Origin of the sequence: Klebsiella sp. BIGb0407 (assembly GCF_024807845.1) — a bacterium.
GTDB lineage: Bacteria > Pseudomonadota > Gammaproteobacteria > Enterobacterales > Enterobacteriaceae > JGM124.
Genome location: NZ_JANUEQ010000003.1, coordinates 576714 through 622461, shown reverse-complemented (window position 1 = coordinate 622461; position 45748 = coordinate 576714). Strand labels below are relative to the sequence as shown.

Below are 45748 nucleotides of genomic sequence, written 5' to 3'. Positions count from 1 at the left end.
ACCTGACCCCATGCCGAACTCAGAAGTGAAACGCCGTAGCGCCGATGGTAGTGTGGGGTCTCCCCATGCGAGAGTAGGGAACTGCCAGGCATCAATTTAGCAAGAGCCCAGTCGAAAGACTGGGCTTTTTTGCGTCTGTAATCGGGAAAATACTCATACGTCTGCAGGATTTTGCGCTGAGACAAGGCGGCAAGGGAGGTTATGAGGGAGCATACATCAGTTTGTGGCTGAGCCGAACGCATGCAGCCAATGCGGTATCAGCAAAGGACTTATTGGTCGGCGAGGCGCCAGAGGGAGTATCCCGTTGCGGCACCTGCGACATCCCAGGCAAAATCTTTCCAGCTCCATCCGGTTCCTGCTGCCCGGCTATCCCATAACTCTTTTGTCGCACCAAGCGAGACTGAGAATAGAAAACCGATATTAGCACTGCGTACAGAACTCGCCCCTTGCCGCTGCGCCACTTCACTCCCTGCAGCTGTCAAAATAGCTGATGCAATAAAATGCTGGGCTTTATCCTGGCCGCTCCACTGGTCATGAGCGGTATGGCTACAACCAGCGAGTAGAAAAACGGTGGGTAATATCAGTCTCTTCATAGCAAACCTCGGGCATAAAAAAACCCTGCATGACAGGGTTTTTAGTTGTTATCTTTTCATCATCCGGGTTCTAGAGGATCCTGCTGATCAATCGATCAACACGGATACGACGTAGACGGCGAATCAACTTGCGTACTTTTACCGGATATTCGGCGATACTTTCCAGATCACGATAATGGTGCACTACCGTGGTATGAGTCCGGATCAGATCCAGTTCTTTAGTACGTAGCTCAGCCAGCTCTTGCTTAGGATCATGAATCAATAAGGCATTCTCTAAGTCGAGACGCCAGGCGCGTGGGTTAAGGTTATTGCCTGTCAGCAACATCCACCGATCGTCCACCCACATCCCTTTTAAGTGATAAGTATTGTCATCATCTTTCCACAGGCGTACGGTCAGCTGCTCACTGCTAACGTAATACTGAAGGCGGCTCAGGAAGCGACGTAAATTAATCTCGTAGAGATAAGGGAGCGCGCCGATAATTTTAAACGGCTGATCTTCAGGAATATAAAAATCATTCGCAGTCTTATCACCGACAATAATTTCGACCTGTTTACCTTCACGCAGCAGCTTAATAATACCGCGTACCAGCACAGCTGGCAGGTTGAAATAAGGGGTGCAAATAACCAGCTTACGCTCAGTACAAGGTATTAAATGAGATATCGCCTTATTCAGGCTACTCGTCTTGCCCAGGCCAACCAGCGGCGTAATAGCAAGACTGTCGTTATCAGCATCACCCTCGAAGGTAAAACCGGTATCACGTAGTTCCTGACGATACTGACGAATATCACTTTTGATATCCGGGCTCTTCGGACGCGTAGGTGAGTCCAGCCGGTGTACGGCACGACCACGAACCAGATATTGGTTGATCCAGTCCGATAGGGTATCAGCCAGCTTAGGATTATGGATGAGGTGATAGCGGTCGTAGCGATATTTATCCTGCTGATGCAGGTAGACATCGTTAATACTGGCACCGCTGTAAACTACCGAGTCATCAATAATAAACCCTTTAAAGTGCAACACACCCAGTGCTTCCCGGGTATTTACCGGCACACCATAGACCGGAATATCCATATCCGGGTGCTGCTCAGCCATACGGTGATACCAGTCCGCATTGGTGTTGGTTGCTTCAACACCAATGCGTCCGCGCTGGGCACGATGCCAGTCCACCAGAATGGTGATATTCAGCTCAGGATGCTGTTGCTTTGCCTGATATAGCGCAGAAAGAATACTTTGGCCCGCCTCATCCTGTTCCAGGTAGAGTGCGACAATAGTAATACGCTTTCTTGCATTAGCAATTTCACGCAACAACGTCTCTCGGAACTCAGCCGGGGAGAAAAGGGTTTTTACATCATCAACCGATTGAGAAAGCTTAGGTAACTGAGCAAGGTGTTGTTGATGTTTATATCGCTTAAATTTAGACAACATCACAGTGCATATCTTCTCTGTTCATGGATGGCCTTCTGAAAATCCAGATGTCATAACTTGCTGATAATATCACTACTACCTGACAAAGTGATGCTGTTTTACCTTACTTTATTGTCTAATCTCAATTTTAGCTAAGGGTAAAGTCAAACTGACAATACCATCTTCCAGCTGAATATCGACGATAAAGCCCAGCTTACGGGCCAGAGTTATCATTCCGCGGTTGTTTGGCATGGTGATCCCATTGAGTTTCTCCAACCCGTGGTCCCGGGTATAAATGATCAGTTTTTCCAGCAAACGACGACCTAGTCCCAAACCCTTTAAGTCCGATCGAACCAGTACCGCAAACTCAGCATCAAGATTATCAGGATCTGAAATTGCCCGGGTGACACCGAGGATCTCTTCTTTGCCAGCATTCTGACGAATCGCCACAAATGCCATTTCGCGATCGTAATCTATCTGCGTCATATTGGCTAAATCATCGTGGGTAAATTCGTTGATTTCGTTAAAGTAACGATAGTACAGATCCTCTTTTGTGACCTGGGCAATAAATTGCTGCAATAACGGTTCATCTTCAGGGAGGATAGGGCGGAATAAACAGTGCTCGCCATTTTTAAGCTGAACATGTTCTTCAAGCTGATGGGGATAGGGGCGTACTGCAAGCCGGGCATCAGCATCGCCCTCGAAGGGAGCCAGCTCAAGCGTAACATCCAGCAGCGTAAACTCATCATTGGTAGCCAGCAATGGATGAATATCGAGACGAGTAATTTCCGGACAGTCTATAATCAGGTTTGATACTTGAACTAGCAAAGTACTCAGCCCTGCAATATCCAGCGGACGCAATGCGCTTCGGCTACGAATTTTATCCATCTTAATAGCCTGGATGACTAAGTAGCGCGCCAGATTCATATTTAAAGGCGGCAGAGCGACAGCAGCCTGCTGATTAGGACGCCAGTCGACACCTCCCTCACCCAGCATAATCAGCGGGCCAAAGATAGGATCATGTTCGACCACCACTCGTAGTTCTTGAGCTCCTGCACGATTAGCCATTCCCTGAACCAATAAGCCATGAATACGCGCCTGAGGCCAGGTCATTTTTACCCTGTCAATAATGGCTTCCGCTGCCTGCTGAACCTCACTGGCAGTTCTCAGATATAACATCACGCCCTGGACATCCGACTTATGCGGAATATCCGGAGAACGTAATTTTAGCGCCACCGGATAGCCAATTTGTTCCGCAATATAGACCGCCTCTGCGCTATCGCTGGCAATCCAGGTGGGAAGAGTGGTTAAGCCATAAGCCTCGAGGATCGGTTTAACCTCATGCGTATCCAGCATTGTGACGCCTTCCTGCATTGCCTGCTGAATCAGATTATGGGCAGTATTGGCATTGGCGGTTAAATTGGCAGGCAGCGCAGGAGTCTCACGCAGCTGTTTCTGATTTCGGCGGTATTCAACCATATGCATAAAGGCGGTGACAGTGCCTTCAGGTGTACGATAGGTGGGAATACCGGCGTCGCTAAATAAACGTCGTGCTTCCTGGGAGGAGTATTCCCCACACCAGTTAGTGATGATGCTGAGATACTTACTGCGCGGATGGCTGCGTAATAATTCAATAAGCGCCTGAGCGCTGGCGGTGCCAGGGGCTACTGCGCTCGGGGCGTGGATAATCATCAAGGCATCAATTTCCTGGCTATCCAGCAAGGCTTTGACCGCCTGGAGATAGCGTTCTGCCGTTGCATCATCCCGCAGATCAATAGGGTTGCCAAGCTCTACGCTGGCAGGTAGCGACTCCCTAAGCTGATTCAGCGTCTGCTCGCTGAGTGTGGCAAGCTTTCCGTTACGACGCTCAAGCTCATCCAGAGCCAGAGCCGCAGGGGCGGCACCGTTGCTGATGATCATTAATCGCTCGCCGCGCAACGGACGCATATGGCTTAACGTTTCTACTGCAGAAAACAGTTCATGGGTATCTTTCACCCGAAGTAAACCGGCGCGCTGAATCGCGGCATCCCATGCGGCATCGAGTCCTGGATGGGTTTTTAACAGGGTCTGCGCTTTTGCACTACGGCCACTTTTGATAACCAGAATGGGTTTATTACGCGAGGCGCTTCTGGCGGCGGAGACAAAACGCCGGGCATCACTCAGATGTTCCAGATAAAGCAAAATTGCGCTGGTTTTACTATCGCGGGCCAGATAGTCGAGGAGTTCATCAACGTCGGTATCCAGGCTATCCCCGAGAGCGATAAACCAAGAAAAACCTATTTCTCGCTGCTGGGCCCAGTCCAGAATGGTATTAGACACAGCGGCAGACTGAGAAATAAAGGCCAGCTTACCTTTTTGAATCGGAACCGGAGAAAAACTGGCATTGAGACCCTGCCAGGGGGCAAGTAAGCCAAGACTATTAGGGCCCAGCAGACGTATTTGCCAGCGTGTGGCTACCGCCTGTAATTCGGGGAGCTGTTCCGGAGGAGCCGACAGAATAATACATGCCTTGCAGTTTTTTTCCCCCAGCGCTTCCAGTAATTCGAGATTACGTCGCGAATGGGTACAGATAACCGCTAAGTCCGGGGCAAAAGGCAAACTGGCCACATCCGGCCAGGCCAGTACGCCACACACTGCTTTATAAGCGGGTGTGACGGGCATAATAGGGCCATTAAACCCACCGTCCAGTAAGTTGCGCATCATCAAATAACCTGCGCGATGGCTTTTTGCTGATGCCCCAATCACGGCAATAGATTTCGGGCGTAGTAGCGCTTCCAGTCCACGTTGGCTCACAGTGCTCTCCCACAACTGATGTCTGAGTGATTCTAAACGCTTTCGCTCGACTCTGCTGTGATACTGGCCTGATGATGGGGTTTACCTGCTAAATAGCACTCACGAAAATGAATAAAATGCTGCTGCAGACCAGATGAAGCCTGGGTATCACCCGCCAGTTCAAGCAAGGCTGCTGCGACTTCGGCGGTACAGTACTGCCCATCACCATGCGCTGCGCGTAAACGGTAGGTTGAAGTAATAGTTAAATCGACAGAGATAACCGGCAGAGCGTCCAGGTATGGACTTTTACGAAACATTTTTCGCGCTTCGGTCCAGGTGCCATCGAGCATAATAAACAATGGCGGCTTACCGCTGGTGGGGGGCGCCGTGAGGATCTGGCGTGTGCTATCGGCATAACTCGCAGGGAAGACCACCATGGGCTGATAATCGTTACTGGCGACCAGAGCCAGTAAATCTTCAGGCGGTTCGGTACGTGACCACTGAAAGGCCTCGGTATCAGGAAGAATATCGGCAATTAAACGGCCGGTATTACTGGGTTTTAGGGGCTCGGTATCAAACATCACCAGGCAGAAGCGACTGCGGGCCGTTTGCGGTTTAATCGTGGCACACAGGCAATGCTTAAGGGGGATCAAGCAGCGCTGGCAGCGAATAACACGATTCCCGCGAGCCAGAAAAGGGCGGGTCGCCCTTGCAAGACGCTCAGTCCGAAGGCGAAGAACAGCATTGTCTGTCATGAAGATATTCTGTCTAAAAACGCTATGTTAACCTGGATTAATATCAGGGGCACGGCGAAGATGCCCCTTGGTTTTAGATTTTCTCGTCGAGCCAGCGATCAAACTGCGCTTTTGGCAATGCACCATTTAACATCTCGACCATCTGACCTTGTTTAAAAATCATCAGAGTGGGGATACTACGGATACGAAAACGGGCACTTAGCTCTTGTTCAGCTTCAGTATTGACCTTAATAAAACGGACTTTGTCGCTGCGTTCTTCGGCCACATCTTCAAAAATGGGCGCAAAATTCACGCAAGGACCGCACCAGGGAGCCCAGAAGTCCACTACGACTGGCAAGTCATCTTTCAGCAGTTTATCCAGCGTTGCAGCTGTCGCGTTAACCACTTCGCCATCAAACAGTTGATGGCCGCAGCGACCACATTTCGCTCCGTCATCAATACGGTCTTCAGGCAGACGGTTAATCGCCTGGCATTCGGCACAAACGGTATTCATGGCTAACCTCAAAGAGTCGTCTGTTATTAAATGATATATACCCGTCATACTTCAAGTTACCTGGGTGTTGCCTGCGTCCAGCCCGCCGAATCACATAGTTTATCTATGCTCATCGACGGGCTGAACTTGGCGCCTACAGGAAACTCGAATTATTTAGGGTATAAACGTATTACAGTATGGTATCTCAGGCTTGATAGTATCAATTAACCCGCAGGGGTGACCAGGCGATTTGCCCGATGGATGTAATAGTTAATAGCTTTTGACTAAAGTTAATGGCGAAGCCGCGCCACATCAGGTAATCTGCGCGCGTTGCGCTCAGCGAGGTGGAGGAATAATGAACGACGAATTTAAAGGTAAAAGCGGCAAAGTCAAAGTGATGTATGTCCGCGGTGACGATGACAGTGATAAACGCAGCCAGAATCCGCGTACCGGAAAAGGCGGTGGGCGTCCTGCAGGACAGTCACGTAATGAAGGAGGCGCTCGTCGTCCAGCTCGTAACGCTGATAAACCACGTGGAGATCGCTCCCGTAGCGATAATAACGATCTGGGGAGTGATGGTTCGCCATGGCGTACGGTTTCTCGTGCTCCACGGGAAAATGTCCCTGCAGTGCCGGATCACGGTGGTATCAGTGGCAAGAGTTTTGTCGACCCTGAAGTCATTCGCCGTCAGCGTGCTGAAGAAACACGCGTCTACGGTGAAAATGCTTGCCAGGCGTTATTCCAGAGTCGTCCAGATTGTATTGTCCGCGCCTGGTTTATCCAAAGCGTCACCCCACGTTTTAAAGAAGCTCTGCGCTGGATGGCGGCAAACCGCAAAGCCTACCATGTGGTTGAAGATGAAGAACTGGAAAAAGCGTCCGGTACTGAACATCACGGCGGTGTTTGCTTCCTGATTAAGAAGCGTAATGGGATTACAGTACAAAGCTGGCTTTCAAAAGCAGGTGAAGAAGACTGTGTCCTGGCGCTGGAAGAAGTGGGTAATCCTCATAACCTTGGTGGCATTATGCGTAGCTGCGCTCACTTTGGTATTAAAGGATTACTGGTTCAGGATGCGGCTTTACTGGAGTCTGGTGCAGCAGTACGTACCGCTGAAGGTGGCGCTGAGCATGTTGTTGCTATCAGCGGCGAGACATTCAGCGATGGACTGGAATCTTTCCGTCGTGCAGGTTATGCGATAGTCACCACTTCCAGTCACGAGGGAACGCCGCTGTTTAGCGCGAAGTTACCGAAAAAAATGGTGCTGGTATTAGGTCAGGAACGTGACGGTGTTTCTGAATCCACCTTCGACAACGCTGATATGCGCGTGGCGATTAATGGAACAGGTAATGTTGAAAGCCTGAACGTTTCAGTCGCAACGGGCGTATTACTGGCAGAATGGTGGCGTCAAAACAAAGTCTAATCACTTTGTTGTCTTATCCGCGTTACCTTTAAACGCCTGATGTATTCCATCAGGCGTTTTGTATTTTAAGCTTTGGCTTCCGGGAGTTGAGGCGTCCAGTCAATAGGGGACTCTCCACGCTCTGTCAGGTACTGGTTAGTTTGCAAGAAATGACCGCATCCGAGGAAACCACGGTGAGCAGAAAGCGGGGAAGGATGCGGTGCGGCTAAGACATGATGGCGCTGTCTGTCGATGATGCGACCTTTTTTCTGCGCGTGTGCTCCCCACAACAGAAATACCACCCCTTCACAGTACTGATTAATTAACGCTATCACTTTATCAGTGAAGGTTTCCCAGCCTAATTTCGCATGGGAGTGGGCAAGCCCTGCTTCCACCGTGAGTACGGTATTCAGCAATAACACGCCCTGACGTGCCCAGCTTTCAAGGTAACCATGTTTTGGCCGCGTGAAGCCCGGAATAGATGCTTCAAGCTCTTTATACATATTGACCAGTGAAGGGGGCGGGTTAATTCCCGGCAGGACGGAGAAAGAGAGTCCGTGAGCCTGGTTCGGGCCGTGATAAGGATCCTGACCTAAAATGACCACTTTCACATTCCCAAGTTCGGTAAAGCGAAAAGCATTAAACACATCTTTCTGGGGCGGATACACCGTGACACCCGCCGCACGCGCAGCCGAGACTGCACTGAGGGTATCAACAAAGTAAGGCTGTTGTTTCTCTTCTGCCAGCACATCGTGCCAGGTGAGGGTCGTGGTCATTTCGCTCTCCTGCGAAGTCATCAGCCCGTAGCTTAACCGCTTCTTCTCTCAGGGTAAAATATCTGCGCGTTAGAGGGGCAGTGATGAGTAATAAAATTTGATAATTTACAAAATAATTTGATTTTATTGGGAGTCAGTAAGTTGATGTAAAACAAATAAATCTGGCCACTCCTGCAAAAGGCACGTTATTTTTGTTGATTTAAATCAAGGAATCGCCCGGCTCAGACTGATATAAGAACATTATTAATACAAAGGTTTTACCAATGAGCCAGCGTGCTGGCCCTAAAATCAGCAATATGAGCCCATAGGGAGAAATACAATGATTACAGGTATCCAGATTACTAAAGCAGCTAACGATCAACTTCTGAACTCTTTCTGGTTGCTCGATGAAGAAGCCGGTGAAGCTCGTTGCGTATGTGCTAAAGCCGGTTTTGCAGAAGATGAAGTTGTAGCCATCGATGCACTGGGACAGTTCGAGTACCGCGAAATTCCGATGGAATTAAAACCAGAAATTCGTGTGGAAGGTGGTCAGCACCTGAACGTTAACGTTCTGCGTCGTGAAACTCTGGAAGATGCGGTTAAGCACCCGGAAAAATACCCGCAGCTGACCATTCGTGTTTCAGGTTATGCGGTACGTTTTAACTCACTGACTCCAGAACAACAGCGTGATGTTATTACCCGTACATTTACCGCCAGTCTGTAAGAGCTAGCGAGTAAAACAAACAGCCGGCCCGGTTTTTAACTTGGCCGGCTGTTTTATTTGTGGTTTCATCAAGACGAGCACAGATTATTTATTTTTTTCCCTGGGCTGTTATAGCCTGAGTTAATGCCAGCATCTGGGTTTCAACTAATGCCTTGATTTTCTCATCTTGCAGGTTGCCTTGCTCATCGAAACCACCGGCAAAAGCACTCGAGAAAACTTCAGGTCTGTTCAGCGGATGAATATTCAAGAAAACGCAGGTCTGGCGTAAATGATACTGCGCCCGGGATGTCCCCATACCGCCTCCTGCGCCCATCAATGCAGCAGGTTTATCGCTGAGAACGGAGGGCTCGGGTAAGCGAGATAGCCAGTCTAAAATGTTTTTAAGGGCTGGTGCCATAGAGTAATTATATTCAGTGCAAGCGAAGACAAAACCATCAGCATCCTGCGCCTGCTTTGCTATACGTTGAACCGATTCCGGAACTTCTTTTAAATCAGCATTATAGAAAGGAACGTCGAGTAAATCGGCGATCTCCAGCGATGCGCCTTGGGGTAACGCCGATTGAGCGGCACGAAGCAATCCGAGGTTGGTTGAGGCTTTACGCAAGCTACCTGCAATACCCAATAATTTGATTTCACTCATTTTATTAATCCTGGTCGTTAATGTGAACTTTAAGAGTAACGTTAATATGTTCCGGTAAAACGATGATAATCAGCAATCATAAATTTACCTGTAGCATAAATGGGTTCAGCATCTCTTCATAGATTATTTTATCACCTGACTGTAGTGCGTATCCTGGCGTTTTTTTAGGAAATTGAGCCAGGCAGAATCACTGGGACAATTGCTGAGCAATCACTCGCAACTCTTCAGCAATCCGCTGTAAATCACGCTTTTCTTTCGCCTGTGGCCCGGTTGAGTTTCTGATGACCAGCTTCGCTGGCAAAATAGAAGATAAGCGTTGTGTGTCGCTCTCGCTGGCACTCAGAATATGCCGCACGGCTTCTTTTCCCTGTAAATCGAGATCGAGCGATACCGTGGTCAGTGCCGGATAGAAAAAGGAGCTTTCATAGGTATCATCGTAGCCGACAACGGATTTTTGCCCCGGAATACTCAACTGCTGCTGATGAAATGCGCTCAGTACCCCGAGCGCCATCTGATCGTTGGCAACCAGTACCGCACTGAAATGTTGCACTTCACGCAACATCTGCAACGCACAGTTATAGCCGCTTTGAGCATCCCAGTTCCCGTGCAGCACGATAGCTGGCTGTAAGCTGTAGTCTTCCAGCGTCTCCTGCCAGCTTTTAAGCCGTAGATTGGCCGAAACGGACTGCTTAGGCCCGGCCAATAGCGCAATCTCACGATGCCCAAGCTCATAAAGGTATTTAACGCTTGCCCGCGTACCATCAGCCGGGTTAAACGAAACGTTAAACACTGAGCTATAAGGGTCCACATCGAGAAAAAGACAGATCACATCATCATTATCTTTTGATATTTTCTCAGCAATATCAGTTTCTAATGGCACATTGATAATCACTCTGTTGACGCGCTGTGATTTCAGTTCATTAATCGAATCCTGAATGCTTTGGTAGACGTTCTCATCGATCATCGAAATCAGTACCTGATAACCTTCGGTATTAGCATACTGTTTAATCGCCGCTGCAATCTGCGAAGGGGCATGTAATGCCAGGGATGTGGTCACTAATCCGACGGTCAAACTTTGCTTACCAACCAGCTGCTGAGCAAGTTTGTTGGGAACGTAACGCAGTTCCTCGATTGACATTTCAACCTTGCGGCGCGTGGTATCTGAAACGTTCGCTGACTTGTTTAATACTCTTGATACTGTTTGATATGAGACCCCAGCATGGCGAGCAACGTCTTCTAATGTAGCGTTTTTTGACTTCATTATCCGGTTCCCTGTAAGTGTTCTTCCCTGATTGTAACAGGGGTATGGCTTAAAAACCTGGCACCCCGGGTTAGCTGCGCCAGGTAGTCATTAAATGTACTACGATCACATTACAAAAATTAGTGAGAGGTGTCACTTATCGTTACAATTAACGCTGATTTATTTGCACTAAATCACAATAAATCACTCTGTAGATTGCCAGTTATTATAATTAAGCATTTTATACCATCCTGAATGTGAACGTAGTACAAAACAAAATAACACAGAGGATGATATGAACACCAAATTGCGCGTTTTATCTGTTGCGTTAGCTGCAGCGCTGACGTCACCAGCTGTTTTTGCAGTTGAAAAAATAGACTTTCACGGCTACTTACGTGGTGGTGTCGGCGTGTCGCAGGATGGCGGCATGGTGGAATGGCAAAAAAATAAACTGGGCCGTCTGGGTAACGAAAATGATACCTACGGTGAGGTTGAACTCGGTGCTAATGTCTACCAAAAAAATGATGTCAGCTTTTACGTTAACACCATGGTAAGCATGCAGTCTGATGGTTCAAATGACAGTGAAACTACCTTTAATGACGATGCAACATTTGGCCTGCGCCAGTTAAACCTCCAGATTAAGGGGCTGATCCCTGACAATAAAGAGGCGGTTATCTGGGGCGGTAAACGTTATTACCAGCGCCATGACTTACATATCATTGATACCAAATACTGGAATATTTCAGGATCGGGTGCCGGGATTGAGAACTATAGCTTCGGTCCGGGGGCTGTCTCATTTGCCTGGGTACGTGGTGACGGCAATGATGTTGATGGTAATTTCGATGGCAAAAAAGATATCAATATCAACTATCTTGATTTGCGTTATGCCGGGTTTAAGCCGTGGCAGGGCGCATGGACGGAGTTTGGTATTGACTACGCCATGCCAAACCCAACGAAAAAGCAAAAAGAGTACGGTGGCCTGTATGACGCTAAAAATGGCGTAATGGTCACCAGTGAAATTAGTCAGGATATGTTCGGTGGCTATAATAAACTGGTATTCCAGTACGCGAACAAAGGTCTGGCTCAGAATATGGTCTCTCAGGGAGGCGGCTGGTACGATATCTGGAACTTCACTGACAAAGCGACGGGTTACCGTGTCATTAACACCGGGCTTATTCCTATCACTGATAAGTTCTCCCTTAATCATGTCCTGACCCTGGGCGCGGCGGATAAAACCACCGAGTACACAGATAAAACCCGCATGGTCTCGCTGGTGGGGCGCGCTCAGTATCAGTTCACCGAATATGTTCGCGGTATTGGTGAGGTGGGTGGTTTCTATCAAAAAGAGAACTACAACAACGGTACGCATTATAAACAAGGCGGCGAGAAATATACTATTGCACTCGGCCTGGCACCTTCCACAGACTTTATGGCTCGCCCTGAACTACGTGTGTTTGCCTCTTATCTGAATGACTCTGAAGACGGCAAGCCGTTTAAAGAGGGTACCGCGAGTAATGACTGGAACTTCGGTGTACAAGTTGAGGCCTGGTGGTAATTAACGCCTCTTATTTATTCAGCAGTATATTTATTACCGTTATCATTAGTTATAGCACCTCATCTCCGATGGTATTTATTTTAGATTTACTTTAATGGGTTTGTTTGGGGTAACAGTTATGTTACCCCTTTTTTTATTACCGCTGAGAAAAACGTTCATCCAGTATTTTACGTAAATTATCTGACTGCATACCAAATATTGCATGCACCTCTTTACCAAGAATAATAACGCCTAATGCCCCGGCTTTCTGTAATGCTTCAGAATTCACCTTTGATAAATCGTTTACCGTGACACGTAGCCGGGTAATACAGGCATCGATATGTTGAATATTATCCCGCCCGCCGAAGTACGTTAATAATTCCTCTGCCTGCTGTTGCTCAGCCTCTGTTAATGGCTGGCTCTGTTTGGGGTGTGTGGAATAATGGAGTAAAGATTTCAGGCTTACCATAATAATGACCTTTTACGTTGAGTGACAGATAAAAAAATGCCCATTCGACTGAATGGGCAGGGAACAACGTCAGATGCTGTTAGACAATACGGCGAGTGAGTACCTGGCTTCCCCATGGGGAAAGGGTGATATCGCCCTCTACCGCTTCCCGGGTGACCATATCGATAAAGGCTGCCGGTAACTTCAGGGTTTGTGTTTTGGCGCTGTAGTTTTCTACCACAATAAATTCACTTTCACCGTCGGTACGGCGGTGCGCCGTCACACCCTCAGGGAACTGGCTATCAAGAGCCCGCGGCAGTTTAAGCTCACGGATAATATTGCCGAAGAAATCACGCTGGAATGCGGCATCATTACGGGAGGCAACATACCAGGCCTTTCCTGAGCCGACTTGATTGACCGTGACTGCAGGGCGGTCCGCATAGAAATCCTCCCGGTAACGGGCAACGGCATCAGCTGTTTCCAGGTGAATCAGTTCGCACAAATCGCGCACCTGATAGGGTCCCTGCAGCTCTGCCTTATTACCCGCTAATCCTTGTATCTGATTGCTGTCATCATCACCCAGGGAGTCTATCTCTTCAGCCCAGATACCGAGTAATTTGCGTAACGGGCCCGGGAAACCATCGAGATAGCAGAGGTCAGATTCATTAACAATCCCGCTCCAGTAGGTGGTAACAAATTGACCACCTTGCTCAACAAAACGCGTCACCTTGTCCGCAAAACCATCGCGCACCATATACAGCATTGGAGCAATCACCAGGCTATAGTCGGAAATATCGCAGTCGGCATTGATAACATCTACCGCGATCCCTTGCTCCCAGAACGGACGATAATGTTCAGCCAGAGTTTTTTCAAACTCGAGTCCACTGTTTCGTGGTCCTTGAGCATCGTCCATCGCCCAGCGGCTTTCCTGGTCAAAAATCAGCGCAACTTTAGCTTCCACGCGGCTACCGGCAACAGGTGCCATTGCTTCCAGAATACGTCCCAGTTCACTGACTTCACGACCCACACGGGTATCAATATGTCCGACATGGTCAACAATCGCACCGTGGAACTTCTCCACCGAGCCACGACTTTTACGCCACTGGAAGTACTGCACAGAATCTGCGCCATGGGCCACAGCCTGTAGCGAAGAGAGGATATGCATACCCGGTTTTTTCAGCTTACTGAGCGGCTGCCAGTTGGTGGCGCTTGGCGTCGACTCCATCAGGACGAAAGGCTTGCCCCCTTTAAGCGAGCGCATCATGTCGTGATACAGCGCGGTATAACAGGCCAGTAAGGTTTCATCCTTCTCACGATGCCACATTGGATAGCTGTCCCAAGAGATAAAATCGATAGCCTCTGCCAGTTTCCAATAGTCGTAATCGTAGAAGTACTCCATAAAGTTAGTGGTCGTGGGGATCGCCGGGTTGACTGCTTTTAACGGTTTTGCTTCTTCACTGCAAAAATCAGTAACCTGAGCGGTATTAAAACGCTTCCAGTCAAGATTCAGGCCGTGAATAGAGACCTCACCCTGAGGTGCTGGCGATTCAATTTGTGACCAGTCACTGTAGGTATGGCTCCAGAAAGTACTCCACCAGGCTTCATTGAGTGCTTCCAGAGTCTGATAGCGCTCTTTTAGCCAGACGCGGAATTTATCCTGACAGCTATTACAGTGGCATTCGCCGCTATATTCATTAGAAATATGCCAGCCAATCACCGCCGGATGATGCGCATAGCGCTCCGCCAGCTGCTGGTTAATTTGCTGAACCTTCTGACGATAAACCGGAGAAGTCAGACAGTGATTATGGCGTCCGCCATGTAACGCGGGCACTCTGTCACGTCCAATTCGCAGAACTTCGGGATATTTTTGCGACATCCACGCCGGACGAGCGCCACTTGGGGTGGCGAGAAATATATGTATGCCAGCCGCATAGAGTTTATCAATAATTTCATCGAGCCAGGCAAAATCATATACACCTTCTTGAGGTTCAAGTTTTGCCCAGCTAAATATTCCCACAGACATGATATTACATTTTGCTTGTTTCATCATTGTAATATCTTTTTCAATAATGCCAGAATAATTCTCCCATTGTTCTGGATTATAGTCAGCACCGTGCATTAACGCAGGAACCTTTGCGCTTAAAGGTGGAAACTTAAACATAATATATCCTTAAAATAAAACTGTAGATTTCACCCATTCATCAGGTGTAATTAATTAAATACTTTAATAGAGGGCAGGACTTTACCTTTGCAGTCAAATAACGCCTGGTTTTCACGGGCATTACCTGTTTTCCAGCGATCCTCTATATATTCCATCCCGACTGGTGTTGCCCAGGTATTTCCAGGCGCAACTATCCAGGTCGGTTCCCAATAAAATATGCCTTTACCGCGGCCATCAGGAACATCTATTACGGCCTGTATAAGATCGCGAATAAAGTTAGCCTGACCCTGAACAGTGCCCGGATAGCCACCGTCTTTAGCTTCTTTTTCGTTGAAACTATTTTCCGCGTTATCACAGTTTTCCAGGCTATAGCCATAAGCGGCCTCAACCACAATGACATCTTTGTTATAACGCTTACTGATATCATCCATATTTGCTTTCAGCGCGCTGATAGGACCATTCCAGTAGGTGTACATTGACAGACCAATAATATCGAACGGCACATTACGTTTGGTTATTTCGTCGAACCACCAGTGGAACATATCATTTTTAGTTCCTTCGGCGAGGTGCAGCATAATTTTGACATCAGAAGGGGAGCTAAGATTTTCACGCAGACCAATGATGGCGGCATTAAGCAGTCCTGCTAAACGATCAAATTCACCGCCATTTTGTCCCCAGCTTTTACCTTCCGGCCACAACATACCGCCGTTAATTTCATTGCCGATTTGTACCATATCGGGCAAGACGCCTTCTTTTTTAAAGGTGGCGATGGTGTCACGCGTGTAGTCATGAATCGCGACTTTGAGCTGGTCATAATTCATTTTCTGCCAGGCTTTCGGCTTAAACTGTTTACCCGGGTCAGTCCAGAAATCGCTATAGTGGAAGTCCAGTAATAGCTTCATTCCCTGGCCCTTTACTCGTTTAGCCAAGGCGAGGGTAGTCTCAAGATCATTGCTGCCACCGCCATAAGTGGCACCGTTAGCATCTTTAGGATCGACCCATAAACGCAGGCGAACATAGTTAACACCGTTGTGTTTTAAGATAGCGATAGCATCTTGCTGGACACCCTGTTCGTTATAGAACTTGGCTCCCTGGCGTTCAACTTCAGCCAGGGTCGAGATATCCGCGCCTTTAATAAAATCCGCAGGCATATTTTTAAACGGTGTGATAGTCACATCGCTGGTAGCAAAAGCGGTGCCTGTCATGCTGAGCGATAAACAGACTGCCAGTAATGTCGGTGCAAACTTTTTCATCGTTTTATCCTTTAGTACTGCCTGAGGTCAGCCCGGACACAAAGTATTTCTGCAATGCCAGGTAGAGAATCGCTACCGGGACTGCAATCAATACCGCGCCTGCGGCATATAAGGTGTAACTGGCGCCCATCTTTTGTGACACTAAGTTATAGAGGCCAATCGGTAAGGTGTATTGGTCCGGGGTACGCAGGATGGTGCTTGATAAAATGAAGTCACCCAGCGGTCCGGTAAAAGAGAACAATGCCACGACCGCAAGGATCGGTTTTGATAGCGGCATAATTATCTCAATGAAAATACGGAAGTTACTGGCACCGTCCATCCGTGCTGATTCGTCGAGATCTTTCGGAATCGCGTCGAGATAACCCTTCATCAAATAGGTATTCATCGGGATCATGCCGGCGACATAAATCAGAACCAGTGCCAGGTGGCTATTAACCAGTCCGAGCAATTGCGACAGGACAAAAATGGCAATCAGTGCTGAGAATTGCGGGATCATCTGCAACAGCAGAAAGAGCATCAGCCCATTCTGACGCCCCTTAAACCGAAAGCGCGAGAAGGCGTAGGCGGTAAAACTGACGCTGATAAGAGTGAATATCATGGTCAGAAAACTGATTTTCATTGAGTTCCAGTACCAGGACAGATAGTCCACATTGCCATTGAATAAACTGGCATAGTGCTCGAACGTCAGATTCTCCGGAATAATAGAGGTGCTGAGCAGGCTGTTACCGGCATTAAGCGATGCGCCTACCGTCCAGATCAACGGATAAATAATGATGACGGAAACGAAGATGATCACTATCCATGAGAGAGACAGTCGGATCCATTTTTCCTGCTTGATACTTTGCGACTTAGCCATGTTCTGTCCCCTATGCCATGTCATCATTTTTGAATGATTTGGTTGCCCGGAATTGCCACAGGGCGATGCCCACCACAAAAATTGAGAGCAAAATAGTGATAGTGGCTGCTATCGCGTATTGGGAAGATGACATAGTCAGTTTATAGATCCACGACACCAGAATATCCGTTCCACCGGCGTTGGAACCCGCTACCGCCGGGCCGCCGTTGTTAAACAGATAAATAATGTTGAAATTATTAAAGTTGAAGGTGTATTGCGTGATGATTATCGGGGCGATGGAGTACATCACCAGCGGTAACGTAATAGTGCGTAACTTGGTATAAGAGCTGGCGCCGTCCATGGTGGCCGCTTCATATAAATCATCGGGAATAGCCTGTAATACACCGGTGGTCATGGCAAATACAAACGGAAAACCGAGCCAGGTTTGCATCAGAATCAACGCTGTTTTGGTCCAGAATGGGTCCGTCATCCAGGCTTTGGCTTCTACCCCGAAGAAAGCCAGAATAGAGTTATTAATCACCCCGAAAGTGTCGTTAAACATGCCAGCAAAAACCAGAATGGTGACGAAGCCCGGTACCGCCCATGGCAGGATAAAAATAGTACGGATCAGCGGCTTAAAACGCAGATCTTTTTGATTCACCAGAATAGCCAGCAGCACACCCACCGAACATTGCAGGGTGGTTGCCAGCAGAGTCCAGACCACCGTCCATTGCAGAACATCAAAGAAGGTGGAGCGCCAGATACTCAGGGTAAAAATATTGACAAAGTTTTTAAATCCAACCCAGTCCACCAGTTTAGCCGGAGGCGTGTGGTACAGGTTGTAGTTAGTAAAGGCGATAGAGAAGCCGAATAAAATCGGAAAGATAACGGCAAACACCAGCAGAATAAATCCGGGCGTTATCATCAGATAGGGAAAACCCTCGCTGAGCAGCAACTGGTACTGTTTACGGACACTGTTCAGCGGTAGCCCGGCATCACGTTTTTTGCCGTTTATCCAGGCATCCCGAAATGAAAGAAAATAGAGCCCTACGCCAAAGCAGACTATCAGGACACTGATTATCCCTTCAGCCAGCAGGAAAATGGAGTTATCACGTGGAACCTGTTCGCCAAGCGTATACAGTCCCCACAGTCCATGTTTCAGGAAGTCATAAAAAACACCCAAAAAACTCCCGATCAACACCAGGAAGACAAGCCCCTTCACCCACTGGCGATGATAGAACTGACCAAAGCCGGGTATGATTGCGCACAGGACCGAAGCCAAAGCATGGCGGTTCTGTGATGGGGCGAGTGCGGCGTTATCGCCTGGACTAATACTCACATACTGCTCCTTCTTTCATCATCTTTTGGCGACCTTAACAGGCCGCCAGTATCACGAGATTTATTGGTTACTCGCCTGCATAGCTTCGATTTGCATATGAATTTGTTTTACTGCGTTATCCAGCGCTTCTTTTGGCGCTTGTTTGCCGGTGAGACTTAACTCCAGTGCGGCGTTAGCAGGGCCCCAGACTTCATTCATTTCAGGAATGCTCGGCATCGCGGAAGCACGGCTGGCCTGAATAGCAACAGCGCTGGCTCTTTCGTCATCTTTAATTAGCGGATCGTCTATCATGGCGGTGAGGGCTGGGATCTCTTTGGTCACCTGATAGCGGGTTTTGACGTATTGAGGCTGATTGATAAACTCAATAAATTGCTGAGCCAATGCCTTATCTTTACTCCAGGTTGAGACCACATAGCCTTTCACTCCGAGGAATGAACTCATCTCTTTACCATCCGGGAGCGCTGGCAGTGGAGCAACGCCGTAGTTAATTCCGGCAGCTTCATAGGGCTGGAATGCCCAGGGTCCATTGATAACAGCAGCGGCTTTTTTCTCGGTAAATAATGAGTCAATGGCATTCAGACCGTTATCGCCCAGGATACCGGTTGGCAGCAGGCCATCGGTATAGAACGTCTTCAGATAGGTGACCGCATCGATAGCACCCGGTGTGTTAAGACCAACATCATTGGCATTCAGGCTGCCGTTAGCCTCTTTTTTGAAGATGTATCCTCCCATCGGGCCAATCGCACCCCAGGAGTAATAAATTTGATCAAACTTTGCCAGTAAGCCGTATTTATTCTCTGCCCGCTGTTTTTTCGAGAACTGGGCATATTCATCCAGTGTGGCAAGTGGGGCTGGCAGGATATCTTTGTTGTAAATCATCACCAGGGTTTCTACTGCCTTTGGCAGGCCGTAGAGGGAACCATTCATCGTGAAGGCCGAGACTGAAGGGGCAGTGAAAGCATCGACTATGGTCTTATTCACATCCAGCGGGGTCAGCAATCCTTGTATAACGGCGCCACCGAGTTGGTCATTGGGAATAACCAGCACGTCAGGTCCGATACCCGAAGGGCCATCAAGGCGTAACTTTTCAATCTGCTGGGCGTAAGGCGTCTCCTGCACTTTAATTTTTACATCGTATTGTTTTTCAAAATCGGCGATAGCCTGCTTAATACCATCAGATTTTTTGATGTCTTCCCAAACGGTTAACTGCTTTTGTGCGGCTTGTACAGAGAAGCTGGCACACTGAGCGATGGCCAGTGCGCTTAAGATCATTGCGGTTATCTTTTTGGTTTTCATTCTTAATCTCTTGTGAAGGTATAACATTATTGTGTTTTGTACCTAACAGTAAACAAGGTTCCTGTAATGTAAAGCCTCTGTTTACGCAGAGTGGGGTAAAGATACTGGTAATACGTTACAATGTTATACGCTACGCTTTGAAGCCGTCTAACTCTACAAAAATGTCGCTATTGTGTGATCTTGATTGCAGAAATGAAATCATCAGATAGGGGCGTAAATTCAAGGAAGTTATAGTTCTTCCATGCTTTATCTGTGTTGTGTATCTTTCCAGTGGAATGTTATACGTAATACATTTATCGGGTTAGTGACGACAGCATAACGATTAATAGCATCAGAATGATAACTTTCGAGGATTACCGAATGTCCAGCATTAGACTGAGGAACGTGACCAAACGCTTCGGCAAAACCGAAACGCTGCATAACATCAATCTCGATATTGAGGATGGAGAGTTTGCTGTGTTTGTCGGGCCATCCGGCTGTGGTAAATCGACGTTATTACGTATGATTGCCGGGCTGGAGGATATCAGCGGCGGTGAGATACTGATTGGCGACGAAGTGATTAATGATGTTGCCCCATCACACCGCGGCGTAGCGATGGTGTTCCAGTCTTATGCGCTTTATCCTCATATGACGGTTGCTGAAAATATGGGTTATGGCCTGAAGGTTAACAAAGTTCCGAAAGAAGAAATTCGTCATCAGGTTGAAATGGTGGCGAAAACGCTGCAACTTTCCCATCTTCTGGACAGAAAACCGAAACAGCTTTCGGGCGGTCAGCGTCAGCGTGTTGCTATTGGTCGCGCTATTGTGCGCAAACCACGCGTATTTATGTTCGATGAGCCGCTGTCTAACCTTGATGCCGAACTGCGCGTGGATATGCGATTGCATATTGCCAAGCTGCATCAGGAGATGAAAACCACCATGGTGTATGTCACCCATGATCAGGTTGAAGCGATGACGCTGGCGGATAAAATTGTGGTGATGAATTACGGCAAAGTAGAGCAAATGGGTTCCCCGATGGATCTCTACTACAATCCGGTGAATAAATTTGTCGCTGGTTTTATTGGTTCACCGAAAATGAACTTCCTGCCAGCAGTGGTTAAAAGCTGGGAACCCGGCCAGATTACTCTTGAGGTAGCTGATACTCAGAGTCTGACGCTTGAAATTACAACCGAAGCATTGCAGCCCGGTGATACGGTAACGCTGGGCCTGCGGCCTGAGCATCTGGCGGTGGCACAGGAAGAGTCTCTGGTGCTTGATTTTCATTGTGAAGTGGTTGAGCGTTTGGGTAACAATACTTACCTGTTCGGGCAGTGTCATGGCCATGACGGCTTTAAAATGTTGCTGCCAGGAGATGTCCACTTCCGCCCGTATCAGAACCTGAAGCTGCGTTTTGATATTCGCAACTGTATGGTCTTTAACTCAGACGGGCTGCGCGTAAGCGCCGCTATTCCTGCACCGGTACATAACTGAGTTATTCTCTATCTTCGCAGGCCATTTGGCCTGTATTAGATTTTTCCGTACTCGAACCTGGCTATCTGTTGTAACAGTGCCATCTTGTGGGGATCTCCTCACCGGATGGTATTATGGGGTGGCATTTGAGGTTTGACCTGGCAATAAAAAATGGCCCTTCATAAATGAAGAGCCAGATTATTATTGCGCTATAAATTGATATTCCGTGACGCTCTGATACTTTTCCCCGGGCGCTAACCAGCAATCCGGCTGAGGCCATTCAGGGTGGTTAGGACTGTCTGGCAGGAACTGGCTCTCCAGCGCTAACCCATGATGATCATGGTAGATACCCTGTTCGCGGGCTCGTGTCCCTTCAAGATAGTTACCGCTGTAGAATTGCAGTGAAGGGGCAGTGGTATAAACCCGCATCTCGAGCCTTCCATCACTTGACCAGAGTTTAGCTGCAGGATGGCTTAAATCACCTTTTGCCTGCAACAGAAACGCATGATCATAGCCTTTTACCGCCTGCTGACAGGTATCGCTGAGGAAATCCCGGGCAATACTTTTCGCTGTACGGAAATCAAAACTGGTCCCTTCTACCCCTTTTAATCCTGCTGGTGGTACGCCGCTACTGTCCACCGGCAAATAGCTATCAGCGAAGATTTGTAAGCGATGCTCACGGATATCACCGGGTTCACTGTCGAGGTTAAAGTAAGCATGATTAGTCAGATTAACCGGACATGGCTTATCAACAGTAGCCTGATAGACAATACGCAGCCTGTTGTCTTCCGTTAACAGGTACTGTGCGGTCACCTGTAATGCACCCGGAAAACCTTGATCGCCAGCCTGTGAGTCGAGGGCATAAACAACCTGCTGCTCGTCCTGACTTAGTATACGCCAGCGGCGTTTATCAAAGCCTTCCGGCCCACCGTGAAGCTGATGAGGAGGAGAATTTATCTCAAGCCTGGTCACTTCACCATTACGCAGCAATTGTCCGTTAGCGATACGATTCGCATAGCGGCCTACGCTTGCCCCGAGATAAACGTTTTGCTGAGGATAGTCTACCGGTGAAGGACACCCCAGTAGCGTTTCTCTCAGACTGCCGTCCGCCAGGGGAATCTGGCAGGAGAGCAATGTCGCTCCCCAGTCCATGACCGATACCACCATCCCTGCTTTATTGCGCAGGGTGGTGAGGTTAAACGGCTGACCGTCAGGTGCCAGATCTAGCATTCACCGGCTCCGGCAGAAGCTTTACAGACATAAAAGGTTTCTTTGATACCGGTTTTCGCCTGATATTCTTTGGCGACAGCTTGCTCGATAACCGGGACCAGCTCCTGAGGAACCAGGGCGACAATACAGCCCCCAAAACCACCGCCAGTCATACGCACACCGCCTTTCTCGCCAATGGCCGCTTTGACAATTTCAACCAGGGTATCGATTTGTGGAACGGTAATTTCGAAGTCATCGCGCATTGAGGCATGTGACTCAGCCATTAACTGACCCATACGCACAAAGTCACCTTTGGCTAACGCATCGGCGGCTTCAACGGTCCGGATATTTTCGGTCAGGATATGGCGAACGCGTTTAGCCACGACCGGATCAAGGTCATTGATCGCAGTGTTAAACTCATCCAGAGTCACGTCACGCAGCGCTTTTTTACCAAAGAAATGGGCGCCGGCTTCGCATTGTTCACGGCGAGTATTGTACTCGCTGCCAACCAGGGTACGTTTAAAGTTACTGTTGATTATCACCACAGCGGCATCTTCAGGGATAGAAACCGCACGCGTTTCCAGGTTACGGCAGTCGATCAGCAGCGCGTGATCTTTTTTGCCTAAAGATGAAATCAGCTGATCCATAATGCCGCAGTTACAACCCACGAACTGGTTTTCGGCTTCCTGACCATTAAGCGCCAGCTGTACGCCATCAAGCGGCAAGTTATAAAGATGCTGGAAGGTTTTCCCCACCGCGACTTCCAGCGAGGCAGAAGAACTCAGGCCAGCACCCTGTGGCACATTACCGCTAATAACCAAGTCAGCGCCGCCGAAACTGTTATCACGTAGCTGCAAATGTTTAATGACACCACGAACGTAGTTAGGCCATTGCTGTGTTTCGTGCTTGATGATTGGGCTATCCAGAGAGAAGCTATCTTCCTGGTTATCATAGTCTGCCGCGATAACGCGAACGATATTATCATCGCGTTTTGCACAGCTAATGACCGTTTGATAATCAATCGCACAAGGCAGGACAAAGCCGTCGTTATAGTCAGTATGTTCGCCAATCAGGTTAACGCGACCTGGAGATTGAATGACATGGGTCGCGGCATAGCCAAATTTTTCTTTAAACAGCTGCTGGGTGGTGTTTTTCAGGCTCATGTCTATTCTCCGGATTGACGAAAATGGATATCACTGACAGCGCGCAGACGTTCTGCTGCTTGTTCTGCAGTTAAATCACGTTGTGTTTCAGCTAACATCTCGTAACCAACCATAAATTTACGTACTGTTGCACTGCGTAATAGCGGCGGGTAGAAATGGGCATGTAATTGCCAGTGTGGGTTCTCTTCACCATTAAATGGAGCACCGTGCCAGCCCATAGAGTAGGGGAAAGAACACTGGAACAGGTTATCGTAGCGGCTGGTCAGCTTTTTCAGTGCCAGTGCAAGGTCAAGGCGCTGGTCATCAGTGAGGTCGGTGATGCGTAATACATGCGCCTTTGGTAACAGCAAGGTTTCAAATGGCCAGGCTGCCCAGTAAGGAACCACTGCCAGCCAGTGCTCAGTTTCGACAACGGTACGGCTACCGTCTGCCAGTTCACGCTGAACATAGTCCACCAGCATCGGTGAGTGCTGGTTAGCGTAATATTCACGCTGCTGCTTATCTTCACGCGCGATTTCATTGGGTAAAAAACTATTCGCCCAGACCTGACCATGCGGATGGGGATTGGAGCAGCCCATAGCCGCACCTTTATTCTCGAATACCTGCACCCATGGATAGATCTCGCCCAGTTCTGCGGTCTGTTCCTGCCAGGTTTTTACCACCCCTTCGAGCTCAGAAACGGACAGCTCAGGTAAGGTTTTACTGTGGTCTGGCGAGAAGCAGATCACACGGCTGGTTCCGCGAGCGCTTTCGCAGCGCATTAAGGGATCGTTACTCTCAGGCGCATTCGGCGTATCGGTCATCAGAGCGGCGAAATCGTTGGTAAACACTAACGTGCCGGTGTAATCCGGGTTTTTATCGCCTGTCACACGGACGTTACCCGGGCAGAGGAAACATTCCGGATCGTGAGAGGGTAGCTGGGTCACTGCGGGGGTTTCTTCGGCACCTTGCCACGGGCGTTTAGCCCGGTGCGGAGAAACCAAAATATATTGTCCGGTTAAGGGATTAAACCGACGATGTGGATGGTCTACAGGATTAAATTGAGTCATGAATAAGTCCTTAGTCTGCATAGCCATTGGGATGACGGGACTGCCAGCACCAGGTATCATCGGCCATTTCTTGTAATGAACGACTCACACGCCAGTTCAGCTCCTGATCTGCCTTAGTGGCATCAGCCCAGTAAGCAGGAAGGTCGCCATCACGACGTGGTGCGAAATGATAATTAACCGGTTTGCCGCAGGCCTGGCTAAAGGCATTGACCACCTCGAGCACGCTGCTACCGACACCGGCACCGAGGTTATAAATATGGACGCCTGGTTTACCCTGCAGTGTCTGCATGGCGGCAACATGGCCGTCAGCAAGATCCATAACATGGATATAGTCCCGCACACCGGTACCGTCCTGGGTTGGATAGTCGTTGCCAAAAATCGCCAGTGAATCACGGCGGCCTACTGCGACCTGCGCAATATACGGCATCAAATTATTAGGAATACCCTGCGGATCTTCACCCATATCACCTGATGGATGAGCACCTACCGGATTGAAATAGCGTAATAGTGAAATGCTCCAGTCAGGCTGTGCTTTTTGCAGATCGGTCAGGATCTGTTCTGCCATCAGTTTACTGCGGCCATAGGGGCTGGCAGGAATTCCGGTTGGGAAACTTTCTACATAAGGAATGATTGGCTGGTCGCCATATACGGTGGCAGAAGAACTAAAGATAAAGTTCGTTACGTTAGCAGCACGCATCGCGGTAATCAGACGCAGTGTACCTGTGACATTGTTATCATAGTATTCAAGCGGTTTATTGACAGATTCACCGACGGCTTTCAGCCCGGCAAAATGGATAACCGCATCTATGTTATGTTCGTGGAAAATTTCTGCCAGCAGCGCTTCGTCGCGAATATCGCCCTCAATAAACAGAGGTTGCTTTCCCCCAAGGCGTTCAATCACTGGGACGACACTGCGTTTGCTATTGCATAAATTATCCAGGATAACGACGTCGTGCCCGTTTTGCAGCAGTTGTACACAAGTATGACTTCCTATGTAACCGCTACCACCTGTAACCAGAACTCTCATTTCTTTCTCCCAGCACCGTATTTTGTAGGATAACTATAACATAGACAATTTATAAAAAAATAATTCCACGTCACATTGTGGTAGCGATTACACACTGGTTTTTTATCCAGTAAAGTGGGTTTGGGGGGGTATTAAAAAGCAAGATAAAATGAACAAAAGGTTATTTATTATTATGTTGGATTTGGAGCGATAAAAACAAAAAAACGCCTGATAAAAATATCAGGCGTTTTAAGTTGTGGCAGGAAAGCGGAAATCGTTTCCTTAAATGCGTTGTTTCACTATTCTTTTGACGGTGCGTTATCAGCGCTTGGTTTACGACGCTTACCGACGTTTTTCTTATCGCGATGACGTTCTTTTGCCCGAGGTTTCTCTTTCTCTTTTTCTTTCTCTTTTTTCTCTGCGCGTTTTGCCTGCACTTTCTTGGACGGTTTACCGCCCAGTTTCTCACTTGGCGCACGGGTTACCGGACGTAGAGTGTCAATCGTGCGTGATTTTAACGGCTCGTTCATATAACGCGAGATTTTACCCAGTAATGGCTGGTCATGGGCTTCAACTAACGAGATAGCAATCCCTTTCAGGCCAGCACGGCCGGTACGACCAATACGGTGTAAATAGACATCGGCAGTACGGGGTAAATCAAAGTTGAAGACATGGCTGACATCAGGGATATCGATACCGCGAGCAGCGATATCTGTCGCGACCAGCACGTTAGCCCGGCCGTCATTTAAGCGCAGAATCGCTTCATTACGCTTAGCCTGGACCATTTCGCCTTCGAGATAGCAACTTTTGATACCGGCTTCATGCAACCATGAAACCAGTTCATGCACTCGCTCACGCTTACGAACAAACACGATTGAACGTACGGTGTCGGGTTGTTGCAGCAAGTTAATCAGTAAGGCTGTTTTATGCTTAACGTCATCCGCGCGGTAGTACCACTGATGGATCTTTTTACGTTCTCTGGTTGAAGGACTGGCAGACACTTCCACCGGATCTTCCAGTAAACGTTCAGCAAAATCATTAATCGCATCGCCTTCAAGCGTGGCGGAGAAAAGCATGGTCTGATTGCGCCAGCGTGTTTCTGCTGCGATTGTTTCGATGTCCTGAGCAAATCCCATGTCCAGCATACGGTCTGCTTCATCAAGGATCAGGGTTTCAACCGCCCTACAATCGAAGTTTTCTTCTTTAATGTATTGCAGCAAACGGCCGGTTGTTGCCACCACAATATCCTGGTTTTCACTGAAAACCTCGGCGTGGTTCATATAGGCTACACCACCTGTGATAGTCGCAATATCCAGATGAGTATATTTAGCCAGTTCACGGGCATGATCCGCGACCTGCATTGCGAGTTCCCGCGTTGGGGTCACTATCAAAATGCGTGGCGGACCGGATTTTTTACGCGGAAAGTCGACCAGATGCTGTAGCACTGGCAGCAGATATGCTGCTGTTTTACCGGTACCCGTTGGCGCGGAGCCCAGCACATCGCGCCCTTCAAGCGCAGGGGGAATAGCCGCAGCCTGAATGGCTGTCGGGCGAGTAAAGCCCTTATCCTGGAGTGCATCCAAAAGGCTTTCGTCAAGTTCGAGTTCGGAAAATGTACTAACAGTCATGGTCTACCTCTATGTGGGGCGCCGATTATAGACGTTATGGCCGCAATCTTCATCTATTTGTGTCTTTCAGCGGCCAGGCATTTCACTTATGCTATATGGTTTTCGGCGCAAGGTGGATAGATGTCGGTACAAAAGGCGGCGCTACGTGGCAATGGTTTCACGTTTAAACAATTTTTCGTCGCTCATGAAAATTGCGCAATGAAAGTAGGGACTGACGGAGTTCTGCTCGGTGCCTGGGCGCCTGTAACGCAGGTTGATACGATACTTGATATCGGTACTGGTAGCGGCTTACTGGCACTGATGCTGGCGCAGAGAACTCCGGAAACAAGCCTTATCGATGCTGTCGAATTAGATACCGCAGCCACACAGCAAGCACAAGAAAATGTGCAGGCTTCCCCTTGGGCATCGCGTATTACCGTCCATCAGGCCGATATTTGCCACTGGGCCCCACCGGTTAATCGTCGCTATTCATTAATTGTCAGTAATCCACCTTACTTTGAGAAAGGTAGTGCTTGTTCCTCTGCTGAACGTGCGCAGGCACGCTACACCACGACCCTGAGTTATCCGGCATTGTTAAGTTGCGCCCGGCAATGGATAACGGATCAAGGTTTATTTTGTCTGATATTACCCGCAATGACGGCGGATGAGTTTATTACGCAGGCAAATCAATTAGGCTGGCAGTTACGCTTACGTACTGACGTGGCGGGAAAAGAGAATCGCCCATTACAGCGTGTATTGCTGGGATTATCTCTTCAGCCGGGAGCCTTGACCCACACAGAGCTAGCCATTCGTGGAGCTGATAATCTTTATTCTCCGGCGCATTGTCAGTTGACGCGTGATTTCTATCTGTATCGTTAATCATTCGAGTGACCTGGCGGAAGTCAGGTCACTTCAGGTAGAGCAAGTCCCCTAAGGTGTAGGGATCAGGATACTCGGGCCGGTATCTGTTGTTGCTGTGGATAACGCCGAGGGCGGATAGTCCAGAGAATAATGCAGGCCTCGGCTTTCTTTTCGCAACATGGCGCAGCGAACGATCAGCTCAGCAACTTGAATTTGATCGCGTAGCCCTAAGAGCTGGCTGGAAGCGCGAAAATGCTGACAATGTGCCACGATTTCCTGCTGGAGTAACCGGACCCGCCGGAGTGCATTGGCCAGGCTCAGATCGCTGCGAACAATGCCGACATAATTCCACATCAATATGCGTAACTCATTACTGCTGTGCTGAAGAATAGCCTGTTCATCAAGGTGCTCTGCAGATGCAGCGACTTCTGTTGCCAGAGAGATCGTTGAATCGGCATCAGGCAGATTCTTCAGAATATCTTCCGCTGCCGACCAGCCATAAACCAGACACTCGAGCAACGAATTAGAGGCCATACGGTTTGCTCCGTGCAGACCGGTATAGGAGACCTCACCGATAGCATAGAGTCGGTCAATATCGGTGCGTCCCCTCTCATCAACCACTACGCCACCACAGGTATAATGTGCTGCCGGGACAATAGGGACGGCCTCTTTGGTTAAATCAATACCCAGTTCCATCAGCTTCTGATAAATATTGGGGAAATGCTGAAGGATAAATTCAGGTGATTTATGGCTGATATCCAGGTACATGCAATCGGCATCAAGGCGTTTCATTTCACTGTCGATAGCCCGGGTTACAATATCGCGAGGGGCCAGTTCTGCACGCTCATCAATTTCCGGCATAAAACGCGTTCCGTCAGGGCGTTTGAGCAATGCACCTTCACCCCGAAGGGCCTCGGTCAGTAAAAAATTACGCGCCAGCGGATGGTACAATGCTGTCGGGTGGAACTGGTTAAACTCCAGATTAGCAACCCGACAACCTGCACGCCATGCCATGGCAATACCGTCACCAGAGGCAATATCTGGATTCGTGGTATATTGATAAACGCGTGAAGCCCCACCGGTTGCCAGGATAACAGACTTAGCACGGTAGCTCTCGATTTCCCCGGTATCACGATTAAGCGCCTGTACGCCTTGAACATGCTGAGGTGTATTTGCGTCGGCAGAGTCAGAGAGTATTAAATCGATAGCCTGGCAATGTTCGATAATACGAATATTCGGATGCACCAAGGCTTTTTCGACCAGTGAGGTTTGAACGGCTTTGCCTGTGGCATCAGCGGCATGAAGAATACGGCGGTGACTGTGTCCGCCTTCCCGGGTCAGATGATAACGGTTTTCACTGCCGGACTCGGTATGCGTATCAAACATCACCCCTTGCTGAATAAGCCACTCAACACAGCTCCTGGCATGTCGGGCGACAAAGCTCACAGCTTTGCTATCACAGATCCCCGCTCCGGCAATCAGGGTATCTTCTATATGTGATTCAATGCTGTCAGTCTCATCAAAAACAGCGGCAATCCCACCCTGCGCATAAAAGGTTGCACTTTCTTTAACCCGGCCTTTACTCAAGACCAGAACTTTACAGTGTGGGGCCAGGCGCAGAGCAACCGTCAGTCCGGCTGCACCACTACCTATAATAAGTACATCACAAGTGAGATTGCTATTCATGGTCATGGTGTTTATTACGATAAACAATTTTAGCGAAAGAATAGCAGCGACAAGGGTAAAGTACATCTTTTTTTGATTATTTGTTTTGTAGGCTAAACATAGTGGTTTTATAATCAGTTGAATAAAAGTTACCAGGTAGTGAAAAACACTTATATGGAGCCCAACTCTCTAGTTTTAGTAATGAAAAATGGTGATTCATGCGATACTCTGAAGGTTAGTCTTTTAAACTCGTCATATTTCACGTTACCTGGATGTGGTTTTCATGATGCGCATAATCTGTCTGTCCCTATTGCTGCGCTTCATTTAGTTCCCACAGGTCACGCGAATTATTCAGGATATGGCTTTAAATAAAGCGGTATTCACGGTTGATATAGCGGAACAGATAATCAAAAAAATGAACTCTGCTGAACATAAAAGAGAACAAAGCTGTAATGGAACTTTACTCGTATCAACGACTCCAAGCCTTAGCTTGTTCAAAAATTCAGAGCCCGAGTGGTTTTTAGTTGATGTGTGGATATTTGATTTTGGGAGACATTACCTTCGATGAGCGAGCAGTTAACAGATCAGGTTCTCGTCGAACGGGTCCAGAAGGGCGATCAGAACTCGTTTAACCTACTGGTTGTGCGTTATCAGCACAAAGTAGCCAGTCTGGTTTCACGGTATGTTCCTTCCGGAGATGTACCTGACGTTGTGCAAGAGTCATTTATAAAAGCGTATCGCGCACTGGATTCATTCCGTGGTGATAGCGCATTTTATACTTGGTTGTATCGTATTGCTGTGAACACAGCAAAGAACTACCTGGTAGCTCAGGGACGGCGTCCACCTTCAAGTGATGTGGATGCCAGCGATGCCGAAAATTACGAAAGTGGCAACGCATTGAAAGAAATTTCGAACCCTGAGAACTTAATGTTGTCAGAAGAACTAAGGCAGATAGTTTTCCGTACTATTGAGTCACTTCCGGAAGATTTACGTATGGCAATTACGTTACGGGAGTTAGATGGTCTGAGCTATGAAGAGATAGCCGCCATCATGGATTGCCCGGTAGGTACGGTTCGTTCACGTATATTCCGTGCACGTGAAGCTATTGATAACAAGGTTCAACCGCTTATCAAGCGTTGACGATGTCGGATTACTGGAAGGGTATTAGGCATGCAGAAAGAACAGCTTTCCGCTTTAATGGATGGTGAGTCTCTGGACAGTGAATTGTTGAATGCTTTGTCTAAAGACAAATCGTTACAGCAAAACTGGGAGAGTTATCATCTGATTCGTGACGTGATGCGTGGCGACAGCAGTGATGTTCTTCATTTCGATATATCTACCAATGTGATGGCTGCTATTGCGAAAGAACCAGCAAAAAATGCTGTGCCATTGATTACTGAGTCTCAGCCTCAACCAGAGCAATGGCAGAAAATGCCGTTCTGGCATCGGGTTCGTCCTTGGGCGAGTCATTTGACCCAGGCCGGTTTGGCTGCTTGTGTTTCTCTGGCGGTTATCGTTGGCGTGCAACAATACAACGGTACGCCTGAAAGTGACTTGCAACCAGAGTCACCGGTGTTTAATACTTTACCTATGATCGGCCAGGCCAGTCCTGTCAGTTTAGGGGTACCTTCTGATGCCTCTGTACCTGGCAGTTCTGCACAGGCGCAGGCACAGGAACAGCGTCGACGGATTAATGCAATGCTGCAAGATTATGAATTGCAACGCCGTTTACACGCCGGGCAGTCTCAGTTTGAACAAACATCACCTCAGCAAGCTGCGATACAAGTGCCTGGAACTCAAACTTTAGGAACGCAATCGCAGTAATGAAGCAACTTTGGTATGCCCTGTCTATTGTGACAAGCAGCCTGTTATTTACCGCAAGCGCCTCAGCGAAAGAAAATTCGTCTGAGGCGTTGTTGCAGGAAATGAACCAGGCCAGTCAGTCACGTAATTACGAGCTGTCATTTATCAGCGTCAACAAGCAAGGGATCGAGTCGCAGCGTTATCGTCATATTCGGCGCAATAACAATACCCTTGCTCAGTTGCTACAAATGGATGGTCCACTGCGGGAGGTTGTTCAGCGTGGTGACGAAATCAGCTATTTTGAACCCGGACTCGAGCCTTTTACGTTAAACGGTGACTACATCGTTGACTCGCTGCCGTCTATTGTTTACACCAATTTCAGTCAACTGGCACCTTACTACGATTTTATTCCGGTAGGGCGTACCCGTATTGCCGATCGTCTGTGTGATGTATTACGTGTCGTTGCCCGGGATGGTACGCGCTACAGCTATATTGTCTGGGTGGATACCGAGACTAAGCTACCGCTACGCGTCGATTTACTGGACCGCGACGGTGATACGCTGGAACAATTCAGGGTTATTTCATTCTCGGTTGATGGTGAAGTCACTGAGGCAATGAATGACCTGGAGAAGGCCAGTTTACCACCCGCATTCTCGGTACCTGATACAGCCAGCGAGAATCTTACCTGGCATGTTTCCTGGTTACCTGAAGGTTTCAAAGAGATATCCAGTAGCCGCCGTCCTTTACCTTCGGTAGGTATCCCGATTGAATCTCGTCTCTTCAGTGACGGACTCTTTAGTTTTTCTGTGAATGTGAATGAGATAACGGGTGCATTAAGTAACGGTGAGCAATTGATACGTACCGGGCGCCGCACGATTAATACCCAGCACCGTGATAAAACAGAGATAACTATCGTTGGAGAGCTGCCTCCGCAAACCGCTAAGCGGATTGCTGACGGCGTCAAATTCGGAACTGCACCATGATTAAAGAGTGGGCAACAGTCGTCTCATGGCAAAATGGGCAAGCTGTGCTGAAATGCGACGTAAAAACATCCTGTAACGGCTGCGCTTCGCGTGCCGGATGCGGTACCCGTGTGCTGAATAAACTGGGCCCGCAAACTGAGCATTTATTGACAGTACAGAGTGAAAAGCCACTGATTGCCGGGCAAAAAGTTGAACTGGGTATTGCTGAAAAGAGCCTGTTAGGCTCTGCATTACTGGTCTATATGTCTCCTTTAGCCGGACTTTTTGTTATCGGTGGTCTGTTTCAATGGTTTTTCGCGACGGATATCGCGGCAATGGCCGGAGCGTTGCTAGGTGGCGTCGGTGGGTTTATGCTGGCGCGTCTCTATTCACAGCGCTTGAGTCAGCGCGATAACTGGCAACCCGTGATTCTGAACGTAGCGCTGGGGCCTGATTCATTGAGGGTAGAAACCTCAGTATCCTCGTACAAAACGCCATAGCAACGTATACCCGCTATTTATCAAGTTGCAGGTATTTATACTCATCCCGGCCACAGACCAGAGTCAGTGGCCGGGATGAGTCGTATCAGGGCCTTTAATCACTGAACGGTCATCGGTACGAACCGATTAAATATATGAGAATTCGCAGAGTTACCAGGGTGGTAATACACGCATGTGCTGACTAATTCAGCGTGACAGTGTAAGATTCCCGCCAATAATTGAAGGGTAGTGCTCTCTGAGTGCCCGCAGTGGTGTCCATCAGAAATACCCAAGCCTCTAAATGAGACAAAAACTTATATTTATGAAGAACATAAGAAACTTTTCCATCATTGCTCACATTGACCACGGCAAATCGACGCTGTCCGACCGTATTATTCAGATTTGTGGGGGGCTAACCGATCGCGAAATGGCCGCTCAGGTACTGGACTCCATGGATCTGGAACGCGAGCGTGGCATTACCATTAAAGCGCAAAGCGTAACGCTTGATTACAAAGCTAAAGATGGTGAAACCTATCAGCTTAACTTCATCGATACACCAGGACACGTTGACTTCTCCTATGAAGTGTCACGTTCTCTGGCGGCTTGTGAAGGTGCACTGCTGGTGGTTGATGCCGGACAGGGGGTTGAAGCTCAAACCCTGGCAAACTGCTATACCGCCATGGAAATGGACCTGGAAGTTGTCCCGGTTCTTAACAAGATAGATTTACCTGCAGCCGATCCGGACAGAGCTGCAGAAGAAATTGAAGATATCGTCGGTATCGATGCGACTGATGCCGTACGTTGTTCGGCAAAAACCGGTTTAGGTGTTCCTGAGGTACTGGAGCGTCTGGTACGTGATATTCCGCCGCCAGAAGGTGACCCGGATGCGCCTCTGCAAGCGTTAATCATTGACTCATGGTTCGACAACTACCTCGGCGTTGTCTCATTGATTCGCGTAAAAAACGGGACGTTGCGTAAAGGCGATAAAGTTAAAGTGATGAGTACCGGTCAAGTTTATAACGCTGACAGATTGGGTATCTTTACTCCAAAACAAATCGATCGTACTGAACTGAAATGCGGTGAAGTAGGCTGGTTGGTTTGTGCTATCAAGGATATTTTAGGCGCTCCGGTTGGCGATACCTTGACCCTGTCTCGTAACCCGGCAGATAAAGCATTACCTGGCTTTAAAAAGGTGAAACCGCAGGTTTATGCGGGACTATTCCCTATCAGCTCTGATGACTATGAAGGCTTCCGTGATGCGCTGGGCAAGCTTAGCCTGAATGATGCTTCATTATTCTATGAACCAGAAAGTTCAACAGCACTGGGCTTTGGCTTCCGTTGTGGCTTCCTCGGCCTGCTGCATATGGAAATCATTCAGGAGCGCTTAGAGCGTGAATACGACCTGGAACTGATTACCACGGCTCCTACCGTAGTGTATGAAGTCGTGACGACGAATAAAGAGGTTATTTACGTTGATAGCCCGTCGAAGCTGCCTGCGCTGAATAACATCGAAGAGCTGCGTGAACCTATTGCTGAATGTCATATGCTGTTGCCACAAGAGTTCCTGGGTAACGTCATTACATTGTGTATTGAAAAACGTGGCGTACAGACCAACATGGTGTACCACGGTAATCAAGTTGCGCTGACCTATGAAATCCCTATGGCTGAAGTGGTGCTCGACTTCTTCGACCGTCTGAAATCGACTTCCCGAGGTTATGCTTCTCTGGACTATAACTTCAAACGCTTCCAGGCCTCTAATATGGTGCGTGTGGACGTCATGATTAACGGGGAACGTGTTGATGCCCTGGCATTAATTACACATAACGATAACGCGCCTTACCGTGGTCGCGAGTTAGTTGAAAAAATGAAAGAATTGATCCCTCGTCAGCAGTTTGATATTGCTATTCAGGCGGCTATAGGGAATCACATTATCGCTCGTTCAACGGTAAAACAGTTACGTAAAAACGTGCTGGCAAAATGCTACGGCGGCGACGTCAGCCGTAAGAAAAAGCTGTTGCAGAAACAGAAAGACGGTAAGAAACGTATGAAGCAGGTTGGTAACGTTGAACTGCCTCAGGAGGCATTCCTTGCCATTCTTCATGTTGGCAAAGACGGCAAATAATCTAAGGAGTTGGTATGGCGAACATGTTTGCCCTGATCCTCGTGCTGGCCACGCTGGTCACGGGCATATTTTGGTGTCTGGATAAGTTTATCTTTGCACCAAAACGTCGACAACAACAGGCGGCAGCTCAGGTTGTCACTGGTGGAACGCTGGATAAAGAGACGCTGAAAAAAGTCGGGCAAAAGCAAGGTTTCATGGAAACGCTGGCCTCGCTATTCCCTGTTCTGGCCATTGTTCTGGTGATCCGCTCATTTATTTATGAGCCTTTTCAGATCCCATCAGGTTCGATGATGCCGACATTACTGATCGGTGATTTTATTCTGGTAGAGAAATTTGCCTATGGAATAAAAGATCCTATCTATCAGAAGACGCTTATCGAAACCGGTCATCCGAAACGTGGTGATATCGCGGTATTTAAATATCCGCGTGATACCCGACTGGATTACATCAAACGCGTTATCGGCTTACCTGGCGATCGCGTGAGTTACGATCCGGTGACTAAAGAGCTGACTATTTATCCGGATTGCCGTTCCGGTCAGGCCTGTGAAACCACTCTTCCTATTAGTTACTCTAATGTTGAGCCGAGTGAATTTGTCCAAACCTTTGCCCGCAGTGAAGGTTCTGAGGCAACAGCAGGATTCTTTACCGTACCTTTAGATAAAAATCTGGAAAATGGCGCGCGTCTTGATGTTCGTAATGAGACCCTGGGCGATGTGACTCACCAGATTCTGCTGTTACCGATAGCACAAGATCAGGCGAGTATGTATTACCAGCAGCCAGGTTTGCCGCCAGCAACCTGGATTGTGCCACCGGGTAACTATTTTGTTATGGGCGACAACCGTGATAATAGCGCTGACAGCCGTTACTGGGGATTTGTTCCTGAGCAAAATCTGGTCGGTAAAGCGACCACAATCTGGATGAGTTTTGAGAAACAAGAAGGTGAATGGCCAACAGGTATTCGTTTAAATCGTATCGGCGGCATTCATTAAGAATTTTATCCCACAAACTAACGACATCCTCAGTCGTTGTGTATAGAATAACCCCGCTTTAAAGGGTGGCTCTCTCACGAGAGCCACAGCACACTAAACAGCATTGTGCATTTTTTTCAGGTCTGTTTCGTGTGCTGAATTAGTCGACGCATTAATTAATTTTGGTATCGCATGAATCCCATCGTCATAAATAGATTACAACGCAAGTTGGGCTATACTTTTCAGCATCAGGAACTGTTGCAGCAAGCATTAACCCATCGCAGTGCAAGCAGTAAACATAATGAACGTCTCGAATTTCTGGGCGACTCCATTCTCAGCTATGTTATTGCTAACGCACTTTATAGTCGCTTTCCTCGTGTAGATGAAGGCGATATGAGCCGTATGCGTGCCACGTTAGTACGTGGCAATACGCTGGCAGAAATTGCCCGGGAATTTGATCTCGGTGAATGTCTGCGCCTTGGTCCGGGTGAATTGAAAAGTGGCGGTTTTCGCCGTGAATCAATTCTTGCCGATACGGTTGAAGCATTAATTGGTGGCGCTTTTCTCGATAGCGACATTCAAAATGTAGAACGTCTGATTTTAAGCTGGTATCAGACACGCCTGGACGAAATTAGCCCGGGCGATAAACAAAAAGATCCTAAAACGCGTTTGCAGGAGTACCTGCAGGGGCGTCATCTGCCTTTACCTTCTTATCTGGTTGTTCAGGTTCGTGGTGAAGCGCACGATCAGGAATTCACTATTCACTGTCAGATTAGTGGTCTGTCCGAACCGGTTGTCGGAGTAGGTTCCAGCCGTCGTAAAGCGGAACAGGCTGCAGCTGAACAGGCGCTTAAAAAGCTGGAGCTGGAATGAGCGAAGAAAAAACCTTTTGTGGATTTACGGCTATTGTCGGCCGACCAAATGTCGGTAAATCCACCTTATTAAACCAGCTGCTCGGGCAGAAGGTTTCCATTACTTCGCGGAAAGCTCAGACGACACGCCATCGCATTATGGGGATCCACACAGAAGGGGCTTATCAAGCTATCTATGTTGATACCCCGGGTCTGCATATGGAAGAAAAACGTGCTATCAACCGTCTGATGAACCGCGCAGCCAGCAGTTCTATTGGTGATGTTGAACTGGTTATCTTCGTGGTTGAAGGAACCAAGTGGACTGCTGATGACGAGATGGTACTTAATAAACTGCGTGATTGCCGTGCACCGGTTATCCTGGCGGTCAACAAAGTTGATAACGTTCAGGATAAGTCTCTGTTACTGCCTCATTTGCAGTTTCTTGGCAGCCAGATGAATTTCCTCGATATCGTTCCGATTTCAGCAGAAACCGGAATGAACGTGGATACCGTCGCCAGTATTGTGCGCAAACACTTACCTGAAGCCATCCATCACTTCCCTGAAGAGTACATCACTGACCGCTCACAGCGTTTTATGGCGTCAGAGATTATTCGTGAAAAGCTGATGCGTTTTCTCGGTGCAGAACTGCCTTACTCCGTCACAGTAGAAATTGAGCAATTTGTGACCAATGAGCGTGGTGGTTATGATATCAATGGCCTGATCCTCGTTGAGAGAGAAGGGCAGAAGAAAATGGTTATCGGTAATAAAGGTACCAAGATTAAAACTATTGGTATTGAAGCACGCAAAGATATGGAAGAGATGTTTGAGGCGAAAGTTCACCTTGAGCTGTGGGTAAAAGTGAAGTCGGGCTGGGCAGATGATGAACGTGCGTTGCGCAGTCTTGGTTACAATGACGACCACTAAAGAATAATCAGATGGAAGGCTGGCAACGGGCATTTGTTCTGCATACTCGGCCCTGGAGCGAAACCAGCCTTCTCCTTGATGTGTTCACGGAGGAATCCGGGCGTGTTCGCCTGATAGCAAAAGGGGCGCGTGCTCGTCGCTCTAATCTGAAAGGGGCTCTGCAGCCCTTTGTTCCTCTGTTGATTCGTTTTGGTGGCCGGGGTGAGGTGAAAACCTTGCGTGGCGCAGAAGCGGTCTCTCTTGCTCTACCACTGAGCGGTATCTCCCTTTATAGCGGTTTATATGTTAACGAGCTCCTGGCTCGGGTACTTGAACAAGAAACTCGCTTCTCCGATTTGTTCTTTGACTATTTACACTGCATCCAGGAACTCGCTGGCATTGAGGGAACACCTGAACCGGCATTACGCCGTTTTGAGCTGGCATTACTGGCTCATCTTGGTTACGGCGTTGATTTTTTGCATTGTGCCGGTAGCGGGGAAGAGGTCAGCGATAATATGACCTACCTCTATCGCGAAGAAAAAGGCTTTATCGCCAGTATTGTGATTAATAACAATAGTTTTACCGGACGTCAGCTTAAAGCCCTGTCAGAACGAACTTTTGTTGAAACCGATACTCTGCGCGCTGCAAAACGTTTTACGCGAATGGCTCTTAAACCTTACCTGCAAGGTAAACCGCTCAAAAGTCGGGAGCTTTTTCGCCAGTTTATAATCAAAAAATAATCCATTTGGTCGCAAAATGGCGGGTGTCGAACAGACAACCATAGCCATCAAGGTGTTGCCGGATGTACATTAGCCATTATCTGTAAACATTTGGGGTATTGCATGACTCAGTTACTGTTAGGCGTAAATATCGATCATATTGCTACATTGCGTAATGCGCGTGGAACCAGTTATCCGGATCCTGTTCAGGCAGCATTTATTGCTGAGCAAGCCGGAGCCGATGGCATTACAGTGCATCTGCGTGAAGACAGACGTCATATTACCGATCGTGATGTACGCATTTTACGTGAAACGCTGGGTACCCGAATGAACCTTGAGATGGCTGTCACTGAAGAAATGCTGACTATTGCCTGTGAAACTCGCCCCCATTTTTGCTGTTTAGTGCCAGAAAAACGCCAGGAAGTGACTACCGAAGGTGGGCTGGATGTTGCAGGGCAGCTCGATAAAATGCGTGATGCCTGTTCACGTCTGGCGGATGCCGGCATTCTGGTTTCATTGTTTATTGATGCTGACTATGCACAAATCGATGCGGCTGTAGCGGTAAAAGCACCTTATATCGAAATCCATACCGGTTGTTATGCAGAAGCAAAAGATGAAGTGGCACAGGCTCAGGAACTGGCCCGTATCGCTGATGCTGCTGCTTATGCTACCTCTAAAGGTTTGAAAGTGAATGCCGGGCACGGTCTGACTTATCATAACGTCCAGGCGATTGCTGCTATTCCTGAAATGGTTGAGTTGAATATCGGCCATGCGATTATTGGTCAGGCGGTATTCAGCGGTCTGAAAGAAGCGGTCGCTGAAATGAAACGCCTGATGCTGGAAGCGCGTCGTTAATGGCTATTCTGGGAATTGGTACTGATATCGTAGAGATTGCGCGTATTGAGGGCGCAATCTCTCGTTCTGGTGACAGACTCGCTAAACGGATATTAAGTCCTGATGAATGGGCGCAATACCAGGCCCATCAGCAGCCTGCGCGATTCCTCGCCAAGCGATTTGCGGTTAAAGAGGCGGCGGCAAAAGCACTGGGGACAGGCATTCGTAACGGTCTGGCTTTTAATCAGTTTGAAGTGAGCAACGATCCTCTGGGTAAACCGTTGTTACTTTTCAGAGAGCAAGCCGGGAAGATGGCGGGTGATCTGGGTGTTCGCTCTGTTCACGTGACACTGGCAGATGAGCGCCACTACGCTTGTGCGACAGTGATTATTGAAAACTAAATTTTGTCTGCGTGGTGAAGCAAGACAAATTTATCCCAGAGCTGTTCTTCAGTTTCCTGATGAAGCGGGTCGCTAATTATAGTGCCAGCAATAGGACACACTTGCTGGCAAGTGGGTGTCTCATAATGCCCGATACATTGAGTACAGCGCTCAGAATCTATCTCATAGAATACATCACCCATAGAAATCGCCTGGTTAGGACACTCGGGTTCACACATATCGCAATTGATACAGCGCTTAGTAATAAGTAATGACATTTCAATGGTTTACCAATAAAACAAAATAAAATCAGTAAGCTATTGAAGTATATGGCGATTAACTTACTGTATGTTTATCCCCGATATACTGAATCCGTATCACAAAACCTCAACACATCAAATTTATCCCGAAGAAAAAATATCTATGTATGAGCTTGTTTCTGATCCCGAACGGGTAAGAATTGAGAACGCCGCGCACTTTAACACATAAATCAGATAGCCCCAATAATGGTGATGTTTTAGCGATCCGTAAAGGTATGCGAAAGTGTCAGGAAGACTGTACGGGAAACAACAGTAAAACAGGTATCGGCTCTGCATTTACTGTTGTTAGTACTCACTAATGGGATAGTACTGAACTGCCAGACTCTTCAGAAATCACACGAGAACGGAGGGTGATAAAGCGCTCAAAAACATCATCTACTTCAAGCAGGTTCACATTCCTATTGGGGGCTTCAAGTATCTCATGTGGAACGCCCCAGGGGCCCCAAAACCAGGCATCGCTGTTACCAAACATAGCGACAGTAGGGACATCCACGCCTGCGGCTATGTGTAATGCTCCGCCATCACTGGTAAGAATTTGATCGCACAGAGACATTGCAGCCATCAACTCTCTAATATTTTTTGTTATTACTGGTGTTAGTGATAGTCCTTTACAAGATTCAATAATCTGCTGTGCTTTTTCATCATCTCCCGGATGTTCTTGATTATCAGAGGAACCCGGTGACCAAAACAGAAGTATATGACAGTTTTCCCTCTGACTCATTTTGTGGGCTAGCTCGATAAACTTCTCAGCTTGCCAGCGTTGCAGCGGTTTTCTGGCGCTGATCTGAATACCGTAAACAGGCGTGCCGGAAGGAATCCTAAGTCTCGCTGACATATCTTTGACTTCATCTTCAGTGAGATAAAGTTCGAGTTTTCCCGGAAGACTTTTAACGCCAATCGGTTTAGCGAGTTCCGCAAGGAGCTCGACAAGATGGCATTTTTCTACAGGTGACGGGATCCTGTCGGTAATCACTGGTGGCGTATCATTCCCCACTGCGATAATTCGTTTTGCCCCGGATATTCTCGCCCATTGTAATGGGCGTTTATTCCAGTGCTCACGGGCAATGATAGCGACATCGTACTTGGCAAACCGGATATCAAGATAGGTTTTCAGGCGGCGAAATATTACGCCGATTGCAGACTGACCTGGTTTTCTATGATGTAGTTTGCTGTAGATGTGAACTCGCCCAATATGAGGATTATTCTCAAGTACCGGCTGATTATAGGTATTAATCAGTACATCTATTTTACAGTCAAATGACTTAGCTAATTCTGATATCAAAGGTGTAGTCAGAATTAAATCACCGATGTTATCTCGGCGTATTATCAGTATTTTCATACCATTTCCTTGTTGAAAGCATCCCACGAGATTTAACATTTTCTCGCGGGATTACTTTATCAGTCGCTACAAGGAACAGCTAGCATACTCAGGACGTACAGCAACAAAATAAACGCTTGCTGAATCAGCAAACTATCTCAATAAAAAACAATATTTATTATAATTTTCATTTGATTACAGTTTTATTTTATTGATTGATTCAGTGTTTCATATTATCTGGAAGGAGAAATGACATTAATTCTTTTATTTGCAGGAGGGATTTATATAAAAGTGGGTGATCTCTCGATAAGCGCTCTCTAAGAGTGGGCGGCAGCGCCGCCACGTTTTATACCAGACGCTTAACCAAAGCTTCACTGTGGCGGATCCGGTTTGGCGCATTTTCAAGATCGTGTTGCACCAGAGCCATAAATAATAAGTCGGTTAACATCATCTGAGCGCTGGTAGATGAAATTGCTGCGCTGCGGGTTGCCTGTTCTTCCGCAATGGTATAGAGGCAAAGTGTTGCACGTTGCTGAAGGGCATTAGGTGTAAAACCGGTTATGGTGAGAACCTTTGCCCCCACGTTTAAGGCTTCATCGGCCGCAAGGTTGATTTCTCGACGTTCACCAGAATAGGAAATTGCCAGCAGAATATCATCTGAGGACATAGCCTGAACGGTTGCCAGTAACGCATGCATATCTTGCTCGGCAACGGCATTAATGCCAATTTTCATTAATTTCCAGGAAAAATTTTTAGCCACTAAACCTGAAGCACCGATACCGACTAATAATACCCGGCGTGCATTACGCAATAAATTGATACTCGCGAGCAGTTTTTCCTCGGTATTCACGTCAAGCGAAGCATGCATCGCGGCAATATTTTCTTTAATCAGTTTTTCGCCCACCATTCGCAGAGGATCATCACCAAGGATTTGGTTATGAACCAGCACTGAATGCGGGTTCTGGCCACTCGCCAGAGCCTCGCTGATAGCCAGTTTCATGGCAGGAAAACCTTTGAAACCCATCTTTTGTGAAAATTTTACTACACTCGATTGACTGATACCGGCTTCTTCAGCCAGTTGCTGAGAACTTAAATGCCGCACACGCTCAGGATCGGCAAGTAAAAAGTCAGCCAGTTTACGCTCGCTCTGTGCCAGCATTGGATAGCGGGTTCTGATTCGCAATAAACAGTTCATTTTTTCTCCTGGGCAGCTTTTTCAATAGCGGCTTTCCATAATAAGCTGCGGATTGAACAATAAATTCTACCGGATAGCAATATTACCGGATTAAATGTTACTTTGTTTCTTATGAACAGTCATTGAACAAATTATTGTTCTCATAAAAGTCACTCTTGTCTGCTAACCTTTGCAGATCTCATGATAATCCATCGGGAGTCAGATTTGGCACAATATCACGCACAGCGAGTGGTCTTTTTCGATCTCGACGGTACGTTGCACCAGCAGGATATGTTTGGCTGCTATTTACGGTATTTGCTTCGTCATCTTACAGGTAATTTCCCTTTAGTTATTATTATGTTGCCTGTTGTAATTATTGGGCTTCTCCTCAAAGGATGTTCTGCCCGCTGGCCGATGAGTTTGTTACTATGGAGTATGACTTTCGGCCGCAGTGAGCAACGACTTAATCAACTGGAGAAAGCGTTTACTCGTCAGTTTCGTCGCAGTGTCACCCCTTTTCCCGAGGTGCAGCAGCGACTGAATGACTATTTATTGGATAAAGATACTGAAGTCTGGTTGGTGACGGGGTCTCCTCAAGTACTGGTTGAGCAAGTCTATTCAGATGCCCCATGGTTACCCAAAGTAAAAATTATTGGTAGCCGGATGTCGCGTGCTTTTGGTGGTCGCGTATTGACACTGCGCTGCCTGGCAGATGAAAAGGTCCTTCAGTTAGAACAACATCTTGGTAAACCCCTGCAATTCCATAGTGGTTACAGCGACAGCCCGCTCGATTCTTCCGTTATGCAATTTTGCCAGCATCGCTTTCGAGTCACCCCTGAAGGGCAGCTGAAAATGCTCGACTGATGCCATTTCGTATCCGGAGTGCGCTGTGTATAATGCGCGCCCGTTTGCCCCACAGGAGATAGAGGTGTCAGAGAACGAAGTGACAGACGAGTACTGGATGCGTCATGCTTTAACGCTGGCACGCCGTGCCTGGGATGAAGGTGAAATACCTGTCGGTGCTGTACTGGTTTATGAAAACAAAGTGATAGGTGAGGGCTGGAATCGGCCGATTGGTCACCACGATCCGACAGCGCATGCAGAGATTATGGCGTTACGTCAGGGAGGCTTAGTATTGCAAAACTATCGCCTGCTTAATGCCTCTCTATATGTCACGCTGGAACCTTGTGTGATGTGTGCAGGTGCTATGGTTCATAGTCGTATCGGCAGGCTGGTATTTGGTGCCAGAGATGCAAAAACCGGGGCCAGTGGTTCTCTGCTTGATATTTTAGGCCATCCCGGAATGAATCATCAGATTGATGTCACTGAGGGAATACTGGCAGCGGATTGCTCATCCATGTTGAGTGATTTTTTTCGCGCCCGTCGCCTGGAAAAGAAAGCCCTGAAGGAAAAGGCCCGTAAGGGCGAATAGTTGCCAGTTCTTCTTCATCAACTAACGGATAGGCCTCGGCAAATTTTGCTTCCTGGGCCGCCTGTTTCTCTTTTTCTTGTAAATAGCCTTCCAGGCTCAAATGATACTTACGGATATTTTCCACATAAGCGTAGGCTTCATGCCCACGGGCATACCCATAAGTGGTTTTGCTGTAGTAAGGCTTCTGACTGAGCAGCGGCAGGCGAGTTTTGACTTCTGCCCAGCTATCCGGGTTACCTTTTTGCAGGCTGGTGAGTTTGCGTGCATCCATCATATGCGCATAGCCTATATTATAGGCTGTCAGAGCAAACCAGATACGCTCATCCTCGGCGACGGTATCGGGAACTTTATTCATCATATCGGTCAGATAGCGACTGCCACCGCTGATACTCTGCTCGGCATCCAGGCGGTCGGTGACCCCCACGCTCTGAGCGGTATTTTTAGTCAGCATCATCAGGCCGCGCACACCGGTAGGTGAAGTGGCATGGGTATCCCAGTGAGACTCCTGATAGGAAATAGCTGCCAGTAATGTCCAGTCTATATTCTCTGCGTACTGCTCGAATAAGGGTTGCAAGTCAGGCAGAATATTATCCACTGACTTGAGAAAAGTACGCGTATCGACGTAATCAAAATTACCGATATGGCCAAGATATTTTTCCTCCAGCCTGGCCAGCGTTCCGTTACTGATAATTTGATTGTAAAAGTCGAGTAAGGCCGCACTCACACTGTCATCACTGTCGCGGCTGGAAAACCAGGTGACGGGTTGCTCATCAGTGATATCCAGAGCAACTGCCAGTTGAGGGTGCACACGCTGAAACAGACTGACGGCTATAGAGTCCGAAATCGTGAACGGCAGGCTGCCATCAATCACCTCTCCCAATAACTGATTACTGGTCTGTTTATCAGATACTGACCAGCTCAAGTCCGGATAGTCACTTTCTTTGAGCTGCTCTAGCACATCAATAACGCCATGGCCTGAAGAAAGCATCAGTTGATTTTCGGTCACCCCTGCGAGGCTTTTAGGCCGCGGGCTACCGACCCGGTAGACCATCTGCTGGGAAACATAATAGTAAGTCGGGCCTGCCTGATAGTTTTGGCTACGTTTGCTGTTATAGGTCAGACCCGCAGCCAGTAAGTCAGCGCTGCCTTTATCGAGGTCGTCAAACAAATCACTGATGGTGGTTCGTGGCGTCACTACCAGCTCGACATTCAGATAGTCGGCAAATTGCTGCGCCAGCTCGTAATCAAAACCGGAGGCTTTTCCATTAACAACATTATAAGTGAGTGGTGAGACAACCGTACTGACATGCAAAACCCCCCGCGCTTTAATGGCGGCGATACGGTTTTCGGTTTGGTTGAAACCTGGGAGGGAGGGCCATAATGCCACTGCCAGCAACAAGGTGACGACACCGATAAGCAGATAATAAATCTTAATTTTTTTCAAAGATATAAAGGTCTGCAACGATAAGGTCTTAGCTAACAATAAACATAATTGCGACGTGTCTCATGATAATCTCAGGCGCATTTTGCGTAAGAAAACGCCAGTAAGCAACATTTAAGACGTTGCGGTTCAAAAAGTAGCCAATAAAAACATCTGCGGATATTTATACGCAAACGGTTTCGTCGAGGCTGATGATTCTCTATAATAGCCCTCGTTTTCCCCCCTTCGCCCTGAAGACGAGAGATCTTTAATGATGGAAATTCTGCGTGGTTCGCCTGCTCTTTCGGCATTTCGTATTAACAAACTTCTGGCCAGATTCAACGACGCTAACCTGCCGGTCAGCGACGTGTATGCTGAGTATGTACACTTTGCTTATCTGGATGCACCGCTAAATGCTGATGAGTCTGCCCGC

44 protein-coding genes and 1 rRNA gene (1 of these 45 running past the window's edge) are annotated in these 45748 nt (G+C 47.9%); 21 read left to right on the top strand and 24 right to left on the bottom strand.

The genetic code is table 11. The features are described from left to right. Window positions 1-90 (top strand): 5S ribosomal RNA (gene rrf, locus M2387_RS12885); the annotation flags it as partial. 179 nt (window positions 91-269) lie between these two features. Here the strand turns inward: rrf and M2387_RS12880 are convergent. The 5 genes from M2387_RS12880 to trxC all read right to left on the bottom strand — a co-directional run bounded on the left by M2387_RS12880 (window position 270) and on the right by trxC (window position 6018). Next, window positions 270-593 (bottom strand): YfiM family lipoprotein, encoded by a 324-nt coding sequence (locus tag M2387_RS12880; protein ID WP_259049819.1) that lies wholly within the window; start codon window positions 591-593, stop codon window positions 270-272. 70 nt (window positions 594-663) lie between these two features. After that, window positions 664-2019 (bottom strand): CDP-diacylglycerol--serine O-phosphatidyltransferase, encoded by a 1356-nt coding sequence (pssA, locus tag M2387_RS12875; protein ID WP_259049885.1) that lies wholly within the window; start codon window positions 2017-2019, stop codon window positions 664-666. 108 nt (window positions 2020-2127) lie between these two features. Beyond that, on the bottom strand, window positions 2128-4791 hold the full coding sequence (locus tag M2387_RS12865) for a bifunctional acetate--CoA ligase family protein/GNAT family N-acetyltransferase (RefSeq protein WP_259049817.1): 2664 nt from the start codon (window positions 4789-4791) through the stop codon (window positions 2128-2130). A gap of 32 nt (window positions 4792-4823) precedes the next feature. Continuing rightward, window positions 4824-5525: a tRNA-uridine aminocarboxypropyltransferase gene (locus M2387_RS12860; RefSeq protein WP_259049815.1), complete on the bottom strand. Its 702-nt coding sequence runs from the start codon at window positions 5523-5525 to the stop codon at window positions 4824-4826. 73 nt (window positions 5526-5598) lie between these two features. Next, a complete protein-coding gene (gene trxC / locus M2387_RS12855) occupies window positions 5599-6018 on the bottom strand; it encodes a thioredoxin TrxC (RefSeq protein WP_259049813.1) in 420 nt (139 codons plus the stop codon). Window positions 6019-6352: 334 nt separating this feature from the next. On the opposite strand from trxC, the gene M2387_RS12850 reads away from it, so the two are divergent. Next, window positions 6353-7417 carry a tRNA/rRNA methyltransferase gene (locus M2387_RS12850; RefSeq protein WP_259049811.1) on the top strand — a complete coding sequence of 355 codons (1065 nt, stop codon included), beginning with the start codon at window positions 6353-6355 and terminating at the stop codon, window positions 7415-7417. 65 nt (window positions 7418-7482) lie between these two features. Here the strand turns inward: M2387_RS12850 and ung are convergent, their stop codons facing one another. Next, window positions 7483-8172: a uracil-DNA glycosylase gene (gene ung / locus M2387_RS12845; RefSeq protein WP_259049808.1), complete on the bottom strand. Its 690-nt coding sequence runs from the start codon at window positions 8170-8172 to the stop codon at window positions 7483-7485. A 319-nt stretch (window positions 8173-8491) separates the two neighbouring features. Between ung and grcA the strand changes: the two genes are divergently transcribed. Beyond that, the gene (gene grcA / locus M2387_RS12840; protein ID WP_259049807.1) at window positions 8492-8875 is read left to right on the top strand and encodes an autonomous glycyl radical cofactor GrcA; all 384 of its coding nucleotides are present in this window, start codon (window positions 8492-8494) and stop codon (window positions 8873-8875) included. Window positions 8876-8963: 88 nt separating this feature from the next. On the opposite strand, the gene M2387_RS12835 is transcribed toward grcA, so the two are convergent. Both M2387_RS12835 and M2387_RS12830 read right to left on the bottom strand, forming a co-directional pair. Then, window positions 8964-9515: an NADPH-dependent FMN reductase gene (locus tag M2387_RS12835; RefSeq protein ID WP_259049805.1), complete on the bottom strand. Its 552-nt coding sequence runs from the start codon at window positions 9513-9515 to the stop codon at window positions 8964-8966. A 187-nt stretch (window positions 9516-9702) separates the two neighbouring features. Further along, a complete protein-coding gene (locus M2387_RS12830; protein WP_259049803.1) occupies window positions 9703-10776 on the bottom strand; it encodes a LacI family DNA-binding transcriptional regulator in 1074 nt (357 codons plus the stop codon). A 274-nt stretch (window positions 10777-11050) separates the two neighbouring features. Between M2387_RS12830 and M2387_RS12825 the strand changes: the two genes are divergently transcribed. Continuing rightward, the gene (locus M2387_RS12825; protein WP_259049802.1) at window positions 11051-12310 is read left to right on the top strand and encodes a maltoporin; all 1260 of its coding nucleotides are present in this window, start codon (window positions 11051-11053) and stop codon (window positions 12308-12310) included. Between the two features lie 136 nt (window positions 12311-12446). Here M2387_RS12825 and M2387_RS12820 read toward each other — a convergent pair whose 3' ends face one another. The 6 genes from M2387_RS12820 to M2387_RS12795 all read right to left on the bottom strand — a co-directional run bounded on the left by M2387_RS12820 (window position 12447) and on the right by M2387_RS12795 (window position 19621). Further along, window positions 12447-12758 (bottom strand): glucose PTS transporter subunit EIIB, encoded by a 312-nt coding sequence (locus M2387_RS12820; protein ID WP_259049801.1) that lies wholly within the window; start codon window positions 12756-12758, stop codon window positions 12447-12449. Window positions 12759-12837: 79 nt separating this feature from the next. Then, on the bottom strand, window positions 12838-14898 hold the full coding sequence (locus tag M2387_RS12815) for a beta-galactosidase (RefSeq protein ID WP_259049799.1): 2061 nt from the start codon (window positions 14896-14898) through the stop codon (window positions 12838-12840). A 50-nt stretch (window positions 14899-14948) separates the two neighbouring features. Then, window positions 14949-16151, bottom strand: coding sequence for a glycoside hydrolase family 53 protein (locus tag M2387_RS12810; RefSeq protein WP_259049797.1), 1203 nt, complete (start codon window positions 16149-16151; stop codon window positions 14949-14951). 4 nt (window positions 16152-16155) lie between these two features. Then, window positions 16156-17007, bottom strand: a complete 852-nt coding sequence (locus M2387_RS12805) for a sugar ABC transporter permease (protein ID WP_259049795.1) — start codon at window positions 17005-17007, stop codon at window positions 16156-16158. A gap of 10 nt (window positions 17008-17017) precedes the next feature. After that, complete coding sequence (locus M2387_RS12800; protein WP_409039887.1) at window positions 17018-18325, bottom strand: carbohydrate ABC transporter permease; 1308 nt, start codon at window positions 18323-18325, stop codon at window positions 17018-17020. A 60-nt stretch (window positions 18326-18385) separates the two neighbouring features. Next, window positions 18386-19621, bottom strand: a complete 1236-nt coding sequence (locus tag M2387_RS12795) for an extracellular solute-binding protein (protein ID WP_259049793.1) — start codon at window positions 19619-19621, stop codon at window positions 18386-18388. Between the two features lie 360 nt (window positions 19622-19981). Here M2387_RS12795 and M2387_RS12790 point away from each other — a divergent pair, with 360 nt between their 5' ends. Next, window positions 19982-21091, top strand: a complete 1110-nt coding sequence (locus tag M2387_RS12790; RefSeq protein ID WP_259049792.1) for an ABC transporter ATP-binding protein — start codon at window positions 19982-19984, stop codon at window positions 21089-21091. A 180-nt stretch (window positions 21092-21271) separates the two neighbouring features. Here the strand turns inward: M2387_RS12790 and galM are convergent, their stop codons facing one another. The 5 genes from galM to srmB form a co-directional block, all read right to left on the bottom strand. After that, the gene (gene galM, locus M2387_RS12785; protein WP_259049791.1) at window positions 21272-22300 is read right to left on the bottom strand and encodes a galactose-1-epimerase; all 1029 of its coding nucleotides are present in this window, start codon (window positions 22298-22300) and stop codon (window positions 21272-21274) included. Continuing rightward, on the bottom strand, window positions 22294-23442 hold the full coding sequence (gene galK / locus M2387_RS12780; protein ID WP_259049790.1) for a galactokinase: 1149 nt from the start codon (window positions 23440-23442) through the stop codon (window positions 22294-22296). The genes galM and galK overlap by 7 nt, the downstream gene beginning before the upstream one ends. 2 nt (window positions 23443-23444) lie before the next feature. Next, window positions 23445-24491, bottom strand: coding sequence for a galactose-1-phosphate uridylyltransferase (galT, locus tag M2387_RS12775; protein WP_259049788.1), 1047 nt, complete (start codon window positions 24489-24491; stop codon window positions 23445-23447). Window positions 24492-24501: 10 nt separating this feature from the next. Next, window positions 24502-25518, bottom strand: coding sequence for a UDP-glucose 4-epimerase GalE (gene galE / locus M2387_RS12770; protein WP_259049786.1), 1017 nt, complete (start codon window positions 25516-25518; stop codon window positions 24502-24504). A gap of 278 nt (window positions 25519-25796) precedes the next feature. Beyond that, window positions 25797-27125: an ATP-dependent RNA helicase SrmB gene (srmB, locus tag M2387_RS12765; protein ID WP_259049784.1), complete on the bottom strand. Its 1329-nt coding sequence runs from the start codon at window positions 27123-27125 to the stop codon at window positions 25797-25799. A 120-nt stretch (window positions 27126-27245) separates the two neighbouring features. Here srmB and trmN point away from each other — a divergent pair, with 120 nt between their 5' ends. Further along, window positions 27246-27983, top strand: coding sequence for a tRNA(1)(Val) (adenine(37)-N(6))-methyltransferase TrmN (gene trmN, locus M2387_RS12760; protein WP_259049782.1), 738 nt, complete (start codon window positions 27246-27248; stop codon window positions 27981-27983). Between the two features lie 51 nt (window positions 27984-28034). On the opposite strand, the gene nadB is transcribed toward trmN, so the two are convergent. Further along, window positions 28035-29657 (bottom strand): L-aspartate oxidase, encoded by a 1623-nt coding sequence (gene nadB / locus M2387_RS12755; protein ID WP_259049883.1) that lies wholly within the window; start codon window positions 29655-29657, stop codon window positions 28035-28037. A gap of 331 nt (window positions 29658-29988) precedes the next feature. Here nadB and rseD point away from each other — a divergent pair, with 331 nt between their 5' ends. From rseD to acpS, 12 genes are all read left to right on the top strand, one after another. Next, window positions 29989-30198, top strand: coding sequence for a rpoE leader peptide RseD (gene rseD / locus M2387_RS25910; protein ID WP_409039883.1), 210 nt, complete (start codon window positions 29989-29991; stop codon window positions 30196-30198). Continuing rightward, window positions 30195-30770 (top strand): RNA polymerase sigma factor RpoE, encoded by a 576-nt coding sequence (gene rpoE / locus M2387_RS12750; protein WP_259049780.1) that lies wholly within the window; start codon window positions 30195-30197, stop codon window positions 30768-30770. The genes rseD and rpoE overlap by 4 nt, the downstream gene beginning before the upstream one ends. Before the next feature lie 30 nt (window positions 30771-30800). Then, window positions 30801-31454, top strand: coding sequence for an anti-sigma-E factor RseA (gene rseA, locus M2387_RS12745; RefSeq protein WP_259049778.1), 654 nt, complete (start codon window positions 30801-30803; stop codon window positions 31452-31454). Beyond that, window positions 31454-32416 (top strand): sigma-E factor regulatory protein RseB, encoded by a 963-nt coding sequence (rseB, locus tag M2387_RS12740; protein ID WP_259049776.1) that lies wholly within the window; start codon window positions 31454-31456, stop codon window positions 32414-32416. Before rseA ends, rseB begins: the two co-directional genes overlap by 1 nt. Continuing rightward, window positions 32413-32895 (top strand): SoxR-reducing system protein RseC, encoded by a 483-nt coding sequence (gene rseC / locus M2387_RS12735; RefSeq protein ID WP_259049774.1) that lies wholly within the window; start codon window positions 32413-32415, stop codon window positions 32893-32895. Before rseB ends, rseC begins: the two co-directional genes overlap by 4 nt. Window positions 32896-33196: 301 nt before the next feature. Continuing rightward, entirely contained in the window at window positions 33197-34996 is a 1800-nt protein-coding gene (gene lepA / locus M2387_RS12730) for a translation elongation factor 4 (RefSeq protein WP_259049772.1), read from the top strand. Between the two features lie 14 nt (window positions 34997-35010). Further along, on the top strand, window positions 35011-35985 hold the full coding sequence (gene lepB / locus M2387_RS12725; RefSeq protein WP_259049770.1) for a signal peptidase I: 975 nt from the start codon (window positions 35011-35013) through the stop codon (window positions 35983-35985). Window positions 35986-36156: 171 nt separating this feature from the next. Beyond that, complete coding sequence (gene rnc / locus M2387_RS12720; RefSeq protein WP_259049769.1) at window positions 36157-36837, top strand: ribonuclease III; 681 nt, start codon at window positions 36157-36159, stop codon at window positions 36835-36837. Continuing rightward, window positions 36834-37739, top strand: coding sequence for a GTPase Era (gene era, locus M2387_RS12715; RefSeq protein ID WP_259049768.1), 906 nt, complete (start codon window positions 36834-36836; stop codon window positions 37737-37739). The genes rnc and era overlap by 4 nt, the downstream gene beginning before the upstream one ends. Before the next feature lie 11 nt (window positions 37740-37750). After that, a complete protein-coding gene (gene recO / locus M2387_RS12710; RefSeq protein ID WP_259049766.1) occupies window positions 37751-38458 on the top strand; it encodes a DNA repair protein RecO in 708 nt (235 codons plus the stop codon). 102 nt (window positions 38459-38560) lie between these two features. After that, entirely contained in the window at window positions 38561-39292 is a 732-nt protein-coding gene (gene pdxJ / locus M2387_RS12705) for a pyridoxine 5'-phosphate synthase (RefSeq protein WP_259049764.1), read from the top strand. After that, window positions 39292-39672, top strand: coding sequence for a holo-ACP synthase (gene acpS / locus M2387_RS12700; RefSeq protein ID WP_259049763.1), 381 nt, complete (start codon window positions 39292-39294; stop codon window positions 39670-39672). The genes pdxJ and acpS overlap by 1 nt, the downstream gene beginning before the upstream one ends. On the opposite strand, the gene M2387_RS12695 is transcribed toward acpS, so the two are convergent. The 3 genes from M2387_RS12695 to M2387_RS12685 all read right to left on the bottom strand — a co-directional run bounded on the left by M2387_RS12695 (window position 39669) and on the right by M2387_RS12685 (window position 42484). Beyond that, window positions 39669-39929 carry a YfhL family 4Fe-4S dicluster ferredoxin gene (locus M2387_RS12695; RefSeq protein ID WP_259049760.1) on the bottom strand — a complete coding sequence of 87 codons (261 nt, stop codon included), beginning with the start codon at window positions 39927-39929 and terminating at the stop codon, window positions 39669-39671. The two genes, acpS and M2387_RS12695, sit on opposite strands and share 4 nt — an antisense overlap. Before the next feature lie 337 nt (window positions 39930-40266). Then, window positions 40267-41310 carry a glycosyltransferase family 9 protein gene (locus M2387_RS12690; protein ID WP_259049758.1) on the bottom strand — a complete coding sequence of 348 codons (1044 nt, stop codon included), beginning with the start codon at window positions 41308-41310 and terminating at the stop codon, window positions 40267-40269. Window positions 41311-41635: 325 nt separating this feature from the next. Next, complete coding sequence (locus M2387_RS12685) at window positions 41636-42484, bottom strand: MurR/RpiR family transcriptional regulator (RefSeq protein ID WP_259049756.1); 849 nt, start codon at window positions 42482-42484, stop codon at window positions 41636-41638. A gap of 180 nt (window positions 42485-42664) precedes the next feature. Between M2387_RS12685 and yfhb the strand changes: the two genes are divergently transcribed. Together yfhb and tadA are read left to right on the top strand one after the other, a co-directional pair. Then, window positions 42665-43327 (top strand): phosphatidylglycerophosphatase C, encoded by a 663-nt coding sequence (gene yfhb, locus M2387_RS12680; RefSeq protein ID WP_409039876.1) that lies wholly within the window; start codon window positions 42665-42667, stop codon window positions 43325-43327. Window positions 43328-43391: 64 nt separating this feature from the next. Continuing rightward, the gene (gene tadA / locus M2387_RS12675; RefSeq protein WP_259049882.1) at window positions 43392-43895 is read left to right on the top strand and encodes a tRNA adenosine(34) deaminase TadA; all 504 of its coding nucleotides are present in this window, start codon (window positions 43392-43394) and stop codon (window positions 43893-43895) included. On the opposite strand, the gene mltF is transcribed toward tadA, so the two are convergent. Then, on the bottom strand, window positions 43786-45339 hold the full coding sequence (mltF, locus tag M2387_RS12670) for a membrane-bound lytic murein transglycosylase MltF (protein WP_259049753.1): 1554 nt from the start codon (window positions 45337-45339) through the stop codon (window positions 43786-43788). The genes tadA and mltF overlap by 110 nt on opposite strands. 247 nt (window positions 45340-45586) lie before the next feature. Between mltF and purL the strand changes: the two genes are divergently transcribed. Beyond that, window positions 45587-45748: the 5' portion of a phosphoribosylformylglycinamidine synthase gene (purL, locus tag M2387_RS12665; RefSeq protein ID WP_259049752.1), read on the top strand. The gene runs 3726 nt beyond the window's last position; the window shows 162 of its 3888 coding nt (coding positions 1-162); the start codon lies at window positions 45587-45589; its stop codon lies off the right edge, out of view.

Excerpts from the sequence above, each read along its gene's own strand:
- M2387_RS12880 (WP_259049819.1), bottom strand. The coding sequence starts at position 593 with ATGAAGAGACTGATATTACCCACCGTTTTTCTACTCGCTGGTTGTAGC.
- pssA (WP_259049885.1), bottom strand. The coding sequence starts at position 2,019 with ATGTTGTCTAAATTTAAGCGATATAAACATCAACAACACCTTGCTCAG.
- M2387_RS12860 (WP_259049815.1), bottom strand. The coding sequence starts at position 5,525 with ATGACAGACAATGCTGTTCTTCGCCTTCGGACTGAGCGTCTTGCAAGG.
- trxC (WP_259049813.1), bottom strand. The coding sequence starts at position 6,018 with ATGAATACCGTTTGTGCCGAATGCCAGGCGATTAACCGTCTGCCTGAA.
- M2387_RS12850 (WP_259049811.1), top strand. The coding sequence starts at position 6,353 with ATGAACGACGAATTTAAAGGTAAAAGCGGCAAAGTCAAAGTGATGTAT.
- ung (WP_259049808.1), bottom strand. The coding sequence starts at position 8,172 with ATGACCACGACCCTCACCTGGCACGATGTGCTGGCAGAAGAGAAACAA.
- grcA (WP_259049807.1), top strand. The coding sequence starts at position 8,492 with ATGATTACAGGTATCCAGATTACTAAAGCAGCTAACGATCAACTTCTG.
- M2387_RS12835 (WP_259049805.1), bottom strand. The coding sequence starts at position 9,515 with ATGAGTGAAATCAAATTATTGGGTATTGCAGGTAGCTTGCGTAAAGCC.
- M2387_RS12830 (WP_259049803.1), bottom strand. The coding sequence starts at position 10,776 with ATGAAGTCAAAAAACGCTACATTAGAAGACGTTGCTCGCCATGCTGGG.
- M2387_RS12825 (WP_259049802.1), top strand. The coding sequence starts at position 11,051 with ATGAACACCAAATTGCGCGTTTTATCTGTTGCGTTAGCTGCAGCGCTG.
- M2387_RS12820 (WP_259049801.1), bottom strand. The coding sequence starts at position 12,758 with ATGGTAAGCCTGAAATCTTTACTCCATTATTCCACACACCCCAAACAG.
- M2387_RS12815 (WP_259049799.1), bottom strand. The coding sequence starts at position 14,898 with ATGTTTAAGTTTCCACCTTTAAGCGCAAAGGTTCCTGCGTTAATGCAC.
- M2387_RS12810 (WP_259049797.1), bottom strand. The coding sequence starts at position 16,151 with ATGAAAAAGTTTGCACCGACATTACTGGCAGTCTGTTTATCGCTCAGC.
- M2387_RS12805 (WP_259049795.1), bottom strand. The coding sequence starts at position 17,007 with ATGGCTAAGTCGCAAAGTATCAAGCAGGAAAAATGGATCCGACTGTCT.
- M2387_RS12795 (WP_259049793.1), bottom strand. The coding sequence starts at position 19,621 with ATGAAAACCAAAAAGATAACCGCAATGATCTTAAGCGCACTGGCCATC.
- M2387_RS12790 (WP_259049792.1), top strand. The coding sequence starts at position 19,982 with ATGTCCAGCATTAGACTGAGGAACGTGACCAAACGCTTCGGCAAAACC.
- galM (WP_259049791.1), bottom strand. The coding sequence starts at position 22,300 with ATGCTAGATCTGGCACCTGACGGTCAGCCGTTTAACCTCACCACCCTG.
- galK (WP_259049790.1), bottom strand. The coding sequence starts at position 23,442 with ATGAGCCTGAAAAACACCACCCAGCAGCTGTTTAAAGAAAAATTTGGC.
- galT (WP_259049788.1), bottom strand. The coding sequence starts at position 24,491 with ATGACTCAATTTAATCCTGTAGACCATCCACATCGTCGGTTTAATCCC.
- galE (WP_259049786.1), bottom strand. The coding sequence starts at position 25,518 with ATGAGAGTTCTGGTTACAGGTGGTAGCGGTTACATAGGAAGTCATACT.
- srmB (WP_259049784.1), bottom strand. The coding sequence starts at position 27,125 with ATGACTGTTAGTACATTTTCCGAACTCGAACTTGACGAAAGCCTTTTG.
- trmN (WP_259049782.1), top strand. The coding sequence starts at position 27,246 with ATGTCGGTACAAAAGGCGGCGCTACGTGGCAATGGTTTCACGTTTAAA.
- nadB (WP_259049883.1), bottom strand. The coding sequence starts at position 29,657 with ATGACCATGAATAGCAATCTCACTTGTGATGTACTTATTATAGGTAGT.
- rseD (WP_409039883.1), top strand. The coding sequence starts at position 29,989 with ATGGCTTTAAATAAAGCGGTATTCACGGTTGATATAGCGGAACAGATA.
- rpoE (WP_259049780.1), top strand. The coding sequence starts at position 30,195 with ATGAGCGAGCAGTTAACAGATCAGGTTCTCGTCGAACGGGTCCAGAAG.
- rseA (WP_259049778.1), top strand. The coding sequence starts at position 30,801 with ATGCAGAAAGAACAGCTTTCCGCTTTAATGGATGGTGAGTCTCTGGAC.
- rseB (WP_259049776.1), top strand. The coding sequence starts at position 31,454 with ATGAAGCAACTTTGGTATGCCCTGTCTATTGTGACAAGCAGCCTGTTA.
- rseC (WP_259049774.1), top strand. The coding sequence starts at position 32,413 with ATGATTAAAGAGTGGGCAACAGTCGTCTCATGGCAAAATGGGCAAGCT.
- lepA (WP_259049772.1), top strand. The coding sequence starts at position 33,197 with ATGAAGAACATAAGAAACTTTTCCATCATTGCTCACATTGACCACGGC.
- lepB (WP_259049770.1), top strand. The coding sequence starts at position 35,011 with ATGGCGAACATGTTTGCCCTGATCCTCGTGCTGGCCACGCTGGTCACG.
- rnc (WP_259049769.1), top strand. The coding sequence starts at position 36,157 with ATGAATCCCATCGTCATAAATAGATTACAACGCAAGTTGGGCTATACT.
- era (WP_259049768.1), top strand. The coding sequence starts at position 36,834 with ATGAGCGAAGAAAAAACCTTTTGTGGATTTACGGCTATTGTCGGCCGA.
- recO (WP_259049766.1), top strand. The coding sequence starts at position 37,751 with ATGGAAGGCTGGCAACGGGCATTTGTTCTGCATACTCGGCCCTGGAGC.
- pdxJ (WP_259049764.1), top strand. The coding sequence starts at position 38,561 with ATGACTCAGTTACTGTTAGGCGTAAATATCGATCATATTGCTACATTG.
- acpS (WP_259049763.1), top strand. The coding sequence starts at position 39,292 with ATGGCTATTCTGGGAATTGGTACTGATATCGTAGAGATTGCGCGTATT.
- M2387_RS12695 (WP_259049760.1), bottom strand. The coding sequence starts at position 39,929 with ATGTCATTACTTATTACTAAGCGCTGTATCAATTGCGATATGTGTGAA.
- M2387_RS12690 (WP_259049758.1), bottom strand. The coding sequence starts at position 41,310 with ATGAAAATACTGATAATACGCCGAGATAACATCGGTGATTTAATTCTG.
- M2387_RS12685 (WP_259049756.1), bottom strand. The coding sequence starts at position 42,484 with ATGAACTGTTTATTGCGAATCAGAACCCGCTATCCAATGCTGGCACAG.
- yfhb (WP_409039876.1), top strand. The coding sequence starts at position 42,665 with ATGATAATCCATCGGGAGTCAGATTTGGCACAATATCACGCACAGCGA.